Raw genomic sequence first — 57,671 nt, forward strand, 5'->3', positions numbered from 1 at the left:
AAACTGCTCTGGCGGTAGATATTCGCCGCTTGCTCACGTATCTCTTCGCTACTCAGGGTAAGTTCGCTGTCGGCAAGCATGCTGGATGCGCCCATAATCGTTGCAAGCGGTGTACGTAAATCATGCGAGATAGAACGAAGCAACATCGCTCGGCTATGCTCCAGTTCCACTTGAAACCTGGCTTGGCGGTTTTTACTGGCCAACAGTTGTCGCTTGCGCATATTTTTTTTCGCCCGTGCCAACTCAACCCGCAAACGACCCGATAAACGACCAATAAAACTGCCCAGCAACAACATAACGATAAAGGTAATAAGGTAATCAATATGGTTAATATACAAGGTGTTATAAGGCTCGACAAAAAACCAGTCAAGCAACAGCACACTGCTAACGGTCGTAATAATGGCCCAGCGCTGGCCTACCTGTTGAGCGACCCACGTGACCCATAGCAGTTGCAGCATGGCAACATCCGTTGTCGTTAGCAACGCTCTACCCGGTAGCAACAGCAGCGCTATGGCTACCGGCACAGCCAGCGCCAACAGCACCAGCTGCCATAGCGCAAAATGTCTGGCATGGGTCAGTTTCATCGTTAGTGGCCTTAATAACGCCAGTACATTGGCGTAAACAGTAATAACATGGTCAAAATCTCCAACCGCCCCAACAGCATACCCAGAGTCAGCCACCACTTTGCGCCATCAGGCAAGGACGCAAAGTTACCGGCAGGACCAATGATATCGCCAAGCCCGGGCCCCACATTGCCCACCGCAGTTGCAGCACCGGTTAACGCAGTAACAAAATCCAGATTATACATGGATAACACCAAAGCCAATGCCGCTATGGTAGCAAAATACACAAAGGCAAACGCCAGCACAGCGCTTAACAGGCTGTCATCTACAGTTTTGTTACCGTATTTTTGCGTCCAGACAGCATTAGGGTGAATTAACAGGTTTAGCTGTTTCAACAACATATAACCCGATAGCTGGGTACGGAAAATTTTCAGCCCGCCGGACGTCGAACCAGAGCAGCCACCACAAAAAGTAAGATAAAAAAACATCACCACTGCCATGCTGCCCCACAGCGTGTAATCCTCAGAGGCATAGCCACAGGTAGTGATCACCGACACCACATTAAACAGGCTGTGGGTTAAGGCCGAAAACCAATCGCGGTCGTCGTGTATTATCTGATAACCAGCAAGCAGTATTGCTGCTGTCAGCACAATGGCAATAAACGCTTTCACCTGCGGATCGCGCAGCAATACCCATTTATCGCCCCGGGCCATACCAACAAATAACACGAAAGGTAGCGCTGCCAGCGTCATCCAGACACTGCTTAACCACATTAACCAGGGTTTATCATTAAAATAGCCAAAAGACGCATCATAATTGGCAAAACCACCTGTAGCAGCCGATGTCATGGCATGGGTTACGGCATCAAAAAACGACATACCACCGGCATAATAGCTAACCGCTGCCGCCAGGCTTATCCCCAGATACACCATTAAAATAGAGCTGGACAAACTACTACTGCGCGGCAGTATTTTTTCTGAAATATCCGAGCTTTCTGTTTTAAACAGCTTCATGCCGCCTATCTTCAGAGCTGGCAATATCGCTATCGCCATCACGATAATACCAATGCCACCTATCCACTGCAGAATCGCCCGCCACAACAATACCGCTTTTGGCATAGTATCCAGTCCGCTTAGCACTGTAGAGCCGGTGGTGGTAATAGCCGACACCGTTTCAAACCAGGCGTCGGTTACACTAAGCTCTGGTAAACTAAGATACAGTGGCAAAGCGGCAAACAGGCAAACCGACAACCAGCACAAGGTGGTGAGTAAAAACAGATAGCGCTTTTTCAACTGCACAGCGCTGCCGGAACGTGCCACCAACACCGCACCAACACTAATGGTTACAGCACCCGCCAACAGAAAGTTCCAAAACGCGCGGTCTTGCAGCGCAAAGCTAACCGCCATCGTTACAAATTGCGCCACGCTTAGGCTAATCAGCAAATAGCCTATTACGCGATAAAAGAAATGTTTGTTTTTAACTTCAGTGTCGCCAAGCGTAAAAGCGTAACCTGTCATCACGATGTACTGCAGCAAAGATCAATAGCGCAAGCCTAACGCTATCTAACCTGTGCTGCTGTAAAGCTTTTCTAAAGATTTTCCACGCCGGTATAAAGATTTTATAAAGATTCGTAATCTAGCAAGCGTCGTTTAAGTAATGTTGAAATAGCGGTCTAGAATCGCCAACGTATCGCGGATAATAGCGATACGTTGTTCAATAGATGCATCATGTGGCCGAATACCAATCTTGGCCCCTAACACTGTCAGTTCCGTCGCATGACAAGCGGCTAAACATTGATGTATCGCCTGCTCTGTCATCCAACTGCCCGGCTCACCGTTGGGAACATGACCACTTTGTGTTGGCGGTTGGTGGCTGTCGCGCCAGGCGCCATATTCACTGTCTTTGTCAGACACGCCGGAAAACATCACACCGCTTAACAAACCGGCCGCTTGCGCAGCATTAATATGTTCAATCGCTCCCTCAACACGGCGGGTCTCAAATACCGAACGGCCCCAGTTAATCACCATGCCTAATTGCTGCTTTGTGTTTAGCCTTGTGTTTAGCTGTGTAATCACTTCAAGCTCATCGCCAAGGGTTAAAAAACCTTTTGAGGGAGCATGACTGTCAACCAGTGCATCGCAGTGTTCAATAACAATGCGCGCACCCTGCCAGTCCCACTGCAACAGCGCTTCAAGTGAAGCCTTAAGCGCTGCTTTAGACGATACCGCTTTATGCCTTGCCGGAGCAGTTTGAATTTGAATTGCCGTTACCGCCTGCCGGCCCAAGTGTGCATTTAGCTTGCCTATTGCCGCGCAAGCTTGCTGCATAAACTGTATCGCAGCCTGTCTGCCAGCCTCGTTATCGGATGCCAAACCAAACTGCGGATTTTGCCCTAACGCATTCATAATGCCGGGAATACAGGTAAACACGTAATCCCACTGCGGGTTAATATTGGTTAAAAACCAACTGTCGTCATGGGCATGCAATGAGCCTAAAAACGGATGTTCCAGGCCTTTTATATTTGGCAGCGCTTTTAATTCGTTATAAAACGCGGTTTCAAGCTCTGGGCTCCAACCGCTGTGGTTGGGTGAAGCGGCATAAGCGCCAAGGGTGTATTTCATAGCTGTCTCAACAGGCAGTTGTTGTCAGAATTAATCATCAGGGCTATTTAGCGTAAACACCAGATGCTTGCGCATATCTTTTAGCACTATGCCTTTTTTCAGCAGTAAACCGCTCAGCCGCTTTTGCCATGCCAGCAACTGCGGCTGCGCCAATGCCAACGCTGCATCATCGCTTAATTGCACCCGCACCAAAAGCGATCCCGGAAACGCTTCATAGGCCAGGCTAAACCAACATTGCACTGTACCCGGGAGTTGCGTGAATGCTTGCTGCTCCAGCGCGTTAACTGCCGCCATTACAGTGGCTTGTTGTTTAAGTTGTACTGCCGAGAGTTTTTTCATCAGTAAATCAGCGTCTCATTGCAAAGGTAAATAGCTTAACGTAAGCGCTATTTTACCGCGAATACCATTGACGTAACCATTTAATTGCGTTTAATCAGCCGCGGTATCATTGCCAGAGGGAATCGCCGTTACTTAGAGCACAATTTACTGCTTAAGCTAGAATTTGCTACTTATGGTAAAACAGCAGTTTGGCTTGCTTGCTCAGGCTGGTTGGCATGTTGAAAATACTTTAGCTGCAGTTGCTGATATTCATCACTTTGTTGAAAGGTAAGCAATGCCTTATCAAAACGCTCTACCAGCCAGGCATCCCGCCCCAGTAAGTGATAACTGTTAATACCAAACAATGGGTGCTGCTTTAAGCTGGCGTCATCCGGAGCTGTTTTATGGTAAAAATATTCGAAAATATTTTTGTCCATGACCAGCACGTCAACCCTGTTTTTCAGCAATAGCGCTGGCAGTTGATCTTGCTCTACAACCTCAAGATAACTGGCAAACTCTGGTATTTTTTCAGCATAAGCTTTAGGTAAAAAAATATGGGCATTTTGAAATGCCATTACCCGCTTTCCTGCTAAATCATGCAATGATTGCAGCTGCGGTTTAAGATCTAGCCTTGTGATAAGAATATTTTCATAGTTAATGTAGGAACGAGTTGCGAAGTAACCCGCTGGCACAGTGCGCTGCAATGAGACAAAATCCGCTTGGCCTTTATTAAACAAGTCTAGTAAACGGCCATTAGGCGTGTGCAAAAAAACCGCACAGCGCTGCAGCTTTAAACTCACACGTTGCAACAATTCCAGCTCAAAGCCTTTTTGTGTTGCAACCTCAATATAAGGTGGTTTTTCAACCCCCACCAAAAATGTTAGCGAAGGCCATTGGCAAGACAATGCAGGCCAGCACCACAAAAAAATAACGATTGCAAACAACCTCATGCCACACTCTGTTTTGCAAGTTTCATTTAGCACACCTAACATCTGGCATGGGTTTACGCTGCTACTTTAGTGTCTAAGGCGTTTGACTAACAAAATTTAAACAAATTTGCAGTTCATTACTTTTTAACAAAAAAAACTTAATAAAGCATTATAAAAATCTAAAAAACTCACTTTAAATAACATTTTAAGCAGGCAATAATAAATTAAGAGGGAGAGACAAACTTAAAGCCTAAGCTTTACACTTCAAAACACACTAAGCCCGACGACAACTCAGCAGACATCGGCGTATACAACTTCACGCCCTTCATTTCTGACCAACCCATAGTGGTGCTGTCGGTAAACGCGATTTGCCAGGCTTCGCCACCCATGTACTCTGCCGCTACAGCGGCAATCTGGTGCTCTATGGTCATAAAGTGCTCATGCCAGTAATCGGCTGGGTTTTCATCAAAGGCTTTACGGTGGCGTTAAATGGCAGCAGGTGCTGGTTTGGGGGGGCGATGCCAGTTAAAACGTGGCCAGGTGGATATAGTTATGGGTTAACGTAAGCTGCTGTCGAAGGCCTTTCCAATTTGCGGTTTTAAGCGCGGGTATGGTGGCACTGGCTTGCAATAGTCCAGATACCGGCAGCAAAGTGCTACCAATTAATAATGAGGTTTAGGTAAGAAAGTCGCGGCGTTTCATAGCTAATCATCCTGAATAAATTTTAACCAGTATAGCGCACAACATTTTCTGGTGGCTGAGCTAAGACAAACTCGCAATATCCCATTTTGACAACCAGCTAGCAAAAGCACTGGCGGGCATAGGTCGGGCAATACCGTATCCCTGACCAAACACATAGCCTATTTCCAACAATTTTTGCCTATGTGCTGCGGTTTCTACGCCCTCGGCAATGGTGGCCAGCTCAAACGTCTCGGCTAGAAGGCTCACGCCTTGCAATATGGCTAAATCGTCGGTATCGGTGAGAATATCCCGGACAAAGCTCTGGTCAAGTTTTAGCGTACTAATAGGCAAGCGCTTTAAATAAGACAGTGATGAATAACCGGTGCCAAAATCGTCTAACGAGAATGTCACACCAAACGCCGAACACGACTGCATGGTTTCTCTAACATGGACGAGATCTTGTAATGCGCTGGTTTCGACAATTTCCATTTCTAACATACTGGGCGGTACCGACGGAAACGTATCAAAAATGCTTTGCAATTGCTGGAAAAAATCGGCTTGCTGTAAATGAAAGGCGGCAATATTAACCGAAATCGCCATGGTAATTCCCTGCGCCTGCCATAGCTGATACTGCCGAAAAGCCTGACTAATAACCCATTGCCCCAGCTGTACGCCCAACTCATGATGCTCAATTAACGGCAAAAACAGACCCGGCACCATAAGACCCTGCTCAGGATGCTGCCAACGGATCAGCGCTTCAACTCCTGTACATTCGCCAGTACGCATATTAACTTTAGGTTGGTAAAACAATACAAACTCTTGCCGTGCCAGGCCGTCACGAATGTCGTTCAAACTTCTTAAAACCACCCGGGTATGCTGATCTGCTTCGTTATCAAACAGATGAAAGCTGTTTTTACCCGCTTGCTTAGCAACATACATAGCCTGGTCGGCTTGGCGTAGTAGCTGCTCGGCCGCAACATCAGCGTTCTGCGGATAAAAGCTCACACCAATACTTGCCGATAGCGCTATCGTAGCGCCAGCAATGGTCACCGGACTGGCCAAGCTGTCCAGCGCTTGTTGCAGCATGGGCTGGCTGTCTTCAACCTGCGCCAGATTACTGAGTAAAAATACAAACTCGTCACCACTCATCCTGGCAACACTATTTTCCTTACCCACTGCAGCGACCAGCCGCTGGCTCAGTGTTTGCAACACCTGATCGCCCAAGGCATGGCCAAAGCGATCATTTACTGCTTTAAAACCATCAATATCAACAAAGGCCACAGCCAGTAGTGACTGATGTTGTGTGGCATTTAGCATGCTTTTTTGTAACTGCTCTGCCAACAACACCCGATTGGATAAGCCGGTTAATGGATCATAATGCGCTAAGTGCTCAAGCCGTTGTTGCACTTGCATCCGGGTATGCTCTAATAAAAACAAGCGGTGCCGGGTACGGCTTAACCAGCCAAGCAAGGTGTTATCTTTGCCGGCAGGCACCAGGATATCGGTGGTAAAATCACCGTTGCCCAAGGCTTCAATTCTGCTATATAGCTCAGCGACCGGCGCGCCCAAAATGGCCAGCTGTCGGCGTTTTAATTGCCAAAGCATCATCAACAGCATTAAGCCTAAAACAACAAACACCAGTCTTAACCATCTGGCAGATATTTCTGCCTGACGCACTGAGTTTGCCGTGCGCGAACTCATCATGTCGTACAATTTATCTATCGGCCGCATAATGCCTGCTTTGGCCAGATGGTATTCATCATTGTGCAGTAACACTAAGGCTTGTTCACGCAATGCCGGGTCGCCGCTGGCCACCAGCTCCATAGCGCGCTGTTCAATATTGGTTAAATCATCGGAAGCTTGTTTAGCCGACACTAGCTGTGTCAGCTCACTGTCAGTAAAGCCGACTTGCCGCATAGTATTTAATAGCGCAGTCGGCGGGCCAAAAGGTCGGGGGCGGGCGTTTGATGCGTCAACCAAATCCCAGTAAATATAATGATAATTCTCTGGCTTGGGGGCATGGCCATTACGAATGGCAAAAATCTCATCAAAGTGTTGCCGGTACCGCGGCTCACCGGTAACCGCATAAGTGCGTACCATGCGGGTAAGATCATCTGATGATTGTCTTAACTCGTCGGCAAGTAAAAATGATTGCAGCCGTTTGTTATTCGCGGTGTCAATTGCCCGTTCAGCATCTACATAGACAAAAAAGCTGACTATAAACAGCACAAACACCGTTAGAGTAACAAGCAGCCGCGTATCAAAATCAGTCAGCCTGGCTAACCATTTCCTCAATACACACCTCTATTGATCACCCAATCAAACAACGGTTTTTGCAAAAAGTTAAACCGCTATGACGTAGTTAATAGTAGGTAATTTATATGACATCGGTATTTTTTAATACAGTGGTACAATAAAAAGCGAGATTGGAAAAACCGGATAGCGTTCACTGCGCGGCCTGGCTTGGGGTATCAGAGCGGGCTATGCCGGAAAATGACATAGCCCGCTAGCATGCCCGCTACCAAGGTAAGTTTTGTATTACCTCATCATCTACCCGGTTGGCTAACGTCACTTTTAGCTTGGGCGTTCTGGCCATTTCGCGTTTAATGGCAAAATCGGCTTCTTCGTTGCGCGCCCAGCTGCGCCGTGCAATGCCGTTATTCACATCAAACAGTAGCATAGACTTAAGCCGACGCTCGGCCTGCTCACTGCCGTCGAGCAACATGCCAAAACCACCATTGATAACTTCACCCCAGCCAACACCGCCACCGTTGTGAATAGACACCCAGGTTGCACCACGGAAGCTGTCGCCTATCACGTTATGAATAGCCATATCCGCGGTAAAGCGGCTGCCGTCATAAATGTTGGACGTTTCGCGGTATGGTGAGTCGGTGCCACTGACATCATGGTGATCACGCCCCAGTACCACCGGGCCAATCTCACCACGTTTAATCGCATCGTTAAAGGCTTTGGCTATTTCCATACGGCCCTGTGCATCGGCGTAAAGAATACGGGCTTGCGAGCCCACCACCATTTTGTTTTGCTTGGCATCTAATATCCAGCTGATGTTGTCCTGCATTTGCTGCTGAATTTCTTCCGGCGATTCGGCCATAATCCGCTTTAACACCTCTGCGGCAATAGCATCGGTTTTATCCAGGTCTTCAGGCTTGCCTGATGCACACACCCAGCGAAATGGGCCAAAGCCATAGTCAAAACACATTGGACCCAGAATATCCTGCACATAGGACGGGTATTTAAAATCGATGCCATTTGCGGCCATCACATCGCCACCAGCACGCGATGACTCAAGTAAAAACGCATTGCCATAGTCAAAAAAGTAGGTGCCTTTGGCAGTGTGTTTATTCACTGCTTCTGCATGGCGTTTTAGCGTAGCCTGTACTTTTTCTTTAAACAGCTCAGGCTGTTCACGAATTAACCTGTTGGCGTCTTCATAACTCATCCCTACCGGGTAATAACCACCTGACCACGGGTTATGCAGTGAGGTTTGATCTGAGCCCAAATGCACAAAAATATCGTGCTGGTAAAAACTTTCCCACACTTCGACCACATTGCCAATATAAGCAATAGACACCACCTCGGCATTCGCCTGCGCCGTTTTAACCCGGGCAATCAACGCATCCATGTTATCTATCAGTTCATCTACCCAGCCTTGCTGATGGCGCTTGATGGCTGCTTTCGGGTTTACTTCTGCACATACGGTAATGCAGTTGGCAATGTTACCGGCTTTAGGCTGCGCACCGCTCATGCCGCCAAGGCCGGCCGTAAGAAAAATCTTACCTTGTGGGCTTTCGCCTTTATTAAGCACCTTACGAAACGCATTCATTACCGTAATGGTGGTGCCATGCACTATGCCCTGCGGGCCTATGTACATAAAAGAGCCAGCTGTCATTTGACCATACTGGGTTACGCCTAAAGCATTAAATTTTTCCCAATCATCCGGTTTAGAATAATTCGGGATCATCATGCCGTTAGTTACCACTACCCGCGGTGCATCTTCAGATGACGGAAACAGCCCCATTGGATGCCCGGAATACATGTGCAACGTTTGGTCGCTTTGCATCTCACTTAAATACTGCATGGTTAAGCGGTACTGCGCCCAGTTTTGAAATACCCCACCATTGCCGCCGTAAGTAATTAGCTCTTCCGGGTGCTGTGCTACGGCCGGGTCCAAATTGTTGTCGATCATCAACATAATGGCCGCAGCTTGCTCACATTTAGCCGGGTAGTCGCTAATAGGGCGTGCTTTAAGTGCATACTCGGGTTTAAACCGATACATATAAATACGGCCGAAGTCTTTTAGCTCTTGTGCAAACTCCGTTGCCAGCTCGCCATGCCAGGCTTTAGGGAAGTAACGCAGCGCATTTCTTATCGCCAGCTGCTTTTCTGCTTTACTCAAAATATCTTTACGCTTAGGCGCGCGGTTAGCATCAACCGGATAGGGCTTTACCGCTGGCAATTCGTTTGGAATACCTTGCTTAATCTGTTGTTGAAAAGTCATGGTGTTCTCCCCTTAGTTCAATGCAAAGCTAACGCGAAAAGCCTGTGTTTTAACCAGATTAATCATTGCATCAATATCTGGCTTTAATAGCCTGTCTTCTTCTAACTTGGTTACTTTCTCGCGGATTAACGCGAAGTTGTGCTCAATTAAATCTGAACAGGTATTAGGCCGGCGAAACTCAATAGACTGCGCTGCATACATCAGTTCAATGGCGAGAATTTTTTCCAGGTTACCCAAAATCTGGTTGAGTTTACGGCCAGAAATACTGCCCATCGACACATGATCTTCCTGCCCCATCGAAGTAGGTACGCTGTCAGCAGACGGCGGGAAACACAGTGATTTATTTTCAGTTACCAGCGCAGCAGTGACATATTGCGGGATCATCATGCCTGAATTTAAACCGCCCGATTTCGTCAGCAAACGCGGTAAGCCGTGCAAGCCTTCCAACAACAAATAACAACGACGGTCAGAAATATTACCCAGCTCCGCCGCTGCAATAGAATTGTAATCCAACACCATCGCCAGTGGCTGACCATGGAAACTGCCGCCTGAAATAGCTTCTTCGCTGCTAATCACAATAGGGTTATCGGTAACCGAATTCATCTCGATTTCGGCCAGTTCCTTTAAGTGGTTAAAGGCATTGCGCGATGCACCATGAACTTGTGGAATACAGCGCAGCGAGTATGGGTCTTGCACCCGGGCACAACCAGTGTGCGACGCCATATTGTCTGAGTCTTTAAATAAACGGCGCATGCGCGCAGCCACTTCAACGTTGCCGGCAAAGGCGCGTAGCTGGTGCAGTTCAGGCCGAAACGGCGAACTACTGCCTTGCATGCCTTCGATACTCATGGCGCCAGCAACATCAGCCAAGTCTAACAAATAGCGCATTTTTGTAAGCGCCGTAATCGCGTGCGACAAGATAAACTGGGTGCCGTTTATCAGCGCCAGACCTTCTTTCGCTTGCAGCTCCATAGGTTGCAGGCCATGTTTTTGCAAGGCTTCAGCGGCGGTAATGCTGTCTTTACCCTGCCAGAATTCACCTTCACCAATTAATGGTAAAAACAAATGCGACAACGGGGCTAAATCACCCGACGCACCCACTGAGCCTTGCTCCGGCACTACCGGAATTAAATCCAGTTCAATGAAGGTCAACATGCGCTCAACCACGTCAAGCCGAATGCCGGAATAGCCCTGGCTTAATGCATGTACTTTAGTGATCAACATTAATTTTGAAATGGCTTTAGCAATCGGCTCGCCTACCCCCACTGCATGGGTGATCAGCAGATTTTTTTGCAGCAGCGCGGTTTCTGCCGGAGAGATTTGGGTATCGCAAAGCGGGCCGAATCCGGTGTTAATACCGTAGATAGCTTTATCAGATGAGGCCATAACCTCAACGTTGTTGCGGCTTTGATTAATTCTGGCAATCGCCTCAGCACACAACTCAGCTTTAATGCTGCCATCAGCGATACCATTAACGATATCTAAATCCATCCGGTCTAAACCATAGCGAAACGTCATTTTGTGCTCCTCGAGGTACTATTCATATCACTGGGCAAGTCACGAAATCCGCAAGCGGAATCGGTTTGCATTAAGCTAACCGTTGCAGCCCTGGACGGGCGGAAACGAGCCCCCATGGACGGGTTTACGGCGTGTTAGTGTTTGCAAACCGATGCCAGCTAACAACTTAGCTCTGGCGTTTTGCTATTGACCCAGCTTGTATTACCACCATGCTAGCTTGCGCCGGTAGTTTTATAAATACATAATAATCGTAACTTATTCCGGATTTAACGAACTAAAGCGCCAGCACTATGCAAGTTCATGATGTCGACCTTAAATTACTTCGAGTTTTCGTCACTATTGTCGAATGCGGCGGGCTGTCAGCAGCCGAATCACGGCTGAATATTGGCCGCTCTACTATTAGTGCACATTTATCTGATTTAGAGGTGCGCTTAGGCGTTAAGTTATGTAAGCGTGGCCGCAGCGGCTTTGAACTCACCGAGCCTGGGCGCATTACCTATCAAGCATCATTAGAATTACTGCAACAATGTGAAGCCTTTGCCAATACTATCGCTGGTTCAAAACAACAATTGTCTGGCCGGATAACCATTGCCATTATCGACACCCTGGTTAGCGACCCACGCTGCAAGGTGGCCCAAGCCATTAGGGTACTTAAGGATAAAAGCGATAACATTCAGTTTGAGTTATATGTTTGCGAAGCGCGCGAAGTAGAAACCGCCGTAGCCAATGGCCGCTCGCTACTAGGCATTGGTGTAAGCCGCCATCATATTAGGGGGTTAGACTATACGCCGCTGCATAACGAAACCAACTTCCTGTACTGCGCGTCAGGCCACCCGTTGTTTAATTGCAATTCTCAGGATATCAGCAGATTGCTACAACACTCAGACGTTATTACCAGCAACTATATGCGCGACAAAGAAGCCCGTAACGACGGCTTAAATTACCAAAACAGCGCCATTGCCTACCACGACGAAGGCATTGCTCACCTTATTTTAACGGGCAAGTTTATCGGTTATTTACCCGAACACTACGCTAGTTATTGGGTAGATAAAGGGCTGTTTAAGCCGATATTGCCACAACAGTATTCGTATCAAATCCCGGTGATGCTAATCACATCAAAAAGCCACGCAGCCACACCACTGGCGCAAGCGATGATCGAGCAAATAAAGCGTTGTCACTTGCTCTAGAGCTAAGGGGAGCGGGTAATCAATGTCACTGCACCCACTTATCTTCTATTTTACCTACTCGTAACTTGACTGCAGCTTTTGAAAAATGATTTCAGGCGGTTGAGGGCGACTGAATAAGTAACCCTGGAAACCTGAACAACCCATTTCTTGCAAAGCCTGCCATTGTTCTTCCTGCTCGATACCTTCGGCGATGACATCTAGTTTCAGAACGTCTGCTAACAACAAAATAATTTTGACGATAGAGCGGGTTTCAGCATCACTCAGTAGAGTATTGACAAAACTTCTGTCAATTTTAAGTTCATCAATCGGTAGCTGTCGAATGTAAGATAACGACGAATAACCTGTACCGAAGTCATCCAGAGAAAAACGCACGCCCATGGCCCGAATGCGTCCCATTTGCTGAATACTAGCATCAATATTCTCTGCAATGACGCTCTCTGTTACCTCAAGAATCAACGCCGATGCCGGCAGGCCGGTTTCCGCCAGTACTTTTGCGACTTTATCCGGGAAGTTACTCATCGCCAGCTGGCTTTGGCTGATGTTCACAGAGACAGTTAAGTCGTTTATGGCGAAACGCTCCCGCCAGTTGCTCATTACCCTGCAAGTTTTCATCAGTATCTGGTCGCTCAAGGGTACCATCAGGTTCTTTTTTTCGGCCAGTTCGATAAAACTGACGGGGTTGAGCAGCCCGCGTTCTGGATGATGCCATCGCGCCAGAGCTTCAAACCCGATAAATCTGCCGTTCCTATCCACTTTGGGCTGGAACCACGGAACGATTTCATTCTCTGCCAATAAGGCTCTGTTAAGGTCTGCCGTGAGTTCATGCTCTTCTACCAGCTCTTTTTGCATGATGTCGTCAAACAGACTGAAATGGTTCTTCCCCTTTTTCTTGGCATCATACATGGCAATGTCAGCCATTCTCATTAACTCGCTGGCGCAGGTGGAGTCATCGTTAAAAAGTACCAAGCCGATGCTGGTTGATATTGGCGGTGCATGGCCCAGAGTATCGGTAGGCTGCACCGCCGCGGTCAACAGTTGCTTCGCTATGTGGCTAACTTCATCGAGCGCAGCACTGTAGTCCTGGTGGCGGGTATTAATAACCACTAAAAATTCATCGCCGCCCAATCTTGAAATAGAATGGCGATCACCCAGCACATTGGCAAAACGGCTAGAGATTTCGATCAATAGCTGGTCGCCATCGCGATGACCCAGTGTATCATTTATCGATTTAAAATCGTCCAGATCGGTCAGCATCACGGCGCCAAAATGACCGTTTTGCGCGCAGGCACGCAAGCAACTTTCAAGCCGTTCAACAATCAGGCTACGGTTTGGTAATTTAGTCAGCGGATCAAAGTAGGCCAGGTGTTCAATTTCTTCTTTGTACTGCTGCTGTTTAGTAATGTCCCTGACAATAGCAATAAACCGGGCGGGCTCATCTTCCAGTTTGACATACTGCAACAAGATATCCACTGGCAAGTCGTGGCCATTTTTGTGGCGATGGACCGTTTGAAAATTCAGGCGGGGAACCTCTCCATTAATAAGTGGAGCAATCATCTTTCTGAATTCAGATTCTGAATAGTGCGGTTTTACGTCATAGGGGTGAAGGCCCAAAAGCTCGCTTGTTGTGTAGCCAAGCTGGTCGACCGCGCCCTGATTCACGTAGAAAAACTGTAAGTACTGAGCGTCAAACATAAAAACGCAGTCCAGAGTGCTATCAAGTGTTTTGCGAAAGCGCTTCAGGTTTAGCCGTGCTTCCTCACTTTCAGTAATATCCTGCAAAGCAGCGACCAGCAAGCGTTCATCACCTACCCTGGCTTCTGTTATCGCAATCTGCAACGTAAAGCGCGTGCCATCGGCTCTAAGACCTTGTACGGCCCGCACATTTCCCATAATTCTTCCGGCTGTTTTGCCTTCAGCGTAGGCAAGCATGTAGTCAGGATGATGGTGGGCCACTTCCGGCGGCATGAGTTTGGTAATCGATTCCCCGATCAGTTCGTTTTCCGGGTAGCCAAACATTTTCTCAAAAGCCGGGTTCACACTCTGTATACACCCTTTAAGATCGGTCATCACAACCGCATCATACAGGGTGTTAAGGATGGCACGGTTGATATTGAAACTATGTTCGAGAGCTTGCTGGCTAAGATCTTCCGACGTACCGGCAGAGATAAACTGCTCCGCAAGTTGAGCAATACGCGGCAGCGCATCTTCTATCATATTGTCAGACTGTTTTGGCGTAACACTCAGCGCAACCAGTAACCCCTGATGATCCCCCCTAGCATTGAATAAATTAACGGCTTTAAGCGTCCGAGCGGTCATAAAGGTCGAACGGGAAGTTTCACCGTTCAATACGGCAACTGTCTCTTGTAACTCAATCTTGATAAGTTCTCTGGATTGTCTGTCAATAAGCTGCTCGGCAGCTTGAAGGTAGGATTTTATTTCCTCTTTATCGGCAGCTGTGTGTATTACAGGCTCAAGCGATTCATCCACCACCAGAGCAAGCCACTTATTACTGCTCGTACTGGCAGCAAGTTCAATGAGATCAGCAATAGCTTGTCTGATTTTGTAATTCATACACTGCTCCAATCCCTAGTTTTTGCTTGATAAAGTACCGCCTGGCGGTGGTTTTCGATGATAATGCCCTGCATGAAAAGGTCAGTATAGACCATAGCGTCAGAATCAATAGCGCTAAAATTAGTAAAGTTAGGAACATTAATTTTTCACTACGCCGTTGGTGGTTAGTAAATTTCTTTTGCCAGCTTTAACATTTGCGAACTGAGTATCAGCCCCTGCTGCTTAGCCACTTGCAAATTCACCCGAAAACTCAGCCGTTTCGGCTCGGTAATAAAGCCGATAACCATACCCTGACGAAAGGTTTGCACATTTTCGGCAATGGTTAAGATGGTCTTTGTGCCAACATTTTCGGAAAAAGTACTGAGTGTTGTGGTACCCGCTGCTATGTATAACACATCGCAACTCTGCAGGTTTTGCTGCAGGGTTACTGCCGTTACCGGATTACTGCTATCACGCAGAATATCCCGCATAGCCAGCAACACCGTATCATCACCGGCAATGCAATATCGCAGCGAGTCTGGTTTTGCATCAGGCCACACGGTAAATTGGGCAAAGCGATAAATAAATGCCGCTTTTAGACTGGCGTCGCCGGTGATAATTTGTGTCGATGCCAGACCATAACCTGGCAGCAACAAGCATAGAAGCAGCAGCCACCTCATTGGCCAAACCGCCATCTTATTGACAATTCAGCGCGGCGTCCCGGTTGATAAAATTCATTTGCTGATGGGCGTGGCGCATCGGTGTATCGCTTATCTGTCAGGTTTTTAATGCCCAACACCACATCGAAATGAGACAGCGGCTGCCAGTGCAACGATACGTCATGCCGGCTATAGCCTGGGATATCACCGTTGATGTTTTGCCTTTTAGCCGCGGCAACGCTACGCCAGTTTAGCTGCCAGCCTTGCCATGGCAGTGGTTGGCTATACATAGCTTTGAATAAGTGCTGCGGCGTATTGGTTAACTTCTCGCCATCCTGATATTCAGCCTGTTGCAGACTGAGTGACAGATTTAACCGGCCGCCGAAATTCCAGACATAATCTAAACCAGTTTCAATGCCATAGCTGCTAACTTGTTGATCGTTAAAAAACTCAATAAATGCTGCCTGCCCCGCACGACTGGTGATCAGGCTGCTGAATTTAGAGTAGTACAAGGCTGCATAATAAGAAAAATGGCTGCTTGGTTGTGCATTCCATATTAGTTCTGTGGTTTTAACTTGTTCTGCCTCGGGTACCGCGACCTGATAAAAGCGGTTGGTTTCCGATTCATATTCATTCGGTGCGCGAAATGCCGTGCCATAGCTCAGTTTTAAGGTACTGGTAGCCGTGGGTTGCCAAATCCATGATAGCTTCGGGCTTACCTCTGTTACGCCGTTATCAGTGTGGTCATAACGAAAACCCGCGACCAATAATTGGCTGGCAGAAAAGCGCCATTCGTCCTGAAAGTACAAGCCCAGCCGTTGATTATTGCCACTGGAACTGTTGACTGGGCCAATATTATTAATGCTAAGTGCATAACGTTGATGATGATCGCGTTGAGCATCGATGCCAAATAACAGTTGATGATCAGCAAAACCCTGATAACTAAAGCGCATGTCTGCACTGGTCCATTTACCTTTAACCGCAAACAGATATTGTTGGATATTGCCCGGAAATAACTCAAACGGTGTTAGCGTATCAAAGGCAAATTGGTTAGTAGAAATATTAGTAAAAAATGCCAGATCAGCTGTAAGCTCCGAACTGTGCTGTAGTGCGATAAAATAATTTTCACTGACAGACTTGGTTAGCGCCGCCCGCTCCAGGCTGTCAGTAATAAAACCAGGCTCCTGGCGGATGCGCCGAACCCCAGCCACTTGCATTTGCAGTTGTTTATAGCGATAGGTTGCCGCCACTTTGTTACTGGAATCCTGGTTATCGTGCTCGAAGGTTTGGAATACCGGTTGCAACGTGGCGTTGGCAATGGGGATATTGTCTTGTTCACTGTGGCTAAGCGAAAACCAGGCTTCATGGCCAGACGCCTGCCGCATACCATAGCTGGCGCGTAGTTGTCTTTCGTGCTGGCTATCTGCGCTGACAGACACTTCAGCCCCGCGCAGTTTGTTGCTGCGCTTGGTAATAACATTAACGACACCTAAAAAGGCATTATTGCCATACAGCGCCGAGCCAGCACCGGGGCTGTACTCCACCCGCTCAATTAATTCGGTATCGATATAAAAGTCGTCAGAAATCAAGCCAGCATCATAAACATTGTCGTTAACCCGGGTGCCATCTACCAAAAACAAAATACGCGAGTTGTAATCGCCGGGACGGCCAATACCGCGCACAGTAAGGTATTCAAAGGCGCTATCAGAGCTGGTATACAGCCCGGGCATAAAACTAAGAATTTCTGCCAGGTTTTTTAAGTTAAACGTCAGAATATCATCATCGGTGATAATGTAAGTAGCTTGCGGCGCGTTACGCACACTTTTAATGCTGCGGGCAGAGGTAGATACCTCCACCGCAGCAGCTTCATTTTTTATAGGTTGTTGCAATAAGTCTTCCAGACTTGGTGGCGTATTAGCCTGCACTACAGCACTGGTTAGCAGGGTACTGGCAATAAAAGCTGCGTTACGCATTGCTATAAAATTTAAAGTCATTTTTACCTGCTCGTTTTGCCTGATACATTGCGCTATCCGCATATTGCAGTAGCAAGGCGGCATTGCTGGCATCGGTTGGGCAACATGCAATACCAATACTTAGCCCTACCGGCATGACGTGGCCTTGCACCAGTAAGGGCTTTTGAGATTCTTGCAAAATACGCTGGCACAGAAGGGTGACATCAGCGACTTTGTTTAGCTCTGGTACTAGCAAGGCAAACTCATCACCACCGAGCCGGCACAAACTGTCGTTGCTGCGGATAACACCCCTGATACGCCTGGCAATTTCAATTAATACCGCATCGCCAGCGTCATGGCCAAAATTATCATTTACAAATTTAAAGTTATCTAAATCAATAAATACCAAGGCAGACAAGCTATTAGTTTGCACACTGTGCTGCACCATCTGCTGAATCAATTGCTCAAAGTAATGACGATTGGCCAAACCGGTTAAGCTGTCACGCTGCGCTAACTCTTTTAGCGCTTCGCCATGCTGCTGTTCCTGGCTTAATTTATCATTTAGCTCTGATTGCCAAATTTGCGTTCTTTTCAGCAGCTCATTAAATCGCAGCGTTAAACGGCCTATTTCATCGTCGGCGTAAAGCTTGGCACGTAAACCATAGTCGCGCTGTAGCGCCACTTGTTCAGCTACATCTGCCAGCTCAACCAGCGGGTGCAACGCATGTTTTTGGATACGGATTAATAAGCGCGATGCCAATAAAAACACCGCTGACATCACCACAGACAATACTGCCAAGCCTTGTAAAAACCAGCCGAGTAACTGCTGCAAACGTTCCTGATAAAAAATAACGCCTTCAAATTTATCATGCACCACCACAGGAATGTACAACTGGATTTGCAGCAGATCATAACTGCGCTGCAGTGTTGTTGTTGGCTGATAAACATCTTTAGCCGTGTGTGCAGCGGCATTTGGCATATGCCGGGCGCGAACAAACTCTTCACCTTGCTGGTTCCACACAACTAATTGCGACATATCACGCTGCGATGTTAATAAGTTAATTTCATGCTCAGCAGCAGCAACATCATTAAACACCAGCATAGCGCCAATATTATTGGCAAGTTGTATCCCTGCCAATTCTGCAGCAGCAGCTTGTCGCTCCCTTGCCATAAGCCAAAGTACAGACGCAATTAACAGGAAACTCAGCACCATAGCGCCACTTAGTACAAACTGGTTCAGCCGGGTGAGCTTTTTAACCAAAGACTGACGAGGTCTGGTTGTATATGGTTCAAAAGGCAAAACGCGTCCTTTTTAGGTACATTGATGTTGTGAATAAGTTATAGTGCATTTTCGCTGATTTAAAAACCAATAGCCAAGTCCCTATATCAGGGCCAAAGCCAGCTATCACATTATTCAGGCCATTGAATGCAATCCAATTAAGTTACCCTCAGAATCCTGAACCATAGCGCAAAAACCATGCGCACCAATAGACATCTTCGGCTGCTGTATACTGCCACCATTGGCTACTGCGCGCTCAGCCTGTACGGCACAATCCTCACAACCAAAATACACTAGCGTGCCACCACCGCCAGGGGCAAAACCGGCCATTTTCACCAGGCTACCGCCAGCGCCGTAATAATTCATGCCGTTTTCTTTATCCATCGGGAAGAACCACATGTCCATCTCCACCTCCGGCGTAGGTGACGGCATGTGTTCCAGCTTGATATCAAACAGCGCCTGATAAAATGCTTTGGCGCGATCCATGTTTTCTACGTAAATTTCAAAATGCACTACCGGGTTAAATTTCATCGTTTTTCTCCTTAAGTTGGCAATACCCTGCCACAGCCTGTTGATGCTGCAGTAAAGATAGCAGTGATTAACTCACGGTACTTAGTCGGATGTTGAAGCAGAGATTCGACATGCGTTTGGAAGAATTCTAGTGTAGTAATCTCGCGGGGGGAACGCGCTACAGCATTCCACTTTGAATTCCGCAACTAAAGGCAGCCTGCGACGGGTTAAAAATCAATTTCACTGCCCCTTTTGATTCAATTGCCACACCAGCAGCACCTGTTTATCCGCTATGCCTCGTTTGGGTGCGCTACCGTACAGGCAGAAGGCGTTATATTGCGTAATAATAGGATTTAGCGCCAGCGTTGATACCTAAAAGGTAAGCTATGTCCGCCCCTGAAACTGCTATAACAGATAACCTCACCGGGCTTTGCAGCAGCGAAGCACAACAGCGCTTGAAAACTGTTGGTGCCAATACCTTACCGTCTGCCAAACCGCGTTCGATATTTGCCATTGCCTGGAGCATTGTGCGTGAGCCAATGTTTATCCTGCTGATCAGTTGCGGCAGCATTTATTTACTGTTGGGCAGTAAAACCGATGCCTATATATTGCTAGGTTCAGTGCTGATTATTATGGCGATGAGTTTCGCGCAGGAGCGCAAAAGTGAGCGCGCACTGGAAGCGCTGCGCGACCTGTCCAGCCCGCGCGCGTTGGTGCTGCGTGACAGCAAACCACAACGCATTGCCGGTCGTGAGGTAGTGCCCGGTGACATCATTTTTCTGGTCCAAGGCGACCGGGTGCCGGCAGACGCGGTGCTGTTACTGCTGCTACTGGGTGTTTATCTGGCTGCGATATGGGCTGGGCTCGCCGAACAACAAGCCAGAGCCCTGACCTTCAGCGCAATGATTATTGGCGATATCTGGCTAATTTTTATCAACCGCTCCTGGTCATTACCGTTAGTAAAATCGATTAAATTGCCCAATCCAGCTTTATGGTGGGTGGTCGCCAGCGGCTTAATGATGCTGACGCTGGCACTATTTTTACCCGTTATGAACACTCTATTTCACTTCGAGCGGCCGCCACCGGGCTATTTGGCGTTAACCATTGTCGCTGTTAGCATCAGCTTGCTGCTAATTGCGACATTCACCAGGGGGCAAAAACAGTCAAAAAAACATTGAATAACACCTTTCAGTGTTTATCTTTAGCATTCACATGTAAAGCCTGCACATAGAGATTTAACAATCAGTTTCATTGTTCTATTGATTCATGAAACGTCTCAGGTTCTGCCCCTAATAATGAGGGTTTCATGAACATATTTTGTCTACAACCTGTTTTGTTGCTTCGACAAAATTGCCGTTACTTTGCCAGACTGTAACGTTATCGCCCCCCAGAAATCATTACCCATATCATTTTTAAGCTGATACGACCACGTTTCAACCGTTTCACCCTTTACCGGCTCACCCGAATCGACGCCCAGTGTTTCAATATCCTTAAGCTGTGGCTGCCCCGCCAGCGCCAGCACTTGAATACGGGGCATGCCACAGCCTAATAATTTCCAGCTACTCAGGCGAAAACTGCAGGCCTGAGCGATAACAGTTGGTGCCGCGATAATTAGCAAGTGCTTGAGCTTGCTAATAATGCCCCGTCGTTAACTCTCCTTCGCAGGGGCAACTGATGAACTGGCCAAGGTTATTAAATGGAGGCGGTATTGATGTTTGAATTTATTGCCGCCCTAATCGTTATCGCGCTTGCGATACTGGGTATGTCGCTTCGTTTTATTGCTTGCGGACGCCACTTGAAACGTAGTTGTGGCGGCATAACCAACCTGAAAAAGTTTATGGGTTTTACACCTTGCGAGCTATGCACGAAAAACACAGCAAATTGTCGACGAAGATCAACACCTTCACCAGATTAAAATTTCAATTTCACTGATTCAAATTGTTATTACCCTTGCACAAAATTGCTGCAGCACCTATATTAGTATATTCTTAAATAATATATGTATATTCCATTATAGAATATATCAATTCCGCACTTAGGCCACGTTCACAGTGGCTGTGGCTGGAGGCAAAATGAAAACACAAGTGGGTATACGCTACGATATCGTTGTAATTGGCGGCGGTGCAGCAGGTTTGTCAGTAATTGCCAGCCTGCTAAAACGACAACCTGATGTTAAAATTGCGTTGGCCGAGCCGGCCACTGAGCACTATTACCAGCCCGGTTGGACGCTGGTCGGCGGGGGCGTGTTTAAACAGGCGGATACTATTAAATCGATGTCCTCGCTAATCCCCAAGCAAGTTAGCTGGTATCAAAACGCGGTTAGCCATTTTGCCCCGGCACAAAACCAGGTAACACTTACTGACGGCACCTGCCTTGAGTATCGCAGCCTGATTATCGCAACCGGGTTGTCACTGAATTGGGCGGCGATAGACGGCCTGGGAGATAACCTCGGCAGCCACGGTATTACGTCTAACTATGCCCGCGGCCTTGCGCCTTACACCTGGCAGTTGGTACAACAGCTAAAACAAGGCGATGCGATATTTACGCAACCTCCAATGCCGATAAAATGCGCCGGTGCACCGCAAAAGGCGATGTATTTATCCTGCGACCACTGGCAGCGCCAGCAGGTGCTAAGTAACATTAACGCGCAATTTTGCACGGCAGGTGCCGCGCTGTTTGGTGTAGCGGACTACGTACCAGCATTGCAGCAATATGTAGATCGGTATGGCATTCAACTGAATATGCAAACCAATTTAGTCGCAGTAGATGCCCCAAACCAAACAGCCTTTTTTAAACAAACGTTAGCTGATGGCAGCAGCAAAGACATTGAAAAGCGTTTTGATATGCTGCACATCACACCACCTCAGGTAGCGCCAGAGGTAATACGGCAAAGCCCACTAGCTGATGCCGTCGGCTGGGTAGATGTGTATCCCGATACATTGCAGCACAAAGCCTGGGCCAATGTATTTGCGTTAGGGGATTGCACCAATACGCCCAATGCGAAAACTGCCGCAGCGGTGCGTAAACAAGTGCCCGTCGTCGCCGAAAACCTGCTAAGCCAACTAAATACTAAACCGCTGCGTGCTGTGTATGACGGCTATGGATCCTGCCCGCTTACTGTAGAGCGAGGAAAAATCGTGCTGGCTGAATTTGTCTATGGTGGCAAGGTACAACCCACCTTTCCGAAATGGCTGGTCGATGGCACCAAGCCGGCGCGGCTGTCGTGGTTTTTAAAAGAAAAACTGCTACCGCCACTGTATTGGTATGCCATGTTAAAAGGCCATGAATGGCTGGCGGCGCCGCAGTATCGGGACGACATTCCCAGCGACAGGCACGCTAAACCCAGCGGGAACTCTGATGCCAGCTAGGCCAACTTACCATTAAAAGGAACTCTGAATGCGTTATCTGATAATAGCCGGGCTACTTGGCGTAAGCTCGCTGGCAGCGGCTGAAACACGCCCTGCCAATCTGGACGAACTGCAACTGCAAGCGCAAGAGCGGATTAAAGGCTTTTCTGGTGAGCTAAAAGCGGCATTAAAAGCCGCTATCAGCAGCGGTGGTTTACCCAATGGCGTACAAGTATGCCAACAGCAAGCGCCGTTAATTGCACAAAAATGGTCAACGGATGGCTGGCAAATAGGCCGTACCAGCCTGAAGGTGCGCAACAGCGACAACAATGCTGATGACTGGGAGCAGCAAATACTACAGGATTATGCTGATAAGCTGGCCAGCGGCAGTACGCCGGCACAATTAAAACATGCCGAAGTTGTCAGTAGTGATAACGGCGAGGTGTTTCGCTATATGCAACCTATTATGCTCGACACCCTGTGTGTTGCTTGCCATGGCAGCCAGTTAGCCGAAGCGGTAAAACAGCAGATACAACAACATTATCCAAACGATCTGGCAACGGGCTATAACCCAGGCGAGCTGCGCGGCGCCTTTACGCTGCAAAAGCAGTTGTATTGATCAGATCCTTTACCTTTCTCGGTTAATGCTTGAGGTTGCACACGATTTAGCCCTTAAAGCAGCAGCAACAAATGGCAGCTAACGTAATTAACACAAACTCATTTAAGGAGATGGCACATGCAAGCAAATGTCGGCGGTATTGATAAAGTAGTACGGATTATTGGCGGCGTGATACTTATTGCGCTGGCAGCAACGGGTACGGTTGGGCTGTGGGGCTGGATAGGTGTGGTGCCATTACTTACCGGGCTATTTAATTTTTGCCCGCTTTACAGCGTGCTGGGCATTAAAACCTGCAAGCTATCCTGATTGGCAAAGACAAAAACCATAAAGGCGCTTATAGCGCCTTTATGGTTTTCAAAGCAATACCATTGTTTCAATTATATTCAACAGGTTACATAAATCATCACAAAAATAGATTAGGTTAATCTAATAAACTTATTTCCTTTAGTTATAAGCTTATTCTATATTGGAATACGAAAGTTGAGACCAACCCTAATTCACTGAGGATAACACCATGACTGATACCACTGTAACCTTCCCACAATTGAACAAACCGGCTCCGGCGTTTAATGCCAAAACAACCCATGGCATGAAAACACTGGAAGACTATAAAGGTAAATGGTTAGTACTGTTTTCACACCCGGCAGACTTTACGCCGGTATGCACCACTGAATTTATGGGCTTTGCCACCCGTGCTGACCAATTTGCCGCACTAAACTGCGAATTATTGGGCCTGTCTATCGACAGCGTGCACTCACACATTGCCTGGGCACGTAGTATTGAGCAGAACTTTGGCGTGAAAATCACTTTCCCAATCATTGCCGACCTGTCAATGGAAGTAGCTAAGGCCTACGGAATGATACAACCGGGCGCCAGCGACACGGCTGCAGTACGTGCCACCTTTATTATTGACCCTAACGGCATACTGCGTGCCATGGTGTACTACCCAATGAGCAATGGTCGCAGCATTGACGAGTTTTTACGGGTACTCAAAGCACTGCAAACCAGCGATGAACATAAAGTCGCCACCCCGGAAAACTGGCAGCCAGGCAATGACGTTATCGTGCCACCACCAGCCACCATGGCCGATGCCGAAGCGCGTAAAAGCCAGGGCTACAACTATGTTGACTGGTACTACAGCACTAAATCGCTGTAAGTAACGCATCTGAAACTGGGGCCCAAGTGCCCCTTTCAGGCGTTTGGCGAAACGCATAAAACAGCGGCTGCGACAAAATACCACAGTGCAGCAACCGCAGATAAACAGGAACATCGTTGCGGCAAGATGTCCTTGAACAGCATCAAGCTGAGGGTACAAGCAAATGAATAAGGTTTTCCTAATAGAACGGCTACTCATGCCGCTTATCTTGTCTATACTAATGACCTGCGTTATTTCGTTGGTCAGCATTATCAAAGCGTTAGGTTTACAGGGGTTTACCGCAGTGGGCTGGCTTAACGCCTGGCTCTGGTCATGGTGTGTGGCCTTTCCTACCTTGTTGGTGTTGTTGCCGTTGGTCAGGCGTTTTACCCAATCGATACTGCACAAAGTTACTGCCAATGCAGAGCAACATGGGTTACACAACACCCATAACCGGAGCTAACTATGGAACTTGATCCTCTACTACTTTCCCGCATTCAATTTGCGTTTGTTGTCTGTTTTCATGCCATTTTCCCGGTATTTACTATCGGCTTAGCCAGTTTTATTGCTGTGCTGGAAACCTTATCCTTCAAAACCGGTAATCCACTGTGGCAACAGTTGTCTAAATTCTGGATCCAGGTGTTTGCGGTGGTCTTTGGTATGGGCGTGGTGTCGGGCATCGTGATGTCATTTCAGTTTGGCACCAACTGGAGTAATTTCGCTTATGCCACAGCAAACTTTCTCGGCCCGGTACTAAGTTATGAAGTGGTTACCGCGTTTTTCCTTGAAGCCGCCTTTTTAGGGGTACTGCTGTTTGGCCGTGACAAGGTGCCGCAGGGCGTGCACTTATTCGCCGCCATTATGGTGGCAACCGGTACTTTTATTTCCTCCTTCTGGATTTTGTCAGCCAACTCACTAATGCAAACCCCGGCCGGTCTGGAGCTACGCGACGGCATGTATTATGTCGCGTCATGGAGTGAAGCATTATTTACTGCCTCTTTTGGTTATCGCTTTTTACACATGGCACTGGCGTCATTTTTAACTGCCGCGTTGGTGGTCGCCGGTGTGAGTGCCTGGTTTGTGCTGCAAAAACGTGAGTTTGATGCCAACCGTAAGGCATTATCGATTGCCCTGTGGATGCTGTTAATACTGGCACCACTGCAAGCCGTAGTCGGCGATTTTCATGGCCTGAATACCTTAAAGCATCAGCCAATGAAGGTGGCGGCTATGGAAGGAAATTGGGAAACACGCGAGGGTGTGCCGTTATTATTGTTTGCCATCCCCGACAAAGAGCAACAACAAAACCACTTTGAGCTGGGTATTCCCAAATTAGCCAGCTTTATCCTCACCCATGACTGGAACGGCACAGTGCCCGGGCTAAAAGAGGTGCCCGTAGAGGAGCAGCCCCCGGTGTTTATTGTGTTCTGGTCGTTTCGCGTAATGGTGGGGCTGGGCTTATTAATGATCGCCGTAGGTGTATGGGGCTTAGTGCTGCGCCCGGGTGGCCGCTATTATCGCTCGGTGGCGTTTTTGCAAACCCTCAGACTGATGAGTATTAGCCCTTTTCTGGCGGTGTTAGCCGGTTGGGTGGTCACGGAAACTGGCAGAGCGCCATGGCTAATATACGGACAGATGACACACGCACAGGGCCTTACGCCGTCTCTTACCGGTGGCATGGCGTTGTTTACGTTAATTGGTTATGTCGTGGTTTATAGCCTGGTATTCAGCTCTGGCGTTTATTACCTGCTCAAAGTGTTCCGTGGCGGTTTAGAAAAAGCCAATGCCCCACATGAGATGGACGAAGTTGAACGGCCTATGCGGCCTTTCTCTGCCGCCCATGCCAGTTTAGAAGGAGATAAGTAATGGCACAGCCGTTTGATTTAACCCTGATTTGGGCCGGCATTATTGCTTTTGGCGTCATGATGTATGTGTTAATGGATGGGTTTGACTTAGGCCAGGGCATTTTATTTCCGTTTGCGCCAACAGAGCATCACCGCGATGTGATGATGAACTCAGTAGCTCCGGTATGGGATGGCAACGAGACCTGGCTGGTGCTGGGTGGTGCAGGCTTGCTGGCGGCGTTTCCACTGGTGTACGCCGTTTTTCTGCCGGCGCTATACATCGGTGTGTTTTTGCTGCTGGCCGGGCTTATTTTCCGTGGCGTGGCCTTTGAGTTTCGCTTTAAGGCCAAAACCTCTCGTTACTTATGGAACTGGGCCTTTGCCGGTGGCTCCATAGTGGCGTCCTTCGCGCAAGGTGCCGTCGTGGGCGCTTATATTCAGGGCTTTGCCACCGAAAACTTCCGCTATGTCGGAGGCGCGTTAGATTGGCTAACCCCTTTTACCGTGATCACTGGCCTGGGCCTGGTGGCGGGTTATGCCCTGTTGGGTGCTACCTGGCTGATTATGAAATCAGAGGGTGATGTGCAGCAATGGGCGTACAAAATAGCACCAAGGTTACTGTTGGCGGTACTGGTAGTATTTGCTGTTATAAGCGCCTATACCCCCTTTGTTGATGCACGGGTGATGTCACGCTGGTTCGACAGCTTTTCATTATTGTGGATATTACCGGTGCTGGCCATGTACTGTGCCTGGGTGATCTACAGTTCGCTGAAACAAAAACGTGAAGGTATGCCTTTTGTCGCCACCATGGGGTTGTTCTTGTTTACCTATCTGGGCTTGCTGGGCAGTAAGTGGCCCTACATGGTGCCACCTAATTACACGCTGTGGGATGCAGCATCAGATTACAGCTCGCAACTCTTCCTGCTGTTGGGTTTCTTGTTTGTTATCCCTATTGTGCTGGCCTACACCGCCTGGACGTACTGGGTATTTCGCGGCAAAGTAAAACAAGGCGGATACCATTAGGTGACTGCCAAGCTAGTCATTTCAGCTGAACACGCAGCCGGTTTAGCTTTGCTAAAGCGGTTGCGGCAACAGGAAAAACCCCGCTTACGCCTTAGCATTCTGGCTGGCAGCACAGCCACTGTGCTGCTTATTCTAAGCTGGTACTTAATTGCCCTATTAATACAACAGGTGGTACTGGCAGAACCTGCCAGCACTACTCTACCGCTATACGGCGGGATTATTGTTAGCCTGCTGCTGACACGAAACTTAGCACTTTACTGGCAAGAGCAGCTGGCACAAACCGCCAGTAATAATATCAGAGCCAACCTGCGCCAGCAGTTATTGCAGGCCTGGCAAGCCACCAAACCTGCATCGCTGCAGCAACAAGCAGCCAGCAGCCATGCCGGGCACTGGCTGGAGGATACCGATGCACTGGACGGTTACTTTTCCCGCTATTGGCCACAGCAACAGCTGATGCTGCTATCACCGCTACTGATCTTAGCGGCGATAACAGTAAGCAACTGGCTGGTGGGCTTACTGCTACTGTTAAGTGCACCGCTGATCCCGCTGTTTATGTCGTTAATTGGCATGGGCGCCGAGCAAATAAATCAAAAACACTTAACCCAGCGCCAGCGCCTGGCTGGCCACTTTTTAGATCGGCTGCGTAAAATGGCGCTGATTAACCGCCTCGGCGCTGCCGAACAGGTAAAAGCTGAAGTCGCCAGCCGCAGCGAGCGATACCGCCAACTGGTGATGAAAACCCTGCGGGTAGCGTTTTTATCTTCAGCAGTGCTGGAGTTTTTTGCCAGCGTGGCGATTGCCGCTGTGGCTATCTATATCGGTTTTGTCTTGTTTGGCGCCATCAATTTTGGCCCGGCACAACGTTTAACTCTGGCCAGCGGCATTTTTATGCTGGCACTGGCACCCGAGTTTTTTCAGCCGCTGCGCCAATTTGCCCAATCTTACCACGACCGCGCCGCCGCCCTTGCTGCCGCCACTGAGTTAGCACCGCAGTTATTGCCAAGCGCTTTGCTACCCACTCAGCCGCTACAACTACAAGACACCAACAAGACAGCCAAGGCTTTTGCGTGCCGGGATCTTAGCGTTAATACCGCAACAGGCCGGCAGATTTGCCAGCAGGTTAACATTAACCTCAACCTGGGCCAGTGCTTACTGATCAGCGGGCCGTCCGGGGCCGGTAAAAGTACCTTATTAAAAACCTTCGCCGGCCTGCAAGCCCCTGCTCATGGCCAGGTATATGTTGGCCAGCTGCCGGTGACGCAAGCCCGGGTATTTTATCTGGCACAAAAATCCTGGGTGTTTAACGGCACTCTGCGCGAAAACCTGGCAGTACTCAGCCCTGATGTTGATGATGACGCCCTGTTAGCGGCGTTAAACAGGGTTGGTTTAGCCACGCTTTGCCCATCACGGGCACAACTGGACAAACCGCTGACAGAGCGCGCTGAGGGGCTGTCAGGCGGGCAGTTCCAGCGCCTCGCGCTGGCACGGGTACTGCTGTCATCCTTTGATATTATTGTGCTGGATGAACCCACTGCCAGCTTAGATCTGGCCAGCAGAAAGCAGATTATTGCCTGCCTTGCGCAGTTAAAGCGCCAGCATGCACTGATTATTGTCAGTCATGATGCAGAGCTGGCTAAACTGGCTGACCAGCAGCTGATACTGACCGCCGGGGATAAGCATGTTGCCGCCTGATAACATCAACGCTTTGCGTTTTTGGCTAAACCTCTTTATAACGCGCAATCGCCATCGTCTTGGGATTGGCGCTATGTTAGCCGTTGCGACGGCATTATCTGGCATAGCCTTGTTAGCACTATCGGGTTGGTTTATTACCGCGACGGCACTTGCCGGCTCAGCTATAGCACTGGGGTTTGTCTATGCGTTGGATATTTATCTACCCGGCGGCGGTATACGGTTTTTTGCCTTAAGCCGCACCGTTAGCCGTTACTTCGAGCGACTATACAACCATGATACGGTGTTGGGTCAACTGGCCAGGAGCCGGGTGGCCTTGTTTAGCGGCCTGCAGCAGCTATCACGCAGCCAAAGCAGCACCAGCAGCGACAGCGACTGGCTTAACCGCCTGACAGCTGAGCTGGATACGTTGGACAACCTGTACCTGCGACTACTGTTGCCGCCCATGGTTACACTGCTAAGCACTATAGTATTTTTTGCTATCTTGGCTCTGTGGTTACCGTGGTTTTCCTTGGCTACAGCCGCTGGGCTGTTACTGGCATTACTACTGAGCTGTGTGCTGTTTTTACAGCAGAATATTAGCCAGGGTACTGAACTGGCCGGGCTGTTCCTGGCGGCACGAGCCGACGTAATACAGCTGCACGAAGGCATTGCCGAACTTAGCGCCAGCAAAAGCCTGCTGCGGTATCAGCACAGGCTTATTGCCAGCAACAGCGCCATACAACAGCAAGAGCAGCAACTACAACATCACAAAGCCCGCCTGCAGTTAATGGTAAATTCACTCCAGAGTGCAGTATTTGTGCTGCTTATTTTTATGCTACTCAATGCCTTTACCACCACAGCAGCTGTATCAGCGCCGGTGGCCGTGCTGTTTATCTTAGGCTGGCTGGGTGTGGCCGAGTTGATAAGTAGCCTGCCCGCTCAGCTTGGTGTGTTTGGCAAAACCGCGTTTTCTGCTGTACGACTGGCCCAGTTAGCGCAAACGCCCGACACCACCGCGCTTATAGCGCAGCAATGCCAAATTACCACGGTAAAACTTAGCGTAAAAGCTCACCCGCATATTGCATGCAGTGCGCAGCAAACGCTTGATTTGGTGCTCAACGCTGACAACGCAAAGCTGCTGGTTACCGGCGAGTCGGGCTGTGGCAAATCGACCTTAGCGGCTTGTCTGGCAGCTGAGCAAACCCACCCTGCTGTAGGTATCCGGCTAAATGGCCATGCCATAAATGCTGCTGATTGGCGGCGTTATCAACAACAGGTGGCCTATTTAACACAGGCCAATAGCATCTTTGCTGATACCCTACGTTATAACCTGCAGCTGGGACAGGAAGCTCTACCCGAGCAAGCGCTGTGGGACGCACTGACTGCAGTGGAGTTGGAACAATGGGCCAGGGCATTGCCGCAAGGCCTGGATACCTGGCTGGGCGATTGGGGGCAAAACCTGTCGGGCGGCCAGGCCCGGCGGCTGAGTTTAGCCAGGTTACTGCTGCGCCAAGCTGATTTAGTGATCCTGGATGAGCCATTTAATGGTTTGGATGCAGAAATGGCAAACCGAATATGGCATAACATTCAGCCCTGGTTAGAGAACAAGCTGGTGTTTCTTAGCCTGCATGAGAAGCAGGAACAGCTGGTTAACATCAACCGCTATTATCATCTACCTTTAACGGTGCAGACTGACACGAATATCTAATTAACTGCCCCGACCAACCTACTCCTGGCTTTAAGCTTGATTTCAATTTGGGCGAAATACGCAAACTCAGCTTTATTAACGCTTGAATTGTTGATCCATCGCAAAAACAAATTAGAGCAATCTAATATATTTATTTCATTTAGGTATAACCTTATTCTATATTTTTATAACACTGAGTTGGCCACTACTCTTCAGTGGTAACCCGTAAACAATTGCAAGGTTTACCCCTGCAAAGGAGCACAAAATGACTGATTTTCATGTTGAGGCGTTTTTAGATAACGATAGCGAAACGTTTAGCTATGTGGTTAATGACACCACAAGCAAACTCGCTGTGGTAATTGATCCTGTGCTGGATTTTGACTACAAGTCTGGCCGCACTTCAACCGCCAGCGCTGAGAAAATGCTGGATTACATCAAGCAGCATAACCTTAGCGTCGAGTGGGTGCTGGAAACGCACGCTCATGCCGATCACTTATCAGCGGCACCCTTTTTTAAGCAACATTTGGGCGCAAAAATCGGCATTGGTGAACACATTAAGCAGGTGCAGCAGATCTTTAAAGACGTCTTTAATTTAGAGAAGGAATTTCTGCCCAACGGCGCCCAATTTGATCATTTGTTTAAAGACGGTGACGAGCTAAACGTCGGTAGTCTGTCGATTAAAGTGATGCACACACCGGGGCATACGCCGGCCGATTTGGCATACATTATTAACCAGAAAGCGGCATTTGTTGGTGATACCCTGTTTATGCCGGATGTCGGCACGGCACGTTGCGACTTTCCGGGCGGCAATGCCACTACCCTGTATCGCTCAATTCAACGGTTACTGACACTGCCACAGGATACGCAGATTTATGTTTGTCATGATTACCCGACCGCCGGGCGCAAGCATGAGTATTTGACCAGTGTCACCGAGCAACGCAAACATAATTTTCATGTACAGGATGGCATAAGTGAAGCGCAATTTGTTGCCAAACGCGAAGCACGCGATGCAACCCTGGAAATGCCCCGACTGATATTACCCTCTATTCAGGTAAATATTCGAGCCGGGCAAATGCCACCCGTTGAAGCTAATGGCAAGGTATACTTAAAAGTGCCTATTGATCAGCTTTAAACCAACTCAGCTTCAGACCAACAATGGCTTAAGCGCCTGTGCCAGTAACGGTGCCATACTAATGGCGTTGCTGGCATGGGCGATGCAGTCTGTACTCCATACCCGGTTCACGCCGGCGGCTATTATTAACGCCAGCGCATCACCGGCAAATAAGGCATGTGTCACAGCGACATCGACCGAGGCGGCGCCAGCGCTGGGCAATAACTTAGTAAATTTGAGGGTCAGATCAAAATTAAAATATATGCTATCAATTGGCATACACCGCCCTTTATTGCAGATTGTTAATACCTCGCTTACCCTAGCGCAACCTTGCCAACTGTTGTTTTAATTCATCGTTTTCATTTTTCAGCTGGTCAATTTCATCGAGTAAATTTAATACCAAATACAGGTCGGCCCATTCGATATCCAAATCACGATATAGACGGGCGGCCTTTTTCACTTTAGCCACGCAGGTAACATGAAATAGCCATTGCTGTGGCTGCGCACCGGCGATGGGAATGGCAATATCATGGCGAACGAACTCAAGCAGGGTGTCGTTATTAATATTGGCTGTTGTACAAAGCTCTGCAAAACTTAGCCGGGCATTGGTTGAGTGCATGTCTAAAAACGGTGTCATGGTTAACTGCTCCATTCGCGGCGAGGATCAAAGCTGGCGTTGTCTGCCAACTGCTGCCACAGTGCTGTACTGCTGTCGTTAAGCGTCGGTGGCATCACAATTTTTAAATTCACAATCAAATCGCCAGTCGATTTCTTCCCTACCAGGCCTTTTCCTTTAAGCCGCAAGCGCTGGCCCGCCTGGCTATTTGCCGGAATAGCCAACTGAATTTTGCCGCTAAGTACCGGTAGCGTTATTTTGCTGCCAAGTGCAGCTTCCCACGGCGCCAGTGGTAACGTCAGTACCAGGTTGTCAGTTTCAACATCAAACAGTGGGTGAGGTAGTAACCGGATGGTTAAATACACATCGCCAGCTGGCATATTGCCCGCGGCAGGCGTACCCTGCCCTTTAAGCCGAATGCGCTCGCCATCACGAATACCCGCCGGTATTTTCACTTTCAGTGATTTTTTTACCTGCTGTGGATAACCCTGTTGGTCGTTAATTGAAATGACAAATTCAATTTGCTTGATGGTGTCTGCTAGGGTGTCTTCCAGCATAATCGGCCAGTCGAGTTCAATATCAGCGCCTTTACGCTGGTTGCTGTGGTCATAGCCGGGATGTTGACGATGTTGTTGGCGATGCCGCGAGCCAGCCTCACCAAAAATTGCATTAAAAAAATCAGCGAAATCCTGATTAGACGCCGCATTACTCTCGTCGTAAAAGCCGCCATTGGCATGGCCCGTTTGCCTGTCAAAACCACTTCGGCGCGCAGCACATAATGCATCATATTCGGCGCGCTTTTCCGCGCTGTGTAGCACCTCATAGGCTTCTGCAACACGTTTAAATTTTTCTGCTGTATCCGGCAGCTTGCTCACATCGGGGTGATACTTGCGGCCGAGTTTGCGATAGGCCGTTTTAATCGCTTTGTCGTCTGCTGTTGGATCAACGCCAAGCACGCTGTAGTAATCAATAAATTCCATTGCGTGATCCTATACAAAATTTTCCCACACTCACCCTAACAGCGCAGCATCATGAGCGTCTGTGCGCTGGCGCGCAAAGGCAGAAAAGTGGATAAAGGGCTGGTGCTAATAATCACTATCACTTATACCAGCCACTGAGAAATAATGAGTTAGCCAAAAATGCATTTAATTGTCTCCGCCCCCTTTTTCTCTTGGCTAACTTATGTCATCGAGTGCAGGCCAATTAAGTTACCTTCAGAGTCGTGCACTACGGCGCAAAAACCATGTTCACCAATAGACATTTTCGCCTGCTGTACACTGCCGCCATTGGCTTCAGCACGGGCTGCCTGCACGGCGCAATCCTCGCAGCCAAAATACACCAGGGTGCCACCGCCGCCAGGAGTAAAACCGTCCATCTTCACCAGGCTACCGCCGGCACCGTAGTAACTCATGCCGTTTTCTTTATCCATCGGGAAGAACCACATGTCCATCTCAACCTCCGGCGTGGGCGATGGCATGTGTTCCAGCTTGATATCAAACAGCGCCTGATAAAACGCTTTGGCGCGGTCCATATCGTCTACGTAAATTTCAAAATGCACTACCGGGTTAAATTTCATCGTGTTGCCCCTAAAAATTGGCAATACCTTGCACAGCCAGCTGATGCTGCAGTAAAGGTAGCAGTAATTAACTCACGTTAGTTAGTCGGGTGGGGAAAGCGAAGATCGACAAGTATTTTACAGAGTCTTAATGATTTTAGGTTAGATCATTGTTTTGTTTAAACTTAAAAGCAAATGTTGATTCTGAAGCAGTCACCTTAGCGTCAGCGACCAGGGGCTTCGCCAACAAGCTGAGATTTAGTTGTACTAGCTCAGACTTGTTCTGCCCCTAATAGTTGATAATTCTAATAGCTGATGAAGCTAGCCAATGTTATTGGTTTACAACCCACCGCTAGTTCAGCGAAATTGGTTGTACTGGGCTATTTTCAGGTAAACCTTCTCGGATAAACAGAATTTGCTGCTCAAACTCCTCCAGTGATTCTTGCCGTTGTTTTTTATGCTTTCCAACGAAATTGTCATATAGTTCAATGCCCACACTTTTATCCAGTGCATCACCAGGCTCACATTTGGCATGAGCAGTGCTTAGCAAGCTATTGGCATAATCCGCAGTACCTGAAAGCAGCTGAGTTATTGCTGCAGCCTGTTGTGCAGTTTTATGGTCCAGCTCCATCTTATTTTCTGAGTTGACAATATTACTGAACACCTTGGTAAAACCATCAAATTTATCTTTGTGCAATTTCATCGCATCACTGCCTTGTAACTCTTTTAACTTCTTGCTCGGCATCCCTGTCAGAGTTTTATCCTTACAATCTTTCTCTGCATACTCCAGCCAAGAGTCTTTATCCAGCCAGGATTTCAACACACCAAATTGAGCCTCAGTTGCTTTAGTGTATTTTTCAAAAAAACGGCCGTACATTGCATCCAATACATTGGCGGACCCCTTTAGAGACAGGGCTGCATTCCCTTGTTCCAGTAAATAGCCTGCTTTACCTGCAACGTTGTACAACGCTACATTAGCAACAGTTTGATATATTTCTTTCGGATCAGACGAGTAGCCTTTTACGTACCAGTTGCCTATGTCATCTTTCACCACTACATAATTTGTGTCCCCTCCTCCGGTGATACGCACGGTATTAATATTTTGCCAAAATTGTTTATCAATCTGTTGCTGGGTAATATTGTTATTTGCCTTCAGGCTCCCGAACAGAGGGATGGATCTCAAAGCACCGTTCGACAACATATTTTGCCAGTCCGAGGCACTGTTATTTTTTTGCATTGCACTGCTGGGATAGCTGCTACGCAAATAAGCAGTTGCAGGCGTAAGATACTGTCGGCGAGCGCTTAAATCATGAGCAAGTTGTAAAGCCTCTTTGGCATGTGTCAATTCATCATCATTGCCTCTACTGCGCAAATAAATGACCAGACTTTCTAGATAACGCACAACGCCCTTTAAGGCGTAACCGGGTTCACACTCCGCAGCTTGACCCTTATGCTCGTATTTACATTTAAAATCTGCAATCAAGCTCATGTTAAGTACCTGCGAAGCTTTAGTCCTTATGTGAACAACGAAATCAGGCTTTGCGTCTTTGATTAATGCAGCTAACCATTGCTCAGGTTCAGTCTCAGATTCAAATTTTGCGTGGGTTACGTGAACTATAGCGTTCTGTAACTGTTTAATCAGCATATTGGTACTGAACATCTTATCTTCCAGAAGTTTACATCCCTGCCCGCTAATACATGACTCTGCAACTTCAGACGAGCTCAGTAAATCTGTCAACTGCTTAACTGCTTCCCCATGCGTTTCAGTTGCATTCTTAAGCAGTTCCGCCAACTTGTTTTGTACTTCTGAGTTTTCTTGATGCAACAACTTCAGCTGATTAACCAACAAAAGCAGGCGTTCATCTTTGTTCAAATCATCAGCGCCGAAATAAAGTAGGTCATCTGTCAGGTTGCTAAGCTTGGACCCGATAAGCCGGATTGGGGCGCAGCCTCTCCGCAAATCTTCAAGCTTATAAGTACACTCTTGCAATTGATGAGTAGTTTCGAATGCGTCAATATACCTTGCAAATAGCAGCAAAACAGCATCCTTAGATGCCTTGCGTGTATCATCAGAAACCGCAATAGTTGTGGAATCTAATAACGCCAGAGCTTTCAATGAACCTTGTTCAAAGTACCCAGCCAAGTCCTTTTTTTGACCCAAGGATTGGAGCTGATCATAATTAATTTTCCAGCTATCTAATCGCAGATTCGCTCCTGTAAGTGCGTTGTATAATGTTAAAGTTTCTGCTTTGTCATTTTCCAGTGCTTGCAATACACTGCGCTTAAAAATGGCGGGATTGCGGCCGAAGAATTGTTCAGCCAATGCCAAATCTTGTCGGTCCATTTCCTGCCGCAACTGTTTAGCCCGAGATTGTGCTTTTATTTCATTAATCTGAACATATATGGCGCTGCCGATAGATTGCAATACTTGGGTATATTGCCTAGACGCCTCTATTTCACCGTTACTGCCGTTACTAAATAATATCTGTTTATCAGCTAACACTAATAACTTACCGGCGTAGTTGAGCAGCATGTAATGGAGATCCTTAAGTGCGTCCTCTTTATCATTCTGATCGGCATCTCTATAGTTTTTACTGAGGGTAAAAATACCAAAAGGATGTCTACTCCTAGACAATGTGCCTAACGCTAAACTCGCCTTCCCAGCTGCTTTCAGCCCTTCCCCTACGATTGTAAGTTCGGAAATTGAGCCTGAGTCACTTGAGGTTGGGCCTCTGGCAAAGCCACTCTCACACAAACGCTCGCCTGAAATTAAACCGCTAGCACATTGCAGTCGTATTAAATCCCGAACTTCCAATAAATAAATTGCTGCATTTTGATCACTTTTTAGGAACGAATTCACTATTTCAGCAGCTTCATCAATTTCACCTTTTAGGGCGGTCAAGTTTAGTGCTTCACTTCGATTTAAAGAGCGGCCGCCATCTTTCTCATAAAACTCTATGGCTTTAGCCAGCTCTTGGGGGTTGATAATGCCGCTTATGCCGCGGGACAGATCTCTACGGGCCAGTTTTTGTTGAGGAGTTAAATTATCAGCATTATTTAGCAGAATAAGCAGCTGTAAAGTTTCCTCTATATTTTTATCAACAACTTTCCTTATATCAGCTAAATTCTTTTCCCGTTTACTGCCATCTATTCCCCCTTGTTTTTCGCTTGATTCCATCTGAAGGTTTTCATTAAAATCTTTCTTCAAATAATTGAAATATAAATTATTATCACTAATTTCTTTTACTTTCGTATTTATAATATTTTGACCTTCCTCGTTTTCAAATAAAGATATTAAGTCCTCTAAGGCACATGCCATTCCCAGTTTGGAAACAACTCCACTTTTACCTTCAATACCCCTATCTAATAGCCAGTTTCTTTTATTTAAGGATTCGCATTTAACTTTATCGACTGAGCCAATAACCGAATACTTGCGGCGGGCGTCTAAAACGGCTGAGTCCGTTACGTCATTCTTTAAAAAATAGAAGTTTTCCTCACCTGTAAAACGAATGTCTTTCATTAACTGACGTTGCAAATCTTCCAGTAGCTTTTTTGATGTGTCGGCCAAGGACATCAGTTGCTCATGCTGAACATCTCGTTGATCCGACAGCGGCCCTTTGTATACATCAACATCAATTTGCAGTGCCGCACAAGCTGATAAGCATCCTGCTATGATTCCTACAGCCGTCTTTTTCAGAATAGATTTCATACTCAGCCTCCAGTGGCTTTCGGGCTGATACGATCGAGCTCTTTGCGCTGTGCCTGCATATCAGTTAAAGAATCAAATAGATAACGGACAAGCTCCTGGCTGATAGTCGTATTTTGCATTCTGGCTTTCTGTCCCGTCACTTGGTCAACAGCCGAAAAAAAAGCAGCAGGGCTCGACCCCATGACCACTACCAACCTGTGATTTTTAGGGCTGACGCGAAACCCCTCCGGGCCAAAAGCGATCAATTTACGTTGCACGTCATTTCTGAGCATTTCGTTAAATACCGGACTGTTGTCACCTTTTAGAGTGCTAGCCTGTGCAACTATTTCTTGCTGCGACGTCAAAGAATCAACTAATTCAGCTTTTACCCAACCCGAACCAAACTTCATTTTATTTAACGCACTTGCCTGTCCATGTATACGGATCCGATAAATCGTTTGGGGAATCTGTTCCTGCGGGTCGAAAACTCCTAGATAGAATATTTGCTCTATTTCATTAGAAGGTGCTGAACCTAACAATGCAACGCCCGTTAGCCCTTTTTCAGTTAAGGTACAGCTAGAGAGAACAATTGCCATAAAAACAAAAATAGTAAAGATTCGGAAGAATCGAATGGATATGAAGCAAAGCATTGCAGCATTCCTTTGCAAAGAGTTTGAGTTGCGCTCCAATCCTTAAAGTCAACATCAGGAAAAACAGGACACCAGCGGTTAATTTTTTCTCAATTAGTTGAATATCTACACAAAAAATTATGTGCAATATCACCTAATAAATGTCCAACACAAGCACTACGTAAGAAAATATTGTTCAAGATAGAGAATTAGTCAAAAATAAGTTATAAAAATTCTGTTTACTGACGCAGCGTATAATTTTAGAACAGTTTGTTGAACTTTGTGATTGGCTGTCATTAGACTCAGTCAAATCGTTTAGCAAAGTTGTGAAACTAATTTAATGTAACGTAGGAACCCGCCCTTTTAGCTGGTTCCTATTCAAATGGCTTAAGTAACATTTTAAGTATAAAAGAATTAAATTTTGCAAAACCCACCTCAAGCTACCCCTTGCAATCTCCCAGTCATCAATCTCTTACCAATAGCTAAAAATCCCAATTTGGGAGCTTGACAAAAGACAGGCGTAAAACCATAATACTCCCAAATTGGGAGTAAAAATATCCTATGCGCCTTATCGGAAAAGACAAAATACAAATCATTCTGCGAACTGATGAGCCAGCATCGAAGTGGATGCGCGGATGGGTTGCAGAGCTTGAACATGCCACGTGGAAACATCCAGAGGACGTTAGCAGACAGTTCCCAAATATTCGTTTGTCTGAAGATGGGCAAATAGCGTTTCCTATCAACAGTTGCAGTAAAGAGGTTTACATAAAAATTGCGTTCCAACAAAACATTGCAATCATTACGGGCATACAATAATGAGTAACTCTATGGAAGCTAAAGTTATTCGAACTGAAGATCAATATTACGCCTATCTTAATGAAGTGCAGGCTTTGATTTCATTAGGACTTAATTTAACACCAAGCCAAAGTGAACGCTTGGAGCTATTGAGTGTTCTTATAGAGTCCTATGAAAATTCAAAATATCCGGTGGAAACGCCTGATCCCATAGATGCGATTTTATTTCGGATGAGTGAAAAAGGACTGAAGCAAGCTGATTTGATACCTTACTTTGGTACAAGCAGCAGGGTTTCAGAAGTTTTGAACAGAAAGCGTCCATTGACTGTACAAATGATTCGCGCACTGACAATAGGATTAGGCATTTCCGCTGATACCTTAGTTGGGGCTGCTACTCCTGATTTAGTGGAAAAAAAGCCAGCGGTTGACTGGTCAAAGTTTCCTATTAAAGAAATGTCCAAAAGAGGCTGGATTGGAAATGTGACTAAAGCAGCCAAAGACAACATTGAAGAATTAGTAAAAGATTTTATCTCTGAAGCAGGACTCCATTTTGGTACAGCTTCATTTCGAAGAACACTAGCTGGTGAAGCTAAATCGCCAACATCTAAGTATGCACTGTATGCATGGTTGGCACGAGTAATCCAAAAATCTCGAGAACAGTCAAAAAATATTGGTCATTTTGATGAAAATACTCTTTCAGCACAATATCTGAAGGAGCTTGCTCAACTGAGTTGGTTCGATAAAGGGCCGTTACTTGCAGTTGAGTTTCTCGAGAAATCAGGTATTAAAGTAATAATTGAACCTTCGCTGAAAGGAACTTTATTAGATGGCGCTGCGTTAAAGGATGCTGACGGAACGCCGATAGTCGCGCTTACCCTTAGATATGATAGGGTCGATTACTTTTGGTTTACCTTACTTCACGAAGTGGCTCATATTTGGAAGCATGTAACAAGTGAGGAAGCCTTTCTAGACGATTTAGACGCTTCATCGGAAGATCGTCGAGAGGCAGAAGCAAATAGGTTAGCTAGAGAAGCTTTCATTCCAAGAGTCCATTGGCGTAGAAGCGAAGCATACTTATCGCCAAGTAAAGAAACCATAGAAAAACTTGCTAAAGAACTCAAGATTCACCCTGCAATTGTTGCAGGCCGAATAAGGAAGGAAACAGGTAATTATGGAATGTTCACAGATCTCCTAGGTCAAAATCAAGTGCGGTCATTGTTTCAAAATATCGATGAATGAGGTCAAAATATGAATCCAACATACTTTCCAATTATGAAAGCAATGGCCGCTGAATTTACAGCGTTATCAAACACAAAGAGCGATGTGGCTAATTTACTGGTACCGTTGTTTGAGTTTCCGCAGAGGCCGCAGCGCAAGGCTTATACTGAATCAACTAATCCAAACGAACTTTATATTAGTGATACCTGCAAAGAAATAAGCAATGTTTGGGCTGGTCGGCCTGCAATGTTCGATACCTTTCATTGGAATCCTTCAACAACTCTGGAAAACGGTGAACATCTGACTACTAGTATATATAACCAGTTACGATCACTGGGTATTACTGCTGTACCAGTCGTAGGCTATGACCGCTGGAGTATATACGACTATCAACTTGCTTTAAAAAGCATCATCTCGATGCATACAGGTAAAGTGTGTATTAGATTGGATCATCACGCCTTCGAAGATTCAGCTGAACCTGATTTTTTAAAAGAGATCATAGATGAAATGATTGATTTGCTGGAGCTGGAACCTGCTAACTGTCATGTACTTTTAGATTTTGAAGATGTTTATAGCGATTCGACTATCGAACTCTTTGATAAATTTGATGCGCTGTTTGACCTAATCAAAAATTACAACTTTGGCAGTTATTCTATCGCTGGCTGTTCATTACCAAAAACTATAGATATGGCGGTCTCAAAGCATAATTCATGTGGATCTGTTTTAAGAAAAGAAATGTTGCTTTGGAAAAACATTCGCACCCAGTATCCAAACCATTCAATTGGCTTTGGCGATTATGCGGTTAGAGGCCCTAGCAGTAACGCTGGCTTTCCGAACCCACATACAAATGGAAAAATTCGCTATACCAAAGAGAATGAATACTTTGTCGCTAGAGGACAAGCTATGACAAAGCCACCAAAAGGCAAGCAGCATTGGGCTTTAGCAGAAAAAGTGATAAATTCAGGACATTATTTAGGCCCTACTTTTAGTTGGGGTGACAATGAAATAATGCGATGTAAAAACCAAGAATTCCCCGGTGGAAATGCTCAGGTCTGGATCAAAATTGACACTAACCATCATCTAGCATTTGTTGTGTCGGAAATTTTTGAATACGAACGTGCTTTAACAGCGAGAGCTTTAGAAAACAATTCCAACGTACGGGCATAAGCGAAAAACTTTAGCTTGTTGGAAAATTTGGTGCCTAGGGTCGGACTCGAACCGACACGGAGTTTCCCCCGGCGGATTTTGAATCCGCTGCGTCTACCGATTTCGCCACCCAGGCACTGAGGGATTTTTTTGCAGTAAACGGGTGCATTATACGATGCGAATCTGCCAGCGCAAGCGAATTTATGTTTTGATGGTGCGGTTGCGCAAAAATACAGCAGCTTCGAAAAAGCCTTGCCCCATGCTACACTTGCGCCGTTTTTATTAGCGGAAATCACTATGTTTGCCAATGCACCCCGCGCGGGTTTAATTCGCCGTTTAGCGGCAATAATGTACGACTGGTTAATACTGGCTGCGCTTTGGATGGCAGCAATGGCTTTGGCGCTGTTGGTGGTTGCGCTGTTAAACAGTGCTGGCATCATCTCTTTAGCTAATTATACCGACCACGCCGATTTTATTACTCAGCATAAATTATGGTTTCAGCTGTATTCTGTGCTGTGTTTTTTTTGGTTCTATTTGTATTTTTGGTGCAAAGGCGGCCAAACCCTGGGCATGCGGGCCTGGCGTTTATTGTTGGTGCAACAAAATGGTGAAGCAATTAGCTTAAAACAAGCCGTGTTACGAGCGTTTAGCGCGTTGCTGGGGCTGGGTAATATCTGGTTGTGGCTGCGCTGGGGCAAAGGGCTGGCCTTGCAAGACCAGCTTACGTCTACTCAGGTTATTATTCTTACCAAAGAACAAAGCAAACTACTTAATTTGCACAAAGCAGCCCGCTAGGGCTGCATGGTGCCGTGCTAGGCTTTTTTCTGCATAAAATAAGCTGATAAGGCAATAAAAATAGCGCTTGGCAGCAAAGCACCAATGATAGGGGGTAGCTGATACACCAGTGCTACCGGGCCAAATACTTCGTTACTCATGTAAAACGCAAAGCCGGTTAAAATGCCCATCAGTACTCTGGCTGCCATGGTAACACTGCGCAATGGGCCAAAAATAAATGACAAGGCCATCAGCAACATGGCAACAATAGTCAGTGGCTGCAGCGCCTTGCGCCAAAACGCAAGCTCGTAGCGGCTGGAGTCTTGCGAGTTTTGTTGCAGGTAATCCACGTAGTCGTTAAGGCCGGTTAGCGATAACATTTCTGGTTTAATCGTTACCACACCCAACTTGTCCGGCGTTAACGATGAACGCCAGCGCTGCTCTGGCAGGCTTTGCTTTAAAATACGGTCAGGGCCAAACTGCAACTGTTCTACTTGCTGCAGTTGCCAGGCGTCACCGCTGTATATCGCTTTATCGGCGCTCACAATAGACAACAGCTGTAGCTGCTCATCAAATTGATACACCACGACTTGCTCTAAATTGCCCATATCGTCAACTTTGCGAATATTGACAAAGTTGTCGCCATCTTTGGCCCATATACCTTGCTGTGCCGCAAACAAGCTACCATCTGAAATAGCTTTGGTGCGCAGCTCGCGTGCCGCACGGTCACTTACTGGTGCGCCCCACTCGCCTACCGCCATCACCAACAGCATCATTAGCACGGCGGTTTTCATTACCGAACTGATAATATTAAGACGTGATAAGCCCGCGGCTTGCATCACCACCAGCTCGCTGCTACTGGCCAGCATACCTAAGCCAATTAAGCCGCCGATTAATGCCGCCATCGGGAAAAACGTCACCAAGTCGCCAGGCACGCTGTATAAGGTAAATAACGCAGCATGCACCATGTCATAGTAGCCACGCCCCACTGAACGCATTTGGTCGATAAACTTAAACATGGCAGAAATGGCTAACAGTACACTGAGTGTTAGCATTGACGTATTAAAAATACTGCGACCAATATAAACATCTAATATTTTCAACATGTTAACTTCTTCCCGCCAGCCAGGCATGAAACCGCTGCGCGCTGCTGCGGCTTCGCATAATTAACACCCCGCCGACCATCAGCGCTAACGCGTGTAGCCACCACATGCCCATCGCCGGTGGGATTTTGCCATCTTCCAGTGCCGAGCGGGCAATAATAAGCAAAGAGTAATAGCCTAAGTACAGTAGTAGCGCCGGTAGCAAGCGACCAAATTTACCCTGGCGTGGATTAACCCGGCTAAGTGGCACGGCAATAAGGGTAAGCAAGGGTATAGACAGCGGTATGGCGATACGCCAGTGCCATTCGGCTATGGCTTCGTTGCTGTCCATGGTAAGTAGCTCTGTGGTAGCAACAGAACCCAACTTACGCCGGCGCTGTTCTACTTCTTGCTCACGAATTTGAATTTGATAGCGCTCAAACTCGGTAACTTCAAATGCCGGTGAACCTACTTCACCCGCGTAACGTCGGCCTTGCTCAAGTTGTAAGGTTTGGCCGCCATTGGCATCTTCTTTTACATTACCGCTGTTGGCATAAACAATAGAATGCCCTAAGCGGTCGTCACTGTTATTTTGCGCCACAAACACCCGCATTAGCTCGCCGCTTTGGCTGCCTCGCCCAACGTCATGCACAAAAATTACCGCTTTTTCGTTTGACGTGTGTTGAAACCGGCCTGGCACTACAGATAACAACCCGGCATTAGCATCTGCTTTTTCCAAAATGCGGTATTCTTGTTCTGTTGCCCACGGGCTCAAATACAGCGTAACGCTGCCGGCCAGTATGGCCATAAGCAATGACAACAGCAGCGTTATACGCACGATGTACCATTCACTCACGCCAGTGGCATGTAATACCGTCATTTCACTGTCAGCATACACCCGGCCGTACGCCACCAATACGCCAACAAAGGCACTGAGTGGCAATATAATAACGGCCAACTGCGGTAGCTTTAATGCCACTATGCTCATAACCAGTTGCCCGGGAATTTCTCCCTCTGACGCATCGGCCAAAATTCTGACAAAGCGCTGGCTGATGATAATGGTCATTAAAATGATAAATACCGCCAGTTGAGACTTGAACACCTCACTGAGCAGGTAACGAAAAATGATCAAAACGCCCCCTAAAAACCTGCCTTTTTGCTGGAACCCTAGCGATTTTTCAGTAAACTTGATATTTATAGCAATTATTATCGACCAAACAGCAGAGAAAACCGAGCTTTTTTATAAATTCACGGTAGAATTTGGCCATTAAAGTACTGAGTTATGTTAGCACAGTCTATTAGAATCAGGAGTTAGTATGGAGTTCAGCGTAAAAAGCGGAAGTCCGGAAAAACAACGCAGTGCGTGCATTGTGGTTGGCGTATATGAACCGCGCCGTCTTTCCGCCGTAGCAGAACAACTGGATAAAATCAGTGACGGCTATATCAGCAACCTGTTACGCCGTGGCGATCTGGAAGGCAAGCCCGGCCAGATGTTGCTATTGCACCATGTGCCTAACGTATTAAGTGAGCGCGTATTATTGGTTGGCTGCGGCAAAGAGCGCGAACTAGACGAGCGCCAGTATCGCCAGATTATTGCCAAAACCATTAGTACACTGAATGAAACCGGTTCGATGGAAGCGGTATGCTTTTTGTCTGAACTGCACGTTAAAGGCCGCGATACCTACTGGAAAGTGCGTCATGCAGTGGAAACCACGCAAGACTGCCTGTATGTGTTTGACCGGTTAAAAAGCAAAAAAGATGAAACCCGTCGTCCGCTGCGCAAAATTGTATTTAATGTACCTACCCGCCGTGACTTAACCATTGGTGAAAAAGCCGTAGAACACGGTTTAGCCATTGCTGCAGGTATTAAGCAATGTAAAGACGTTGGCAATATGCCACCGAACATTTGCACGCCACAGTACCTGGCAGACCAAGCCCAATTGTTAGCAGAAAGCTCGGCCAAAATTAGCGTTGATGTATTAGGCGCAGAAGAACTGGCCGCACACGGCATGAATTCGTACCTTGCAGTAGGCCGTGGTTCTGTTAATGGCCCGCGTATGTCGGTAATTAAATACAATGGTGCCGAGAACGACAGCGCACCGGTGGTGCTGGTAGGTAAAGGCCTGACTTTCGACTCTGGCGGCATTAGCTTAAAGCCGGGCGATGGCATGGACGAAATGAAATACGACATGTGCGGCGCCGCGTCGGTACTAGGCACTATGCATGCCGTGCTTAATTTAAACCTGCCGATTAATATTGTTGCCGTATTAGCCGCAGCCGAAAATATGCCCGATGCTAACGCCTATCGCCCTGGCGATATCCTGACGACAATGTCGGGCCAGACCGTAGAAGTACTCAATACCGACGCGGAAGGCCGCTTAGTATTATGCGATGCCTTAACCTATGTTGAGCGCTTTGACCCTGAACTGGTTATTGACGTTGCCACCTTAACCGGTGCCTGCGTTATTGCCTTGGGTAAACATGCGTCTGGCTTACTAAGCAACCATAACCCACTGGCACATGAAATACTTAATGCGTCTGAGCAAAGTGGTGACCGCGCCTGGCGTCTTCCATTGTGGGATGATTATCAAGACCAGCTGGAAAGCCCGTTCGCTGACTTTAGTAATTTAGGTGGCCGTGCTGCCGGTACTATTACCGCGGCGTGTTTCTTATCGCGCTTTACCCGCAAATATAACTGGGCGCATTTGGATATTGCCGGTACCGCCTGGCGCAGTGGGGGTAAAGATAAAGGCAGCACTGGCCGGCCGGTGTCGTTGCTAACCCAGTTTTTAATTAACCGGGTTGGCCAGCAACAGGATAACTGATGCAGGTTAGCTTTTATCTGTTAAGCGACACGCCAGCAGACTTACAAGCCACACAAAATGAGCTGAGCACCACGCCAGCTCATTTTACTTTAGCTTGTCAGCTATGTGCCGACTTGTTCCGCGCCAAACAGCGGGTTTTCGTTTATACTGCCAGCCAACAACAGGCCGAAGTCTTTGACGAGCTGCTTTGGCAGTTCGATGCTGAGCGTTTTGTTCCACATAACCTCAGTGGCGAAGGCCCTAAATATGGTGCACCGGTAGAAATAGGCTGGCAAGCACCAAGGCAAAACCGGACCGTGCTAATAAACTTAGCCGACACTATTCCGGCTTTTGCCAACCGTTTTTCACACATCATCGAATTTGTTCCCACCGCCGAGTCATTAAAAGCGCAGGCCAGGGAGCGTTTTAAGCAATATCGTCAGTTAGGTGTTAATCCGCAAACCATTAACGCCAATTGATTACAGGTACTATCATGGAAAAGACGTTTAACCCCAGTGAAATAGAACAGGCCATGTACAACGCATGGGAAGCCAAAGGTTATTTTCAGCCAAGTGGTGATGAAAGCCATGGCAACTATTGCATTATGATCCCGCCGCCAAACGTCACGGGCAGCCTGCACATGGGCCATGCCTTTCAGCAAACCATTATGGACGCGCTAACCCGCTACCAGCGCATGCAAGGTAAAAACACCTTGTGGCAGGTGGGTACTGATCACGCCGGTATTGCTACTCAAATGGTAGTAGAGCGTAAACTGGCCGCAGAAGGTTTACCTGGCCGGCATCAACTGGGGCGTGATGCCTTTATCGAAAAAGTGTGGGACTGGAAAGCCGAGTCTGGCGGCACTATAACCTCGCAAATGCGCCGTTTAGGTAACTCGGTAGATTGGCAGCGCGAACGCTTTACCATGGACGACGGCTTGTCTCACGCGGTACAAGAAGTGTTTGTGCGTTTATACGAAGACGACTTAATTTATCGCGGTAAACGCCTGGTCAACTGGGATCCTAAACTGCACACCGCCATTTCTGACTTAGAAGTAGAAAACAAAGATCAGAAAGGCCATATGTGGCATTTACGCTATCCACTGGCCGACGGTGAAACAACTGCCGAGGGTAAAAACTACCTGGTTGTTGCCACCACGCGCCCGGAAACCATGCTGGGTGACACCGGTGTGGCAGTAAACGCTGAGGATGAACGCTACCAGGCACTGATTGGTAAAACTATATTGCTGCCGCTGGTTAATCGCCGTATTCCTATCGTGGCTGATGAACATGCCGACATGGAAAAAGGTACCGGCTGCGTAAAAATAACCCCTGCGCATGATTTTAATGACTACGAAGTAGGCAAGCGCAACCAGTTGCCAATGATTAACATTATGACGCCAGATGCGACTATTCGCACAGAGGGCGAATGTTTTCAGCCAAACGGCGAAATAAACCCGGGTCTTAGTGCCACTATTCCGGAAGAATATCAGGGTTTAGACCGCTACGCTGCGCGTAAAGCCATAGTAGCCGCCTTTGACGCCTTAGGCTTATTAGAAAAGGTAGAAGATCACAATAACACCCTGCCTTATGGCGATCGCAGTGGCGTCGTGATTGAACCTTTGCTAACCGACCAATGGTATGTACGTGTAGCACCGCTGGCGAAAACCGCCACTGAAGCGGTAGAAAGTGGCCAAATTGAATTTGTGCCTAAGCAATACGAAAACATGTACTACAGCTGGATGCGTGACATTCAGGACTGGTGTATTTCGCGTCAATTGTGGTGGGGCCACCGTATTCCGGCCTGGTACGACCAAAACGGTAAAGTCTATGTTGGCCGTACTGAAGCTGAAGTGCGTAGCAAGCATCAGTTAGACGACAGTGTGGTGTTGGCACAAGACAACGACGTGCTGGATACCTGGTTTAGCTCTGCGTTGTGGACCTTCTCAACACTGGGCTGGCCGGAAGACACCGACGCTCTGCGCACCTTCCACCCAACTAATGTGCTGGTAACCGGTTTTGACATTATTTTCTTCTGGGTTGCCCGGATGATCATGATGACCATGCACTTTATTAAAGATAAAGATAGCAAACCGCAGGTGCCGTTTAAAACCGTGTATGTTACCGGGCTTATTCGCGATGAAAATGGCGATAAAATGTCGAAATCCAAGGGCAACGTGGTTGACCCACTGGATATGATCGACGGCATCAGTCTGGAAGACTTACTTGCCAAACGCACCAGTAATATGATGCAGCCGCACTTAGCTGAAAAAATTGCCAAAGCGACTGAAAAGCAATTCCCCCAAGGCATTACCGCCAGCGGTACCGATGCGCTGCGCTTTACCCTTGCGGCACTGGCTTCAACCGGCCGTGATATTAACTGGGACATGAAACGCTTAGAAGGCTATCGTAACTTCTGTAACAAGCTGTGGAATGCCAGCCGTTATGTGCTGATGAACACAGAAGAGCAGGATTGCGGCTTTAACGGCGGCGAGATGCAACTGTCACTGGCTGACAAATGGATTTTGGCTCAGTATCAAGGCACCGTGACGCAGGTAAGGCAGTATATAGACAGCTACCGCTTTGACTTAGCGGCAACGGCTTTATACGAATTTACCTGGAACCAGTTCTGCGATTGGTATCTGGAGCTCACGAAGCCAATATTATTCAAGGGTAATGACGTACAGCAACGCGGTACCCGCCACACGCTGGTTACGGTGTTAGAAAGCCTGCTGCGTTTAATGCACCCTATTATGCCGTTTATTACCGAAACCATCTGGCAGTCGGTTAAACCCTTAGCCGGTATTGATGCCGACAGCATTATGTTACAGCCTTACCCAGAGTGTAACGATGCCCTGATTGATGCCACAGCAACAGCGGATTTAGAGTGGTTAAAAGCAGTAATCACCGCTATTCGAAATGTCCGCGGTGAAATGAACATTGCCCCCAGTAAGCCACTCAGCATCTTACTGCGCAATGTAAACAGAGAAGAGCAGCGCCGTTTAAGCGAGAACGAAAACTTCTTAATGAACCTGGCTAAGTTAGAGCAAATAACCATTCTTGCCGCCGGCGAACAAGCACCAGCCAGCGCAGCGCAGCTGATTGGCAGTATGGATTTGTTAATACCGATGGCCGGTTTAATAGATAAAGACGCTGAGCTTAGCCGCATAGCCAAGCAGTTGGAAAAAACCCAGCAAGAACTGGCCCGTGTCGCAGGTAAGTTAAGCAATGCAGGCTTTGTTGCCAAAGCACCGGAAGCGGTACTGGAAAAAGAGCGCGCTAAACAAGCCGAGCTGGAACAGGCCGTGGTTAAGCTACAAGCACAGCAAGCCGAAATTGCTGCACTTTAAACCAAGCGAGTTTTTGTAGTGCAAAGGCGGCCTGATGGCCGCCTTTTTTAATAACACCAGTGACCGACGCTATACCTTTGGCACTAGCCAATCAGGTGCTATCTGCTGCAAGAATGGCCGGGTGATACGTGCTGCCTGCCCGGCAAAATCGCAGTAGTTTTCTTTTACTGTATTAGCGTTCATCGCAACCACCAGTTGCAGTTCCGGATAAAGTACCAGCCAGCTTTGAGCCCCATCAGACACACCGCCATGATGAACATAGCTAATGTTTCGGCTCAGTGGATTCTGCTTATCACAAAAAAGGGCGTCCTGAGAAAAATGTCGCCAGCCCAAGGCATAAAATTGCTCGTTAACTTCGCCGCTGCTAAGTTGTTGCGGTGTCCAGAATTCTTGCTGTATTGCTGCAGGAATAAAATCCGGATTAAACCAGGCTGAGCCTAATTTGGCTAAATCTGCAGAGCTGGCAATTAAACCACCACCGGCCCATTTTTGGCTTAAATTTACCGGCCAATGTTTTTTCGCATAGCCATCATGAGTAATATAAAAACTTACCCTATTTGCCAAGGCATCTACGGTATCATTATCTGCCGACAACGAGTTCAGTTGCAGTGGCTCACTAACTTCTTGTTGCAGAAACTGCAAAAATGGTTGTTGCATAGCACTTTGCAGTACTGCACTGGCCAGATTTACATCAAAAGAGCTGTAATGAAAATCTGTACCCGGACTAAACAACAGCTCACTGTCATCAAACAGTGCCAGAGCATCTATCACATCCGGAAAATCACGCTGCTTTAGTAGGGTTCTAATAGCCCCAATTCTGTCGGTATTTTCGGCATAACCTGGTAACCCTGCGGTATGAGACATCAATTGCCGTAAAGTAAAGTTTTGCCATGCCGGATTAGGCAACTGCGGCATATACTGGCTAATTGGACTATCAAGGTCGATTTCGCCGGCGGCGACGGCTCTGGCTAACGCGGTTGCTGTAACCGCTTTTGACGTACTGCCGATACGAAACTGGCTGTGTACGGTAGCCGCGGTTTGGTTGGCTAAATCGGCATAGCCTGCAGCCCCTACCCAAACTAATTGCCCGCGCCACGCAACTGCTGCCGTTACTGCTGGTAACTGCTGCTGTTGCTGTGCCAACACCAGTTCAGCCATAGCCTTTTCAGCAGCGTTACCAAAGTCTTGCTGGTATACCTCACTTTGCTGTGGCACTTTGTCAGGTAAGGCTAGCCAGCCTGAAAACCAGTAACCCGCAAGCACTAATGCGGCAACAAATATAATACCAAGCAGGCTTATCAGTATTTTTTTCATCAATTTTGCTCCTAAATTATGTTTGATCCTAGGTTCAAGGCAAAGCTTCGCCTGCAGGCTTAGACGGCCCGTGTTATCAATTAATATCTTGGAAAGGTTGCTAGAGTTATCGTCGAATCATCAGAGAAGAGCTCCCTGCTGAAGTAAGTAGCCTCTAACCTCTTCGGTAGCAGCCCGATTAAGCGCCGATCTGAGCTCCCGGCCATCCATCAGCGTGGCCTCGACTTTAAGATTAACGATGGCACCTACAGCCACCAGGTATTGCACCATCTGCAGGTCGCCAAGATAGCTGGCGTTAATCAACGGCGTTTCATCTGCCAGCACCACAGCATTAACATCAGCACCAGCCTGGACTAACTGTTGCGCCAACTTAAGGTTGCGCCGCTGCACCGCAATAATCAGCGCATTGCCATCACCTCTGCTACTGACATTAACATCGGCTCCGGCGCGCAGTAAAATCTCTACCAATTCGGTGTTTTCATTACGTACCGCCACCATCAGCGGGGTTCCTTCGCCGGGCATGGGGTGATTCAGTTGATAACCTTTTGCAATCAACTGCTGCACTTTGGCTACGTCCTGCCGCTTAATACTGTCGAGTAATTCTTCCAATTGCCCCAGCTGGCTTAGCTTAACCTGGCCGAACTGCTTTGGTAGTTGGGCAACCTGCCACTGCTGCGCCAAACCAAAAGTGATTAGTAGTGTCATAGATATCGCGGTAATCATCACGACAGCCAAAGGGGTTACGTGCTTGCTAGTGCCTTGCAATACATTGTTAATGCGCTGGGCTAGCAGCGGCTGTTGCTGCCATGACATGGCCAGTACTGCCGAGGCAGGGCTTGCTATTTTCTTATTGCAATCGAGTAATGTCTGAGCATACCGGTGGGGCTGCTTTAACCCGGCAACCACAGCAGCATCACAGCTTAGCTCCCGATAGCGATTTAACTGTCGGCATACTAGCCGCCAGCATGGGCTCCAACAGCATAACGTCCCGGCCAGTTGCTGCAGATAAAACGTCAGCAAATCCCGCCGCCGCCAGTGCATCTGTTCGTGCACAATTACATGTTGCAACTGCTCTGCAGACAGGCTACCAAGCCAACTGGCCGGTAACACAATACGTGGGTGGCGTAAGCCCAGCAACATAGCGCTAGCAATCCCCGTGTGCTGATATAACGCAGGCGAAGTAGCTTCATAACCTGGTAAAAACAACGGCTCGGCCTGGCGCCATAAAGTGCGGCTAAGCCGGTAACTCTGATAAAAACGATAACCCTGCAGCAAACAACCTAAAGGTAATAGTAACAAAAGCCATACTGGCGGTGATAATAAGTACAGCAATTGCGGGGTTAAAGCCCAGCGCTGGGTTATTTCTGTGGTTATTTCTACTGGGTGCACTTCGCCAGACAGCAATTGTGTTGTTTGTGCGGACTCTGGCTGCATTGTTGCAAGATCTGTATCGAACAGGCGTGGTTCTGTTTTGTTATCCGAGGTTGGCATTAATATCAGTAAAGGCAATATAAACAGCATAACCGTTAACGCTGTCCACAGGCGCAGCATAAATTGTGGTGCGCTCTGCCATTTACTTTGGCTAAGCCAGTATAGCCAGGGTATAGTAACGGCCGCTAACCCCAGATGAATCAACAGGTAAAACAATAACCAGCTGAATTCAACCATGCTCAGGATTCCTGTTGGCTCTTGTCGGAAGCTAAAAGCGCTTTTGCATCAATTTGTGCCTGAAGATCTTGCTGCAATGCTTCAGGTAATGCTTGTTGTTCTAATAAGTGCTGCGCCAGTAACTCTGGGGAACCAGCAAAAAAACGCTGTAACAATGTGCTTAACGCCTGACTACGAGCTTCTTGTTGTACTGTTATCGCCTGATATACAAAAGCTTTGCCTTGTTTTTCGCACTGCACATGGCCTTTGTCGAGCAAAATACGGCATAAGGTTTGTACCGTAGTATAAGCCACAGCAGACTGCTTGTTGAGCTCAGCAGCAATAGCTTTAACAGAGCACGGCCCATGCTGCCATAACACCTGCATAATTTTTTGCTCTGCACCGGTTAATTCTATTGATTTTGCTCTAGCCATTACCATCACCTACTAAACAATTAGTTTTAAGTTAGCCGTTCTCTATCCAACTTACAACTAATTATTTAGTTTTTAACGATTCATTCAGCGCCAGCGTTTAAGTTTTGCCAATAAATTACCTATCGGTTTACTCACTTGTCAGGCACTACCTACTACAGAGTGGCAAAAGATGTCAGTTGTAGAAAAAATAATTTTTGCTATGATTGCGCGGTATTTCGGCAGCTGGCTGTTAATACACTTGCACTGCGTATTTATGCAGTACAGTTTAGTGTTTAGTGCGTTTGTTTTACGTGCAGCACGGCTGGCAAGGCACCTCGCCGTTGAGTTGGGTTATCTGCTGCAACGGTTCACTTAACTTTTATCCGGCCTGCCGGAAGCGTGATGAGAATAAAAAATGATGTCAGCAGATACCCTGGTTGAGAGTCTCGCCGAACCTGTTGCAGCGGCGGCCGAAGCGGCCGCAACTATAACACCAAGCGCATTAAGTTTAATTCCTCCTATTACTGTTCTGGCCATCGCTATTTGGTTAAAACGGCCTATTCTGGCATTAGTTATGGGTGCCATTGTTGGCCTGTTTTTATTGTCGCCTGTCGGTGCGTTGGATAACTTCGCAGAAACGTCATTGCGCGTAATGCAAGATGAAACCATAGGCTGGCTAATTCTGGTTTGTGGTGGCTTTGGCTCACTTATCGCATTGTTAGTGCATACCGGCGGTGCCTTTGCCTTTGGCCGCGCAGCACAAAATGTAGCTAAAGGCCGTAAGTCATCCCTGATGATGACCTGCTTTTTGGGCATCGTGATCTTTGTTGATGACTATTTAAATGCGCTTACCGTGGGTGAAACCATGAAACGCATTACCGACAAGTACAAAGTGTCGCGCGAAATGCTGGCCTATGTGGTCGACTCGACCGCCGCCCCCATTTGCGTACTGATCCCCATCTCTACCTGGGCGGTGTTTTTTGGTGGCCTGTTGGTGGCAAATGACGTTGCACCCGCTGGAGATACCAGCGGCATTGCCACCTATATTTCTGCCATTCCTTATATGCTGTACGCCTGGCTGGCGATGATTATGGTTATTCTGGTTATCTTAGGCATAGTGCCAATATTTGGCCCGATGAAGAAAGCCGAACTGGCTGCACAGCAAGCAACATTAGCTGCCGTTGATGCACCAAACTCAGCAACCACGGCGCAAGATACTCACTCCGCCGATGATTTTGCCGTACAGTCGTTTGAGCAAGAGTTTGAGCAATCTGACAAAAGCGGCGGCAAACTGCATAACTTCCTGTTACCGATGATTATGTTGGTTGGCTTTACCATTTGGTTTGAAATCGATGTCTGGAAAGGCCTGTTGATGACCTTTGCTATCACCCTGCCATTGTATTTACTGCAGAGGCTGATGAGCATCTCTGAAATGATGGATCAAATGATCCATGGTTTTAAAACCATGCTACCGGCCATTTGTACGGTTATTGCCGCCTTCGTGTTTAAAGATGTTTGCGATCAGTTAGGCCTGCCGCAATATATTATTGATAACCTGGCGCCTTATATGAGTGCGCAGTTATTGCCCGCACTGGTTTTCTTGTCAATGGCGATACTGGCTTTTGCAACGGGTTCTTCCTGGGGTATTTTTGCGGTATCTATACCTATCGTAATGCCATTGGCGTTTGCGGTAGAAGCCGATATTCCGCTGGTTATTGGTGCACTGTTATCAGCAAGTTCGTTTGGTAGCCAGGCCTGTTTCTACAGTGACTCTACGGTACTGGCAGCGCAGGGTTCAGGCTGTAACCTTATGAGCCATGCCTTAACCCAGTTCCCTTATGCCTTTGCGGCTGCGGTGCTGGCGTTTTTTGGTTTCCTGGCGCTGGCTTAGCATGCCATTTGCCTATGCCATAATCGGCGTGTCATTAGCATTATGCTAAACGTTTAAGTGCCATTGGCTTGCCCTAAACTAACCGTTGAAGCCCCGAACGGGCGAAAACGAGCCCCGTGGAGGGGCTCACGGCGTGTTAGTGAGGGCAAACCGATGACCACTGACACCTTAACAGACAGGCATCATCGTTACCGCGCCTCCTTTTTTAATCATCTTTCAATCGCTTGTCACTTTTTTGTCCCTGACAAATAGCCAATAGGCTGTTACCTTATATACCAATAATCTACAGCCTGTTTACCGGAGGCCCTATGCTGACCATGCTGGCTAAAATACTTAAAGTGTTAAACTCTCAGGTATCTCCCTGGCAAATTGGCTGGGCGATAGCGCTGGGGTTGTTTGTCGGCATATTGCCGTTTGGTTTGCTAACGTTGCTGTTGGTGTTATTGGTCTGCCTGCTAACGGTGAACCTGTCTACTTTTATTGTTACGTGGGGCCTGACCGAAGGCTCAATGCTGTTATTCGCCGAACCTTTGGAGCAACTCACCTGGCAATACGCCCAAAATGACGCCTTATTACGCTTTTTAGCAAACAATGAAACCGCGCAACTACTGCATTTGCACCACACCCTAACGCTGGGTGCTTTTATTCTGGGCGTGGTGTTAGCATTCCCTATCGCCTGGTGTAGTAAAATGCTGGTTCTGCAGTATCGCAGCCGCATTATGAGCAATGTGGAAAAATGGAAAGTGACGCAGATGCTCAAAGCCAGCAAGTTGTTTTCGCTGTACGAAAAACTGAATTAAGGAGCACCGAATGATCCGTAAATCCGGTTGGTTAGTGTTTATCGTATTCTTTGCTGCATTACTGGCATTGGTTTATTTATTGGCAGGTCCGGCTATTCGCGTGGGCATGGTTTATAGCCTGGAAAAAGCCGTTGGTGCTGAAGTAAACATTAACAAAGTATCGCTTGAACTGGCGCCGCTGGCGCTGCGCATTAACGACTTACAAATTACTGACGCCGCCAAACCCAGTCACAACAGCATTAGCTTTGGCCATGCCCGGGCAGCGTTAGAGGTATGGCCTGCCCTGTTAGGCTACTACGTTATTGACGAGCTAACGGTAGACGGTTTGCAATATGGTGCACAGCGCAGCAGCATCGGAGATGTTTATCGCGAACCATCACAAGATGGCGAAAAAGTTGATATTGCGGCATTACTGCAGGTCGATTTACCCGATGCAGATGAATTGATTGCCCGCGCCAACCTGCAAACACCAGCAAAAGCTGAAGCGCTAAAGCAACTGGCACTGGTAGAACAGCAAAAACTGAAAACACTGCAAGACAAGCTGCCAACCAAAGACGTTATTGCTCAGTATCAGGCTGATATTAAAGCATTAACTGACAGCAAAATAACTGATGCCGCAGACCTGGCTAAAAAAGTAGAGCAGCTAAGCCAATTAAAAGACAAATTAAAAACCGAGCAAGCCACCCTGGTAGAAGCTAAGCAGTTATTAACGCATAGCCAAAGCGCACTAGCCAATGCCGTGACAGAACTTAAAGATGCCAGTAAAGCAGATTATGCCAAGGTGCAGCAGCTGGCTAATTTAAGTGATGGCGGCCTGGCAGGTATTAGTCAAATTCTACTGGGGGATTTGTGGGCACAGCGTATTACTCAGCTACAAAGCCTTTACGTGCTGGCAAAACCCTATCTTCCTGAGCAAGGTGCTGCCTCAGATACCGCAGATGCCACTCCTGAGGTTGTACTGCCAAACCGGGTACTGCCGTTACCAAACCCTCCTTATCCGAATTTTTGGGTTAAACGAGCCAACGTTAATTGGTTAATTGGTGGTGGTGAAGCCACCATTACACTGCAGGATATCACCGCACAACATGCTTTAATTGACCGGGCGACCCAGTTTACGGTCGACGTTAAGCAGCTGCCTCAGCTGTCAGCTCTTAATATTAATGGTGATTTTGCCATTATGGATAAAATGATAACCAACCTAAACTGGACACTAGAGGGGTTAACCCTGCAAGCAACCCAGTTTGGCAAGGACGATACTGCGCTAGATTTAGCTGCGGGAATGATTACCTCCAATGGCAAGCTAAAACTAACCGATAACCAAATTAACCAGCAGGCCAGTGTTGTGCTTAATGGTGGCAACTTTAGCAGTAGCGGTAATAAGTATCTGCAACAGTTAGCCAGCTTGCTCAACAAGCAACAACAGATCCCACTGAACATTGCCACCACCGGTTTAATTAGCCAACCGGTTGTTAGTATCCGCTCGTCGTTGGATAAAGTACTGGGTGATGCCTTGCTGGGCGAAGCCAAGCAAAAAGTGGCGGCCTATCAAAGCGAGCTGCAAGCGAAGCTAAATACGCAGTTACAAAGCGGTTTAGCCGGCCAGCAAGACTGGGCAGCACTGCTCACACAGCAAGATGGTGAGGTAGCGGATATCAGCGACAACATTGAAAATATGCTTAATGCCAAATTGGCTGATGTAAAAGATCAGGCTAAAGACAAGCTAAAAGACAAACTGTTTAATAAGCTTGGCGGCGGTGAATAAACGTCTGCAAGCTTTAATAACATGGTATTGATGCACTAGTAAGGTTTAACCTGCAGCGTCGAAGTCTAACGAACGACGCTTCGCAAAGCGGCCCTATATCAAAACAAAAAAGCCGCTTTACAGCGGCTTTTACTTGGTTAAAGACGATTATTCTTCGTCGTCTTCGTCATAATCTACATCGTCTTCGTCACTTTCAAAGTAGGTGCCCCAGCCGTCGTACTCTACCTTGTGTTTGTACGCTGAGTCAGCGGGGTCAGACAAAATTGAAATCTTATTTTATACAGAGGTTAAATTTTGATCTGACCCTAAAAATTCTTACTTGGTTAGGCTTGATCTTTTTCCTGCTTCTAATAAAAACTTCACGCTAATGGCGTGCAGTTTTTAAAAGGAGATCCCAGCTAAACGTTACTCTTCTTCATCTGCATACATACTTTCATCGAAAGCATCATAGTGTTGCCTTAACTTCAGC

General features: G+C 47.4%; 48 protein-coding genes and 1 tRNA gene (2 of these 49 only partly in view). 21 read left to right on the top strand and 28 right to left on the bottom strand.

All coding sequences use genetic code 11. The annotated features are described in order from the left end of the window. The 9 genes from ORJ00_RS04990 to hutH all read right to left on the bottom strand — a co-directional run. Positions 1-680, bottom strand: partial view of a sensor histidine kinase gene (locus ORJ00_RS04990; protein ID WP_306139155.1) — the 5' portion only. The gene continues 487 nt to the left of window position 1, outside the view; 680 of the gene's 1,167 nt are visible here — the first part of the coding sequence; its start codon is at positions 678-680; its stop codon lies beyond the left edge, outside the window. After that, positions 596-2,080, bottom strand: coding sequence for a TrkH family potassium uptake protein (locus tag ORJ00_RS04995; protein WP_306139236.1), 1,485 nt, complete (start codon positions 2,078-2,080; stop codon positions 596-598). Before ORJ00_RS04995 ends, ORJ00_RS04990 begins: the two co-directional genes overlap by 85 nt. A 132-nt stretch (positions 2,081-2,212) precedes the next feature. Then, a complete protein-coding gene (locus ORJ00_RS05000) occupies positions 2,213-3,184 on the bottom strand; it encodes a DUF4862 family protein (protein WP_306139157.1) in 972 nt (323 codons plus the stop codon). Between the two features lie 30 nt (positions 3,185-3,214). Beyond that, on the bottom strand, positions 3,215-3,523 hold the full coding sequence (locus ORJ00_RS05005) for a hypothetical protein (RefSeq protein ID WP_027671786.1): 309 nt from the start codon (positions 3,521-3,523) through the stop codon (positions 3,215-3,217). Positions 3,524-3,693: 170 nt separating this feature from the next. After that, entirely contained in the window at positions 3,694-4,452 is a 759-nt protein-coding gene (locus tag ORJ00_RS05010) for a substrate-binding periplasmic protein (protein WP_169338557.1), read from the bottom strand. A gap of 236 nt (positions 4,453-4,688) precedes the next feature. Continuing rightward, positions 4,689-4,862, bottom strand: a complete 174-nt coding sequence (locus ORJ00_RS05015; RefSeq protein WP_305975195.1) for a hypothetical protein — start codon at positions 4,860-4,862, stop codon at positions 4,689-4,691. Between the two features lie 331 nt (positions 4,863-5,193). Next, a complete protein-coding gene (locus ORJ00_RS05020) occupies positions 5,194-7,407 on the bottom strand; it encodes a putative bifunctional diguanylate cyclase/phosphodiesterase (RefSeq protein ID WP_306139158.1) in 2,214 nt (737 codons plus the stop codon). 223 nt (positions 7,408-7,630) lie between these two features. Then, entirely contained in the window at positions 7,631-9,631 is a 2,001-nt protein-coding gene (gene hutU / locus ORJ00_RS05025; RefSeq protein ID WP_306126296.1) for a urocanate hydratase, read from the bottom strand. 12 nt (positions 9,632-9,643) lie between these two features. Beyond that, positions 9,644-11,149 (bottom strand): histidine ammonia-lyase, encoded by a 1,506-nt coding sequence (hutH, locus tag ORJ00_RS05030; RefSeq protein WP_306139159.1) that lies wholly within the window; start codon positions 11,147-11,149, stop codon positions 9,644-9,646. A gap of 290 nt (positions 11,150-11,439) precedes the next feature. On the opposite strand from hutH, the gene ORJ00_RS05035 reads away from it, so the two are divergent. Beyond that, positions 11,440-12,336, top strand: a complete 897-nt coding sequence (locus ORJ00_RS05035; protein ID WP_306139160.1) for a LysR family transcriptional regulator — start codon at positions 11,440-11,442, stop codon at positions 12,334-12,336. Positions 12,337-12,390: 54 nt separating this feature from the next. Here ORJ00_RS05035 and ORJ00_RS05040 read toward each other — a convergent pair whose 3' ends face one another. The 5 genes from ORJ00_RS05040 to ORJ00_RS05060 form a co-directional block, all read right to left on the bottom strand. Continuing rightward, entirely contained in the window at positions 12,391-14,907 is a 2,517-nt protein-coding gene (locus ORJ00_RS05040; RefSeq protein WP_306139161.1) for a sensor domain-containing protein, read from the bottom strand. 164 nt (positions 14,908-15,071) lie between these two features. Continuing rightward, on the bottom strand, positions 15,072-15,566 hold the full coding sequence (locus tag ORJ00_RS05045; protein WP_306139162.1) for a YfiR family protein: 495 nt from the start codon (positions 15,564-15,566) through the stop codon (positions 15,072-15,074). Continuing rightward, positions 15,563-17,539: a TonB-dependent receptor plug domain-containing protein gene (locus ORJ00_RS05050; RefSeq protein WP_306139163.1), complete on the bottom strand. Its 1,977-nt coding sequence runs from the start codon at positions 17,537-17,539 to the stop codon at positions 15,563-15,565. The genes ORJ00_RS05045 and ORJ00_RS05050 overlap by 4 nt, the downstream gene beginning before the upstream one ends. After that, positions 17,511-18,797: a sensor domain-containing diguanylate cyclase gene (locus ORJ00_RS05055; RefSeq protein ID WP_306139164.1), complete on the bottom strand. Its 1,287-nt coding sequence runs from the start codon at positions 18,795-18,797 to the stop codon at positions 17,511-17,513. Before ORJ00_RS05055 ends, ORJ00_RS05050 begins: the two co-directional genes overlap by 29 nt. A gap of 114 nt (positions 18,798-18,911) precedes the next feature. Continuing rightward, a complete protein-coding gene (locus ORJ00_RS05060; protein ID WP_306137507.1) occupies positions 18,912-19,307 on the bottom strand; it encodes a VOC family protein in 396 nt (131 codons plus the stop codon). A 365-nt stretch (positions 19,308-19,672) separates the two neighbouring features. On the opposite strand from ORJ00_RS05060, the gene ORJ00_RS05065 reads away from it, so the two are divergent. Further along, the gene (locus tag ORJ00_RS05065) at positions 19,673-20,464 is read left to right on the top strand and encodes a cation transporting ATPase C-terminal domain-containing protein (RefSeq protein ID WP_306139165.1); all 792 of its coding nucleotides are present in this window, start codon (positions 19,673-19,675) and stop codon (positions 20,462-20,464) included. A gap of 143 nt (positions 20,465-20,607) precedes the next feature. On the opposite strand, the gene ORJ00_RS05070 is transcribed toward ORJ00_RS05065, so the two are convergent. Then, positions 20,608-20,823 carry a hypothetical protein gene (locus tag ORJ00_RS05070; RefSeq protein ID WP_306139166.1) on the bottom strand — a complete coding sequence of 72 codons (216 nt, stop codon included), beginning with the start codon at positions 20,821-20,823 and terminating at the stop codon, positions 20,608-20,610. A gap of 535 nt (positions 20,824-21,358) precedes the next feature. Between ORJ00_RS05070 and ORJ00_RS05075 the strand changes: the two genes are divergently transcribed. The 10 genes from ORJ00_RS05075 (at position 21,359) to ORJ00_RS05120 (ending at position 31,741) form a co-directional block, all read left to right on the top strand. Continuing rightward, positions 21,359-22,654: an NAD(P)/FAD-dependent oxidoreductase gene (locus tag ORJ00_RS05075; RefSeq protein ID WP_306139167.1), complete on the top strand. Its 1,296-nt coding sequence runs from the start codon at positions 21,359-21,361 to the stop codon at positions 22,652-22,654. Between the two features lie 28 nt (positions 22,655-22,682). Then, positions 22,683-23,252, top strand: a complete 570-nt coding sequence (locus ORJ00_RS05080; protein WP_305977166.1) for a Tll0287-like domain-containing protein — start codon at positions 22,683-22,685, stop codon at positions 23,250-23,252. Positions 23,253-23,369: 117 nt separating this feature from the next. Continuing rightward, positions 23,370-23,558 carry a YgaP family membrane protein gene (locus ORJ00_RS05085; RefSeq protein WP_305977167.1) on the top strand — a complete coding sequence of 63 codons (189 nt, stop codon included), beginning with the start codon at positions 23,370-23,372 and terminating at the stop codon, positions 23,556-23,558. Positions 23,559-23,766: 208 nt separating this feature from the next. Continuing rightward, the gene (locus tag ORJ00_RS05090; protein WP_306139168.1) at positions 23,767-24,408 is read left to right on the top strand and encodes a peroxiredoxin; all 642 of its coding nucleotides are present in this window, start codon (positions 23,767-23,769) and stop codon (positions 24,406-24,408) included. Between the two features lie 163 nt (positions 24,409-24,571). Continuing rightward, positions 24,572-24,850 carry a DUF2798 domain-containing protein gene (locus tag ORJ00_RS05095; RefSeq protein ID WP_306139169.1) on the top strand — a complete coding sequence of 93 codons (279 nt, stop codon included), beginning with the start codon at positions 24,572-24,574 and terminating at the stop codon, positions 24,848-24,850. A gap of 2 nt (positions 24,851-24,852) precedes the next feature. Beyond that, positions 24,853-26,250, top strand: coding sequence for a cytochrome ubiquinol oxidase subunit I (locus ORJ00_RS05100; protein WP_306139170.1), 1,398 nt, complete (start codon positions 24,853-24,855; stop codon positions 26,248-26,250). Continuing rightward, positions 26,250-27,251, top strand: coding sequence for a cytochrome d ubiquinol oxidase subunit II (gene cydB / locus ORJ00_RS05105; RefSeq protein WP_306139171.1), 1,002 nt, complete (start codon positions 26,250-26,252; stop codon positions 27,249-27,251). Before ORJ00_RS05100 ends, cydB begins: the two co-directional genes overlap by 1 nt. Continuing rightward, entirely contained in the window at positions 27,252-28,943 is a 1,692-nt protein-coding gene (gene cydD, locus ORJ00_RS05110) for a thiol reductant ABC exporter subunit CydD (protein WP_306139172.1), read from the top strand. It begins immediately after the preceding gene. Then, on the top strand, positions 28,930-30,630 hold the full coding sequence (locus tag ORJ00_RS05115) for an amino acid ABC transporter ATP-binding/permease protein (protein WP_306139173.1): 1,701 nt from the start codon (positions 28,930-28,932) through the stop codon (positions 30,628-30,630). Before cydD ends, ORJ00_RS05115 begins: the two co-directional genes overlap by 14 nt. A gap of 244 nt (positions 30,631-30,874) precedes the next feature. Further along, on the top strand, positions 30,875-31,741 hold the full coding sequence (locus ORJ00_RS05120; protein ID WP_306139174.1) for an MBL fold metallo-hydrolase: 867 nt from the start codon (positions 30,875-30,877) through the stop codon (positions 31,739-31,741). Between the two features lie 12 nt (positions 31,742-31,753). Here the strand turns inward: ORJ00_RS05120 and ORJ00_RS05125 are convergent, their stop codons facing one another. From ORJ00_RS05125 to ORJ00_RS05150, 6 genes are all read right to left on the bottom strand, one after another. Continuing rightward, complete coding sequence (locus ORJ00_RS05125) at positions 31,754-31,999, bottom strand: hypothetical protein (protein ID WP_306139175.1); 246 nt, start codon at positions 31,997-31,999, stop codon at positions 31,754-31,756. Positions 32,000-32,039: 40 nt separating this feature from the next. After that, on the bottom strand, positions 32,040-32,357 hold the full coding sequence (locus ORJ00_RS05130; RefSeq protein WP_306139176.1) for a chaperone modulator CbpM: 318 nt from the start codon (positions 32,355-32,357) through the stop codon (positions 32,040-32,042). A gap of 2 nt (positions 32,358-32,359) precedes the next feature. Then, the gene (locus ORJ00_RS05135) at positions 32,360-33,316 is read right to left on the bottom strand and encodes a DnaJ C-terminal domain-containing protein (protein ID WP_306139177.1); all 957 of its coding nucleotides are present in this window, start codon (positions 33,314-33,316) and stop codon (positions 32,360-32,362) included. A gap of 200 nt (positions 33,317-33,516) precedes the next feature. Further along, positions 33,517-33,912, bottom strand: coding sequence for a VOC family protein (locus ORJ00_RS05140; protein ID WP_305977891.1), 396 nt, complete (start codon positions 33,910-33,912; stop codon positions 33,517-33,519). A gap of 331 nt (positions 33,913-34,243) precedes the next feature. Beyond that, positions 34,244-37,600 carry a hypothetical protein gene (locus tag ORJ00_RS05145; RefSeq protein ID WP_306139178.1) on the bottom strand — a complete coding sequence of 1,119 codons (3,357 nt, stop codon included), beginning with the start codon at positions 37,598-37,600 and terminating at the stop codon, positions 34,244-34,246. A 2-nt stretch (positions 37,601-37,602) separates the two neighbouring features. Next, positions 37,603-38,229 (bottom strand): hypothetical protein, encoded by a 627-nt coding sequence (locus ORJ00_RS05150; RefSeq protein WP_305977510.1) that lies wholly within the window; start codon positions 38,227-38,229, stop codon positions 37,603-37,605. Positions 38,230-39,035: 806 nt separating this feature from the next. On the opposite strand from ORJ00_RS05150, the gene ORJ00_RS05155 reads away from it, so the two are divergent. Then, entirely contained in the window at positions 39,036-40,241 is a 1,206-nt protein-coding gene (locus ORJ00_RS05155; protein ID WP_306139179.1) for an ImmA/IrrE family metallo-endopeptidase, read from the top strand. A gap of 9 nt (positions 40,242-40,250) precedes the next feature. After that, a complete protein-coding gene (locus ORJ00_RS05160) occupies positions 40,251-41,387 on the top strand; it encodes a beta family protein (RefSeq protein WP_306139180.1) in 1,137 nt (378 codons plus the stop codon). Between the two features lie 28 nt (positions 41,388-41,415). Here the strand turns inward: ORJ00_RS05160 and ORJ00_RS05165 are convergent. Beyond that, positions 41,416-41,502 (bottom strand) — tRNA-Leu (locus ORJ00_RS05165). Positions 41,503-41,663: 161 nt separating this feature from the next. On the opposite strand from ORJ00_RS05165, the gene ORJ00_RS05170 reads away from it, so the two are divergent. Beyond that, positions 41,664-42,161: an RDD family protein gene (locus ORJ00_RS05170; RefSeq protein ID WP_306139182.1), complete on the top strand. Its 498-nt coding sequence runs from the start codon at positions 41,664-41,666 to the stop codon at positions 42,159-42,161. 17 nt (positions 42,162-42,178) lie between these two features. Here ORJ00_RS05170 and lptG read toward each other — a convergent pair whose 3' ends face one another. Both lptG and lptF read right to left on the bottom strand, forming a co-directional pair. After that, on the bottom strand, positions 42,179-43,246 hold the full coding sequence (gene lptG / locus ORJ00_RS05175) for an LPS export ABC transporter permease LptG (protein WP_306139184.1): 1,068 nt from the start codon (positions 43,244-43,246) through the stop codon (positions 42,179-42,181). Position 43,247: 1 nt separating this feature from the next. After that, the gene (lptF, locus tag ORJ00_RS05180) at positions 43,248-44,354 is read right to left on the bottom strand and encodes an LPS export ABC transporter permease LptF (protein WP_306139185.1); all 1,107 of its coding nucleotides are present in this window, start codon (positions 44,352-44,354) and stop codon (positions 43,248-43,250) included. 184 nt (positions 44,355-44,538) lie between these two features. Here lptF and pepA point away from each other — a divergent pair, with 184 nt between their 5' ends. Genes pepA through ORJ00_RS05195 form a run of 3 tightly spaced genes read left to right on the top strand, consistent with a single transcriptional unit; the run spans position 44,539 to position 49,375 of the window. After that, a complete protein-coding gene (gene pepA / locus ORJ00_RS05185; protein ID WP_027672094.1) occupies positions 44,539-46,047 on the top strand; it encodes a leucyl aminopeptidase in 1,509 nt (502 codons plus the stop codon). Then, positions 46,047-46,505, top strand: coding sequence for a DNA polymerase III subunit chi (locus ORJ00_RS05190; RefSeq protein WP_306139186.1), 459 nt, complete (start codon positions 46,047-46,049; stop codon positions 46,503-46,505). Before pepA ends, ORJ00_RS05190 begins: the two co-directional genes overlap by 1 nt. Positions 46,506-46,519: 14 nt before the next feature. Beyond that, positions 46,520-49,375, top strand: a complete 2,856-nt coding sequence (locus tag ORJ00_RS05195; protein WP_306139187.1) for a valine--tRNA ligase — start codon at positions 46,520-46,522, stop codon at positions 49,373-49,375. A 69-nt stretch (positions 49,376-49,444) separates the two neighbouring features. Here ORJ00_RS05195 and ORJ00_RS05200 read toward each other — a convergent pair whose 3' ends face one another. From ORJ00_RS05200 to ORJ00_RS05210, 3 genes are all read right to left on the bottom strand, one after another. Beyond that, positions 49,445-50,689 carry a serine hydrolase domain-containing protein gene (locus tag ORJ00_RS05200; RefSeq protein WP_306139188.1) on the bottom strand — a complete coding sequence of 415 codons (1,245 nt, stop codon included), beginning with the start codon at positions 50,687-50,689 and terminating at the stop codon, positions 49,445-49,447. Between the two features lie 120 nt (positions 50,690-50,809). Beyond that, entirely contained in the window at positions 50,810-52,357 is a 1,548-nt protein-coding gene (locus tag ORJ00_RS05205) for a M56 family metallopeptidase (protein ID WP_306139189.1), read from the bottom strand. Positions 52,358-52,359: 2 nt separating this feature from the next. Beyond that, positions 52,360-52,770 carry a BlaI/MecI/CopY family transcriptional regulator gene (locus ORJ00_RS05210; RefSeq protein ID WP_027672099.1) on the bottom strand — a complete coding sequence of 137 codons (411 nt, stop codon included), beginning with the start codon at positions 52,768-52,770 and terminating at the stop codon, positions 52,360-52,362. A gap of 394 nt (positions 52,771-53,164) precedes the next feature. Between ORJ00_RS05210 and ORJ00_RS05215 the strand changes: the two genes are divergently transcribed. The 3 genes from ORJ00_RS05215 (at position 53,165) to ORJ00_RS05225 (ending at position 57,202) form a co-directional block, all read left to right on the top strand. Next, positions 53,165-54,640, top strand: coding sequence for a Na+/H+ antiporter NhaC family protein (locus tag ORJ00_RS05215; protein ID WP_156886002.1), 1,476 nt, complete (start codon positions 53,165-53,167; stop codon positions 54,638-54,640). 308 nt (positions 54,641-54,948) lie between these two features. Beyond that, a complete protein-coding gene (locus tag ORJ00_RS05220) occupies positions 54,949-55,440 on the top strand; it encodes a TIGR03546 family protein (RefSeq protein WP_306139190.1) in 492 nt (163 codons plus the stop codon). A 10-nt stretch (positions 55,441-55,450) separates the two neighbouring features. Next, positions 55,451-57,202: a TIGR03545 family protein gene (locus ORJ00_RS05225; RefSeq protein ID WP_306139191.1), complete on the top strand. Its 1,752-nt coding sequence runs from the start codon at positions 55,451-55,453 to the stop codon at positions 57,200-57,202. Between the two features lie 405 nt (positions 57,203-57,607). On the opposite strand, the gene ORJ00_RS05230 is transcribed toward ORJ00_RS05225, so the two are convergent. Then, positions 57,608-57,671, bottom strand: the 3' portion of a protein-coding gene (locus tag ORJ00_RS05230) for a hypothetical protein (protein ID WP_306139192.1). Its footprint extends 359 nt past the window's final position; the window shows 64 of its 423 coding nt (coding positions 360-423); its start codon lies beyond the right edge, outside the window; its stop codon occupies positions 57,608-57,610.

Origin of the sequence: Rheinheimera baltica, assembly GCF_030731985.1 — a bacterium.
Lineage (GTDB): Bacteria > Pseudomonadota > Gammaproteobacteria > Enterobacterales > Alteromonadaceae > Alishewanella > Alishewanella baltica.

Coding starts and splice junctions, on each gene's coding strand:
- ORJ00_RS05115 (WP_306139173.1), top strand. CDS start 28,930: ATGTTGCCGCCTGATAACATCAACGCTTTGCGTTTTTGGCTAAACCTC.
- ORJ00_RS05095 (WP_306139169.1), top strand. CDS start 24,572: ATGAATAAGGTTTTCCTAATAGAACGGCTACTCATGCCGCTTATCTTG.
- ORJ00_RS05130 (WP_306139176.1), bottom strand. CDS start 32,357: ATGACACCGTTTTTAGACATGCACTCAACCAATGCCCGGCTAAGTTTT.
- ORJ00_RS05215 (WP_156886002.1), top strand. CDS start 53,165: ATGATGTCAGCAGATACCCTGGTTGAGAGTCTCGCCGAACCTGTTGCA.
- ORJ00_RS05195 (WP_306139187.1), top strand. CDS start 46,520: ATGGAAAAGACGTTTAACCCCAGTGAAATAGAACAGGCCATGTACAAC.
- ORJ00_RS05135 (WP_306139177.1), bottom strand. CDS start 33,316: ATGGAATTTATTGATTACTACAGCGTGCTTGGCGTTGATCCAACAGCA.
- ORJ00_RS05100 (WP_306139170.1), top strand. CDS start 24,853: ATGGAACTTGATCCTCTACTACTTTCCCGCATTCAATTTGCGTTTGTT.
- ORJ00_RS05035 (WP_306139160.1), top strand. CDS start 11,440: ATGCAAGTTCATGATGTCGACCTTAAATTACTTCGAGTTTTCGTCACT.
- ORJ00_RS04995 (WP_306139236.1), bottom strand. CDS start 2,080: ATGACAGGTTACGCTTTTACGCTTGGCGACACTGAAGTTAAAAACAAA.
- hutU (WP_306126296.1), bottom strand. CDS start 9,631: ATGACTTTTCAACAACAGATTAAGCAAGGTATTCCAAACGAATTGCCA.
- ORJ00_RS05205 (WP_306139189.1), bottom strand. CDS start 52,357: ATGGTTGAATTCAGCTGGTTATTGTTTTACCTGTTGATTCATCTGGGG.
- ORJ00_RS05050 (WP_306139163.1), bottom strand. CDS start 17,539: ATGACTTTAAATTTTATAGCAATGCGTAACGCAGCTTTTATTGCCAGT.
- ORJ00_RS05090 (WP_306139168.1), top strand. CDS start 23,767: ATGACTGATACCACTGTAACCTTCCCACAATTGAACAAACCGGCTCCG.
- ORJ00_RS05225 (WP_306139191.1), top strand. CDS start 55,451: ATGATCCGTAAATCCGGTTGGTTAGTGTTTATCGTATTCTTTGCTGCA.
- ORJ00_RS05070 (WP_306139166.1), bottom strand. CDS start 20,823: ATGCCCCGTATTCAAGTGCTGGCGCTGGCGGGGCAGCCACAGCTTAAG.
- lptG (WP_306139184.1), bottom strand. CDS start 43,246: ATGTTGAAAATATTAGATGTTTATATTGGTCGCAGTATTTTTAATACG.
- ORJ00_RS05170 (WP_306139182.1), top strand. CDS start 41,664: ATGTTTGCCAATGCACCCCGCGCGGGTTTAATTCGCCGTTTAGCGGCA.
- hutH (WP_306139159.1), bottom strand. CDS start 11,149: ATGACGTTTCGCTATGGTTTAGACCGGATGGATTTAGATATCGTTAAT.
- ORJ00_RS05155 (WP_306139179.1), top strand. CDS start 39,036: ATGGAAGCTAAAGTTATTCGAACTGAAGATCAATATTACGCCTATCTT.
- ORJ00_RS05075 (WP_306139167.1), top strand. CDS start 21,359: ATGAAAACACAAGTGGGTATACGCTACGATATCGTTGTAATTGGCGGC.
- ORJ00_RS05085 (WP_305977167.1), top strand. CDS start 23,370: ATGCAAGCAAATGTCGGCGGTATTGATAAAGTAGTACGGATTATTGGC.
- ORJ00_RS05200 (WP_306139188.1), bottom strand. CDS start 50,689: ATGAAAAAAATACTGATAAGCCTGCTTGGTATTATATTTGTTGCCGCA.
- ORJ00_RS05080 (WP_305977166.1), top strand. CDS start 22,683: ATGCGTTATCTGATAATAGCCGGGCTACTTGGCGTAAGCTCGCTGGCA.
- ORJ00_RS05005 (WP_027671786.1), bottom strand. CDS start 3,523: ATGAAAAAACTCTCGGCAGTACAACTTAAACAACAAGCCACTGTAATG.
- ORJ00_RS05145 (WP_306139178.1), bottom strand. CDS start 37,600: ATGAAATCTATTCTGAAAAAGACGGCTGTAGGAATCATAGCAGGATGC.
- cydB (WP_306139171.1), top strand. CDS start 26,250: ATGGCACAGCCGTTTGATTTAACCCTGATTTGGGCCGGCATTATTGCT.
- ORJ00_RS05120 (WP_306139174.1), top strand. CDS start 30,875: ATGACTGATTTTCATGTTGAGGCGTTTTTAGATAACGATAGCGAAACG.
- ORJ00_RS05015 (WP_305975195.1), bottom strand. CDS start 4,862: ATGACCATAGAGCACCAGATTGCCGCTGTAGCGGCAGAGTACATGGGT.
- ORJ00_RS05210 (WP_027672099.1), bottom strand. CDS start 52,770: ATGGCTAGAGCAAAATCAATAGAATTAACCGGTGCAGAGCAAAAAATT.
- ORJ00_RS05060 (WP_306137507.1), bottom strand. CDS start 19,307: ATGAAATTTAACCCGGTAGTGCATTTTGAAATTTACGTAGAAAACATG.
- ORJ00_RS05040 (WP_306139161.1), bottom strand. CDS start 14,907: ATGAATTACAAAATCAGACAAGCTATTGCTGATCTCATTGAACTTGCT.
- ORJ00_RS05065 (WP_306139165.1), top strand. CDS start 19,673: ATGTCCGCCCCTGAAACTGCTATAACAGATAACCTCACCGGGCTTTGC.
- ORJ00_RS05150 (WP_305977510.1), bottom strand. CDS start 38,229: ATGCTTTGCTTCATATCCATTCGATTCTTCCGAATCTTTACTATTTTT.
- ORJ00_RS05125 (WP_306139175.1), bottom strand. CDS start 31,999: ATGCCAATTGATAGCATATATTTTAATTTTGATCTGACCCTCAAATTT.
- ORJ00_RS05010 (WP_169338557.1), bottom strand. CDS start 4,452: ATGAGGTTGTTTGCAATCGTTATTTTTTTGTGGTGCTGGCCTGCATTG.
- ORJ00_RS05000 (WP_306139157.1), bottom strand. CDS start 3,184: ATGAAATACACCCTTGGCGCTTATGCCGCTTCACCCAACCACAGCGGT.
- ORJ00_RS05160 (WP_306139180.1), top strand. CDS start 40,251: ATGAATCCAACATACTTTCCAATTATGAAAGCAATGGCCGCTGAATTT.
- ORJ00_RS05045 (WP_306139162.1), bottom strand. CDS start 15,566: ATGAGGTGGCTGCTGCTTCTATGCTTGTTGCTGCCAGGTTATGGTCTG.
- ORJ00_RS05190 (WP_306139186.1), top strand. CDS start 46,047: ATGCAGGTTAGCTTTTATCTGTTAAGCGACACGCCAGCAGACTTACAA.
- ORJ00_RS05220 (WP_306139190.1), top strand. CDS start 54,949: ATGCTGACCATGCTGGCTAAAATACTTAAAGTGTTAAACTCTCAGGTA.
- ORJ00_RS05140 (WP_305977891.1), bottom strand. CDS start 33,912: ATGAAATTTAACCCGGTAGTGCATTTTGAAATTTACGTAGACGATATG.
- pepA (WP_027672094.1), top strand. CDS start 44,539: ATGGAGTTCAGCGTAAAAAGCGGAAGTCCGGAAAAACAACGCAGTGCG.